The 55789-nt window shown below is 67.1% G+C and carries 61 protein-coding genes and 2 pseudogenes (1 of these 63 running past the window's edge); 41 read left to right on the forward strand and 22 right to left on the reverse strand.

Translation table 11 applies throughout. The features are described from left to right. Window positions 1-82: 82 nt before the first annotated feature. Entirely contained in the window at window positions 83-355 is a 273-nt protein-coding gene (locus tag ACFWVD_RS06795) for a DUF2277 domain-containing protein (RefSeq protein ID WP_379241048.1), read from the reverse strand. 91 nt (window positions 356-446) lie between these two features. Between ACFWVD_RS06795 and ACFWVD_RS06800 the strand changes: the two genes are divergently transcribed. Continuing rightward, window positions 447-1304: a DUF1266 domain-containing protein gene (locus ACFWVD_RS06800; protein WP_379241049.1), complete on the forward strand. Its 858-nt coding sequence runs from the start codon at window positions 447-449 to the stop codon at window positions 1302-1304. A 31-nt stretch (window positions 1305-1335) separates the two neighbouring features. Here the strand turns inward: ACFWVD_RS06800 and ACFWVD_RS06805 are convergent, their stop codons facing one another. Then, the gene (locus ACFWVD_RS06805; RefSeq protein ID WP_379241050.1) at window positions 1336-2142 is read right to left on the reverse strand and encodes a hypothetical protein; all 807 of its coding nucleotides are present in this window, start codon (window positions 2140-2142) and stop codon (window positions 1336-1338) included. A gap of 402 nt (window positions 2143-2544) precedes the next feature. On the opposite strand from ACFWVD_RS06805, the gene ftsH reads away from it, so the two are divergent. From ftsH to ACFWVD_RS06900, 19 genes are all read left to right on the forward strand, one after another. Then, window positions 2545-4914 (forward strand): ATP-dependent zinc metalloprotease FtsH, encoded by a 2370-nt coding sequence (ftsH, locus tag ACFWVD_RS06810; RefSeq protein ID WP_379241051.1) that lies wholly within the window; start codon window positions 2545-2547, stop codon window positions 4912-4914. Window positions 4915-5077: 163 nt separating this feature from the next. Then, entirely contained in the window at window positions 5078-5713 is a 636-nt protein-coding gene (folE, locus tag ACFWVD_RS06815; RefSeq protein ID WP_379241052.1) for a GTP cyclohydrolase I FolE, read from the forward strand. Further along, entirely contained in the window at window positions 5710-6591 is an 882-nt protein-coding gene (gene folP, locus ACFWVD_RS06820) for a dihydropteroate synthase (RefSeq protein WP_379241053.1), read from the forward strand. Before folE ends, folP begins: the two co-directional genes overlap by 4 nt. Continuing rightward, window positions 6588-7010: a dihydroneopterin aldolase gene (gene folB, locus ACFWVD_RS06825; RefSeq protein ID WP_379241054.1), complete on the forward strand. Its 423-nt coding sequence runs from the start codon at window positions 6588-6590 to the stop codon at window positions 7008-7010. The genes folP and folB overlap by 4 nt, the downstream gene beginning before the upstream one ends. Beyond that, entirely contained in the window at window positions 7007-7546 is a 540-nt protein-coding gene (gene folK / locus ACFWVD_RS06830) for a 2-amino-4-hydroxy-6-hydroxymethyldihydropteridine diphosphokinase (RefSeq protein WP_379241055.1), read from the forward strand. Before folB ends, folK begins: the two co-directional genes overlap by 4 nt. Further along, window positions 7540-8013 carry a DUF3180 domain-containing protein gene (locus ACFWVD_RS06835; RefSeq protein WP_379241057.1) on the forward strand — a complete coding sequence of 158 codons (474 nt, stop codon included), beginning with the start codon at window positions 7540-7542 and terminating at the stop codon, window positions 8011-8013. The genes folK and ACFWVD_RS06835 overlap by 7 nt, the downstream gene beginning before the upstream one ends. Before the next feature lie 68 nt (window positions 8014-8081). After that, complete coding sequence (locus tag ACFWVD_RS06840) at window positions 8082-9125, forward strand: DUF6779 domain-containing protein (RefSeq protein ID WP_379241059.1); 1044 nt, start codon at window positions 8082-8084, stop codon at window positions 9123-9125. A 105-nt stretch (window positions 9126-9230) separates the two neighbouring features. Further along, window positions 9231-10184, forward strand: a complete 954-nt coding sequence (locus ACFWVD_RS06845; RefSeq protein WP_379241060.1) for a Rossmann-like and DUF2520 domain-containing protein — start codon at window positions 9231-9233, stop codon at window positions 10182-10184. Further along, a complete protein-coding gene (gene panC, locus ACFWVD_RS06850) occupies window positions 10184-11137 on the forward strand; it encodes a pantoate--beta-alanine ligase (protein WP_379241061.1) in 954 nt (317 codons plus the stop codon). The genes ACFWVD_RS06845 and panC overlap by 1 nt, the downstream gene beginning before the upstream one ends. A gap of 12 nt (window positions 11138-11149) precedes the next feature. After that, a complete protein-coding gene (gene panD, locus ACFWVD_RS06855; RefSeq protein WP_379241062.1) occupies window positions 11150-11569 on the forward strand; it encodes an aspartate 1-decarboxylase in 420 nt (139 codons plus the stop codon). A 24-nt stretch (window positions 11570-11593) separates the two neighbouring features. After that, window positions 11594-12376 carry a type III pantothenate kinase gene (locus ACFWVD_RS06860; protein ID WP_379241063.1) on the forward strand — a complete coding sequence of 261 codons (783 nt, stop codon included), beginning with the start codon at window positions 11594-11596 and terminating at the stop codon, window positions 12374-12376. Window positions 12377-12504: 128 nt separating this feature from the next. After that, window positions 12505-13101, forward strand: coding sequence for a cysteine dioxygenase (locus ACFWVD_RS06865; RefSeq protein WP_379241064.1), 597 nt, complete (start codon window positions 12505-12507; stop codon window positions 13099-13101). 8 nt (window positions 13102-13109) lie between these two features. Further along, the gene (locus ACFWVD_RS06870; protein WP_379241065.1) at window positions 13110-13532 is read left to right on the forward strand and encodes a rhodanese-like domain-containing protein; all 423 of its coding nucleotides are present in this window, start codon (window positions 13110-13112) and stop codon (window positions 13530-13532) included. 139 nt (window positions 13533-13671) lie between these two features. Beyond that, complete coding sequence (gene lysS / locus ACFWVD_RS06875; RefSeq protein WP_379241540.1) at window positions 13672-15138, forward strand: lysine--tRNA ligase; 1467 nt, start codon at window positions 13672-13674, stop codon at window positions 15136-15138. A 115-nt stretch (window positions 15139-15253) separates the two neighbouring features. After that, a complete protein-coding gene (locus ACFWVD_RS06880) occupies window positions 15254-15616 on the forward strand; it encodes an Lsr2 family protein (protein ID WP_379241066.1) in 363 nt (120 codons plus the stop codon). Window positions 15617-15736: 120 nt separating this feature from the next. Continuing rightward, the gene (locus ACFWVD_RS06885) at window positions 15737-16348 is read left to right on the forward strand and encodes an FHA domain-containing protein (protein ID WP_379241068.1); all 612 of its coding nucleotides are present in this window, start codon (window positions 15737-15739) and stop codon (window positions 16346-16348) included. A gap of 116 nt (window positions 16349-16464) precedes the next feature. Next, window positions 16465-17010 (forward strand): DUF1772 domain-containing protein, encoded by a 546-nt coding sequence (locus ACFWVD_RS06890; RefSeq protein WP_379241069.1) that lies wholly within the window; start codon window positions 16465-16467, stop codon window positions 17008-17010. Between the two features lie 63 nt (window positions 17011-17073). Beyond that, window positions 17074-18012 (forward strand): esterase/lipase family protein, encoded by a 939-nt coding sequence (locus tag ACFWVD_RS06895; RefSeq protein WP_379241070.1) that lies wholly within the window; start codon window positions 17074-17076, stop codon window positions 18010-18012. A gap of 275 nt (window positions 18013-18287) precedes the next feature. Continuing rightward, window positions 18288-20858 carry an ATP-dependent Clp protease ATP-binding subunit gene (locus ACFWVD_RS06900; protein ID WP_379241071.1) on the forward strand — a complete coding sequence of 857 codons (2571 nt, stop codon included), beginning with the start codon at window positions 18288-18290 and terminating at the stop codon, window positions 20856-20858. 63 nt (window positions 20859-20921) lie between these two features. Here the strand turns inward: ACFWVD_RS06900 and ACFWVD_RS06905 are convergent, their stop codons facing one another. Together ACFWVD_RS06905 and ACFWVD_RS06910 are read right to left on the reverse strand one after the other, a co-directional pair. Then, window positions 20922-21386 (reverse strand): YfbM family protein, encoded by a 465-nt coding sequence (locus ACFWVD_RS06905; protein WP_379241072.1) that lies wholly within the window; start codon window positions 21384-21386, stop codon window positions 20922-20924. A gap of 43 nt (window positions 21387-21429) precedes the next feature. Continuing rightward, window positions 21430-21894, reverse strand: coding sequence for a DUF1877 family protein (locus ACFWVD_RS06910; protein ID WP_379241073.1), 465 nt, complete (start codon window positions 21892-21894; stop codon window positions 21430-21432). 162 nt (window positions 21895-22056) lie between these two features. Here ACFWVD_RS06910 and ACFWVD_RS06915 point away from each other — a divergent pair, with 162 nt between their 5' ends. Beyond that, window positions 22057-22704, forward strand: a complete 648-nt coding sequence (locus ACFWVD_RS06915; RefSeq protein WP_379241074.1) for a VWA domain-containing protein — start codon at window positions 22057-22059, stop codon at window positions 22702-22704. A 2-nt stretch (window positions 22705-22706) separates the two neighbouring features. On the opposite strand, the gene ACFWVD_RS06920 is transcribed toward ACFWVD_RS06915, so the two are convergent. The 4 genes and pseudogenes from ACFWVD_RS06920 to ACFWVD_RS06935 form a co-directional block, all read right to left on the reverse strand. Next, on the reverse strand, window positions 22707-23018 hold the full coding sequence (locus ACFWVD_RS06920) for a helix-turn-helix domain-containing protein (RefSeq protein WP_379241075.1): 312 nt from the start codon (window positions 23016-23018) through the stop codon (window positions 22707-22709). Window positions 23019-23023: 5 nt separating this feature from the next. Beyond that, window positions 23024-23230: pseudogene (locus ACFWVD_RS06925) on the reverse strand (hypothetical protein); the annotation flags it as partial. Between the two features lie 15 nt (window positions 23231-23245). After that, on the reverse strand, window positions 23246-23380 hold the full coding sequence (locus ACFWVD_RS06930) for a hypothetical protein (RefSeq protein WP_379241076.1): 135 nt from the start codon (window positions 23378-23380) through the stop codon (window positions 23246-23248). A gap of 84 nt (window positions 23381-23464) precedes the next feature. After that, a complete protein-coding gene (locus ACFWVD_RS06935; protein ID WP_379241541.1) occupies window positions 23465-24472 on the reverse strand; it encodes a sensor histidine kinase in 1008 nt (335 codons plus the stop codon). Window positions 24473-24600: 128 nt separating this feature from the next. On the opposite strand from ACFWVD_RS06935, the gene ACFWVD_RS06940 reads away from it, so the two are divergent. Together ACFWVD_RS06940 and ACFWVD_RS06945 are read left to right on the forward strand one after the other, a co-directional pair. Beyond that, complete coding sequence (locus tag ACFWVD_RS06940) at window positions 24601-25047, forward strand: SRPBCC domain-containing protein (protein ID WP_379241077.1); 447 nt, start codon at window positions 24601-24603, stop codon at window positions 25045-25047. 72 nt (window positions 25048-25119) lie between these two features. Then, a complete protein-coding gene (locus ACFWVD_RS06945) occupies window positions 25120-25557 on the forward strand; it encodes an OsmC family peroxiredoxin (protein WP_379241078.1) in 438 nt (145 codons plus the stop codon). Window positions 25558-25641: 84 nt separating this feature from the next. Here the strand turns inward: ACFWVD_RS06945 and ACFWVD_RS06950 are convergent, their stop codons facing one another. From ACFWVD_RS06950 to ACFWVD_RS06965, 4 genes are all read right to left on the reverse strand, one after another. Beyond that, window positions 25642-26094: a hypothetical protein gene (locus ACFWVD_RS06950; RefSeq protein ID WP_379241079.1), complete on the reverse strand. Its 453-nt coding sequence runs from the start codon at window positions 26092-26094 to the stop codon at window positions 25642-25644. 36 nt (window positions 26095-26130) lie between these two features. Beyond that, on the reverse strand, window positions 26131-26904 hold the full coding sequence (locus ACFWVD_RS06955; RefSeq protein ID WP_379241080.1) for a CbtA family protein: 774 nt from the start codon (window positions 26902-26904) through the stop codon (window positions 26131-26133). Next, the gene (locus tag ACFWVD_RS06960) at window positions 26895-27095 is read right to left on the reverse strand and encodes a CbtB-domain containing protein (RefSeq protein WP_019044677.1); all 201 of its coding nucleotides are present in this window, start codon (window positions 27093-27095) and stop codon (window positions 26895-26897) included. The genes ACFWVD_RS06955 and ACFWVD_RS06960 overlap by 10 nt, the downstream gene beginning before the upstream one ends. 226 nt (window positions 27096-27321) lie before the next feature. Beyond that, complete coding sequence (locus ACFWVD_RS06965; RefSeq protein ID WP_379241081.1) at window positions 27322-27645, reverse strand: antibiotic biosynthesis monooxygenase family protein; 324 nt, start codon at window positions 27643-27645, stop codon at window positions 27322-27324. A gap of 56 nt (window positions 27646-27701) precedes the next feature. Between ACFWVD_RS06965 and ACFWVD_RS06970 the strand changes: the two genes are divergently transcribed. Then, entirely contained in the window at window positions 27702-28460 is a 759-nt protein-coding gene (locus ACFWVD_RS06970) for an alpha/beta fold hydrolase (protein WP_379241082.1), read from the forward strand. Between the two features lie 27 nt (window positions 28461-28487). Here ACFWVD_RS06970 and ACFWVD_RS06975 read toward each other — a convergent pair whose 3' ends face one another. After that, window positions 28488-29366 carry an A/G-specific adenine glycosylase gene (locus ACFWVD_RS06975; RefSeq protein ID WP_379241083.1) on the reverse strand — a complete coding sequence of 293 codons (879 nt, stop codon included), beginning with the start codon at window positions 29364-29366 and terminating at the stop codon, window positions 28488-28490. Between the two features lie 90 nt (window positions 29367-29456). Between ACFWVD_RS06975 and ACFWVD_RS06980 the strand changes: the two genes are divergently transcribed. Both ACFWVD_RS06980 and ACFWVD_RS06985 read left to right on the forward strand, forming a co-directional pair. Beyond that, window positions 29457-30080 carry a carbonic anhydrase gene (locus ACFWVD_RS06980; protein WP_379241084.1) on the forward strand — a complete coding sequence of 208 codons (624 nt, stop codon included), beginning with the start codon at window positions 29457-29459 and terminating at the stop codon, window positions 30078-30080. 81 nt (window positions 30081-30161) lie between these two features. Further along, entirely contained in the window at window positions 30162-30830 is a 669-nt protein-coding gene (locus ACFWVD_RS06985) for a hypothetical protein (RefSeq protein ID WP_379241085.1), read from the forward strand. Between the two features lie 154 nt (window positions 30831-30984). On the opposite strand, the gene radA is transcribed toward ACFWVD_RS06985, so the two are convergent. Together radA and ACFWVD_RS06995 are read right to left on the reverse strand one after the other, a co-directional pair. Continuing rightward, on the reverse strand, window positions 30985-32385 hold the full coding sequence (radA, locus tag ACFWVD_RS06990) for a DNA repair protein RadA (protein ID WP_379241086.1): 1401 nt from the start codon (window positions 32383-32385) through the stop codon (window positions 30985-30987). 78 nt (window positions 32386-32463) lie between these two features. Continuing rightward, entirely contained in the window at window positions 32464-33183 is a 720-nt protein-coding gene (locus tag ACFWVD_RS06995) for a hypothetical protein (RefSeq protein ID WP_379241087.1), read from the reverse strand. A 349-nt stretch (window positions 33184-33532) separates the two neighbouring features. Between ACFWVD_RS06995 and carD the strand changes: the two genes are divergently transcribed. From carD to ACFWVD_RS07025, 6 genes and pseudogenes are all read left to right on the forward strand, one after another. Beyond that, window positions 33533-34021, forward strand: coding sequence for an RNA polymerase-binding transcription factor CarD (carD, locus tag ACFWVD_RS07000; protein WP_019044685.1), 489 nt, complete (start codon window positions 33533-33535; stop codon window positions 34019-34021). 13 nt (window positions 34022-34034) lie between these two features. Continuing rightward, window positions 34035-34712, forward strand: a pseudogene (ispD, locus tag ACFWVD_RS07005) (2-C-methyl-D-erythritol 4-phosphate cytidylyltransferase); the annotation flags it as partial. 98 nt (window positions 34713-34810) lie between these two features. Next, window positions 34811-35278, forward strand: coding sequence for a 2-C-methyl-D-erythritol 2,4-cyclodiphosphate synthase (gene ispF / locus ACFWVD_RS07010; RefSeq protein WP_379241088.1), 468 nt, complete (start codon window positions 34811-34813; stop codon window positions 35276-35278). A 128-nt stretch (window positions 35279-35406) separates the two neighbouring features. After that, entirely contained in the window at window positions 35407-36810 is a 1404-nt protein-coding gene (cysS, locus tag ACFWVD_RS07015; protein WP_379241089.1) for a cysteine--tRNA ligase, read from the forward strand. Continuing rightward, a complete protein-coding gene (gene rlmB, locus ACFWVD_RS07020; RefSeq protein WP_379241090.1) occupies window positions 36810-37799 on the forward strand; it encodes a 23S rRNA (guanosine(2251)-2'-O)-methyltransferase RlmB in 990 nt (329 codons plus the stop codon). Before cysS ends, rlmB begins: the two co-directional genes overlap by 1 nt. A gap of 72 nt (window positions 37800-37871) precedes the next feature. Continuing rightward, entirely contained in the window at window positions 37872-38150 is a 279-nt protein-coding gene (locus ACFWVD_RS07025) for a DUF4190 domain-containing protein (RefSeq protein WP_379241091.1), read from the forward strand. A 5-nt stretch (window positions 38151-38155) separates the two neighbouring features. On the opposite strand, the gene ACFWVD_RS07030 is transcribed toward ACFWVD_RS07025, so the two are convergent. From ACFWVD_RS07030 to kstR, 7 genes are all read right to left on the reverse strand, one after another. Beyond that, complete coding sequence (locus ACFWVD_RS07030) at window positions 38156-38959, reverse strand: enoyl-CoA hydratase/isomerase family protein (RefSeq protein WP_379241092.1); 804 nt, start codon at window positions 38957-38959, stop codon at window positions 38156-38158. A 14-nt stretch (window positions 38960-38973) separates the two neighbouring features. Further along, window positions 38974-40149 carry an acyl-CoA dehydrogenase family protein gene (locus ACFWVD_RS07035; protein WP_379241093.1) on the reverse strand — a complete coding sequence of 392 codons (1176 nt, stop codon included), beginning with the start codon at window positions 40147-40149 and terminating at the stop codon, window positions 38974-38976. Window positions 40150-40218: 69 nt separating this feature from the next. Further along, on the reverse strand, window positions 40219-41085 hold the full coding sequence (locus ACFWVD_RS07040) for a metal ABC transporter permease (RefSeq protein WP_379241094.1): 867 nt from the start codon (window positions 41083-41085) through the stop codon (window positions 40219-40221). Beyond that, entirely contained in the window at window positions 41085-41846 is a 762-nt protein-coding gene (locus ACFWVD_RS07045; RefSeq protein WP_379241542.1) for a metal ABC transporter ATP-binding protein, read from the reverse strand. Before ACFWVD_RS07045 ends, ACFWVD_RS07040 begins: the two co-directional genes overlap by 1 nt. A 75-nt stretch (window positions 41847-41921) precedes the next feature. Next, window positions 41922-42785, reverse strand: a complete 864-nt coding sequence (locus ACFWVD_RS07050; protein WP_379241543.1) for a metal ABC transporter solute-binding protein, Zn/Mn family — start codon at window positions 42783-42785, stop codon at window positions 41922-41924. Window positions 42786-43201: 416 nt separating this feature from the next. Then, window positions 43202-45772, reverse strand: coding sequence for a trehalose-phosphatase (otsB, locus tag ACFWVD_RS07055; protein WP_379241095.1), 2571 nt, complete (start codon window positions 45770-45772; stop codon window positions 43202-43204). Window positions 45773-46105: 333 nt separating this feature from the next. Beyond that, entirely contained in the window at window positions 46106-46720 is a 615-nt protein-coding gene (gene kstR, locus ACFWVD_RS07060) for a cholesterol catabolism transcriptional regulator KstR (RefSeq protein WP_379241096.1), read from the reverse strand. A gap of 136 nt (window positions 46721-46856) precedes the next feature. Between kstR and ACFWVD_RS07065 the strand changes: the two genes are divergently transcribed. From ACFWVD_RS07065 to zapE, 9 genes are all read left to right on the forward strand, one after another. Beyond that, on the forward strand, window positions 46857-48977 hold the full coding sequence (locus ACFWVD_RS07065) for an acyl-CoA dehydrogenase (RefSeq protein ID WP_379241097.1): 2121 nt from the start codon (window positions 46857-46859) through the stop codon (window positions 48975-48977). Between the two features lie 4 nt (window positions 48978-48981). Then, on the forward strand, window positions 48982-50061 hold the full coding sequence (locus ACFWVD_RS07070) for an acyl-CoA dehydrogenase family protein (protein ID WP_379241098.1): 1080 nt from the start codon (window positions 48982-48984) through the stop codon (window positions 50059-50061). Further along, window positions 50046-51209 carry an acyl-CoA dehydrogenase family protein gene (locus ACFWVD_RS07075; protein ID WP_379241099.1) on the forward strand — a complete coding sequence of 388 codons (1164 nt, stop codon included), beginning with the start codon at window positions 50046-50048 and terminating at the stop codon, window positions 51207-51209. The genes ACFWVD_RS07070 and ACFWVD_RS07075 overlap by 16 nt, the downstream gene beginning before the upstream one ends. Window positions 51210-51223: 14 nt before the next feature. After that, complete coding sequence (locus ACFWVD_RS07080; RefSeq protein ID WP_379241100.1) at window positions 51224-52192, forward strand: bifunctional MaoC family dehydratase N-terminal/OB-fold nucleic acid binding domain-containing protein; 969 nt, start codon at window positions 51224-51226, stop codon at window positions 52190-52192. A gap of 73 nt (window positions 52193-52265) precedes the next feature. Then, window positions 52266-52688 (forward strand): MaoC family dehydratase, encoded by a 423-nt coding sequence (locus ACFWVD_RS07085; protein ID WP_379241101.1) that lies wholly within the window; start codon window positions 52266-52268, stop codon window positions 52686-52688. Then, window positions 52685-53863 carry a lipid-transfer protein gene (locus ACFWVD_RS07090; protein WP_379241102.1) on the forward strand — a complete coding sequence of 393 codons (1179 nt, stop codon included), beginning with the start codon at window positions 52685-52687 and terminating at the stop codon, window positions 53861-53863. The genes ACFWVD_RS07085 and ACFWVD_RS07090 overlap by 4 nt, the downstream gene beginning before the upstream one ends. Before the next feature lie 127 nt (window positions 53864-53990). Continuing rightward, window positions 53991-55109, forward strand: coding sequence for an alkaline phosphatase PhoX (locus ACFWVD_RS07095; RefSeq protein WP_379241103.1), 1119 nt, complete (start codon window positions 53991-53993; stop codon window positions 55107-55109). Between the two features lie 51 nt (window positions 55110-55160). After that, on the forward strand, window positions 55161-55598 hold the full coding sequence (locus tag ACFWVD_RS07100; RefSeq protein ID WP_379241104.1) for an NUDIX domain-containing protein: 438 nt from the start codon (window positions 55161-55163) through the stop codon (window positions 55596-55598). Between the two features lie 84 nt (window positions 55599-55682). Then, window positions 55683-55789, forward strand: the beginning of a protein-coding gene (gene zapE / locus ACFWVD_RS07105) for a cell division protein ZapE (protein ID WP_379241105.1). Its footprint extends 883 nt past the window's final position; only the first 107 of its 990 coding nucleotides appear in the window; its start codon is at window positions 55683-55685; the stop codon falls past the right edge of the window.

Below are 55789 nucleotides of genomic sequence, written 5' to 3' on the forward strand. Positions count from 1 at the left end.
ATTGTTCAGGCCGGTCAGTGGCCCGAACATGCGTCAACCGCGCCCCGTCACGTGATGGGGCGGGTGGGGTCGTACGCGCGGATCAGGAAGTCTGTTGAGCTTCTTCGTCGCGCGCGGCGATCCGACGCAGCGGCGGTTCGGTCGGCGGGGGCACCCGACGATCCGGTAACTCCTCGAGCAGCGCGGTAGTGGCCGCGGCGATGGCGGCGACGGCCTTGTCGACGGCGGGTTTGGTGGCACTACTGAGGCCGGAGATGCCGCCGACTTTGCGCACATATTGCAAGGCGGCAGCGTAGATCTCCTGCTCCGTGGCGGCAGGTTCCAAACCACGCAAGACGGTGATATTTCTACACATGACAGCACCATAGACCTGTGAGGCATGACACGACAGGTGAAGGGATTCGCACGCCCCACGTGATCGCGGTCACCGCACTAGACTCGGCCGCATGCCTGCCAGGGGAGTACCAGCGCTGACCACTTTTCCCTACCCCGAACTAGACGAACGCGAAGAAGATCACTGGTCGGGCGCGGGCTGCAGCGACGACGAACTGCGCGCACTGGCGCTCGGCGCCTTCTACTCCACCCGTTGGGACGCCTTCCACGACGCGATGCTGCTGGGTCCCGAACGCGAACATCCGCTGGGTGACCGCCGCGAACTGGCCATCGACACGCTGACCGGTGCGTGGGGCATCACCGACGGCACCGAGGCGCGCGCGTCGATGGAACAGTTGCTCGAAGGCATGCACGCACCGCTGTACTCGCTGGTGCATCCGCTGGTGATGGCCTCGGTCAACGCCAGCGAGCGCGACCGTTTCGGTGAACGCGCCGACAAGCAACGCGCGTTCCTTCGCCAGGTCGGCTCGTTCAGGGGGATGGACAACCCCGAAGCGCTGGTGCGCGACTACGACATCTGGGCGCAGGCCATCAAAATCGGCTTCACCGACCATCTGTCGCGCCCGCTGCCCAACGACATCCACGCCTGGGACCTGGCCCGCGTGGTCGCCGTGGCGCGCATGGCGTTCACCGCCGGCTATATCGACGCCGACGTGGCCTGGGAATACTGCATGCGCGCGCTGGCCCCCGCGCAACGCCGCTACCGCAACTGGCGCCAATTCGGCGACGCCTACCTGGCTGGCTGGACCTACTGGCAGGCCACCGAGGACCTGGCCGAACTGAAGAACGGCGGCGTCGACCGGCGCATGGAACTGATCCGCCTGTGGACCCGCCCGACCAGCCCGTGGCGGCGCATCGAACTCAACGAACCCGATAAGAAGCCCGAAACCGAAGCGGCCGAACCGAATTGAGCATTCGGTCCGGCCGTCTGGCGACTGTTGTCTACAGGCTGCGCAGAATTCCGCGACCGTAACGCTGGAACTGGGTGTCGTCGACCATGCCCAGCGAATGCCGCTCGACCAGTAATTCCCACTCCGCGTAGAGCTGATTGACGCCGGGATCCGCGGGCCCGGACGCGCCGTCGGCGGCCTGCCTGCGCACCGCGAAATTCACCGCGCACGTGACCCTTTCGGTGTCGGCGCGATCCACGCCGGCGAAATGCAGCGTGCGATTGCCGTCGTTGATATCGATCCCGGATCCGCCGTGGCGGGTATCGATCTCACCGGGCGCGCTGTGCCCCTCGACCGTGCGGGCGCCCAGAATCGCGGCCACCGCCAGTTCGAAGGCATAACGCTCGCCGGTGCCGATGGAGATGAACAGCACCCGGGTGGTGGTCGCCGCGAGCAGGCCGGTGCCCGAACCCGCGGGCGGGGTAGCCACCGTGATGGCGGTTTCCAACACGTACTCGTCGGGGGTGACGTACCGGTTCAGCGCGTTGATCGCCGAACGGGCGTCCTTGCGCGGCGCCATCCGGCGTACAGCCCGCTCGACATCGGCGCGGGTCGGACCCGACTTGCCCCACTCGGGAGCGGGCGGGGTGAGATCGGGCGCGGCCACGTCGATGCGCTTGGTCGCCATGATCTGATCGTTGATCCGGTCGACGATGCCAAGGGCCGCGGGCACGTCGTGCTCGGCGATGAGCACCGGCAGCGGTGTGCGGTCGGCGGGAACTCCGGTGAGCACCGCGGTGGGATAACGCAGGTAGATCTCGATCACTACCGCTTCGTCGGCCCGCCTGTTCAGGCGCACTTTGAGCAGGTCGGCAATGGGAACGTCGAGTACCCGTTCGCCGTCGGTACCAGGACGCAGGACGACAAGCCGTCCACCGCCATGGCGCAGAATCGCTGTGGGTGTTCGTAGCTCGACGATGGCTGTACCCCCTGCGCTGTAGTTGTGTCGCCGCCCACGATAGGGCGGGCATGACATGATTGTGGCCACTTGCCACAACCCGGCTGGAGAGTTCGGGAACCTCTCACGTTCTCCGGCCGTTTACCAGTGCAACTGCACCAGCAGCCGAACTGCGCGATGTATCGAACTAGACCGTACGCGGTAACGTGGCATGTCCGCATCCGAAACCCGCCGAACTCGACGCTTCGCTAGGCACACCCGGAGAAATAACCGGAAAGGACTGGGCCGTCCGGCCGACGCTCTATGAACCGCAAGACAGTGTTTCGCACTTTGGCGATCATCTCGGGCATCATGCTCATGATCTGGCTGTTCAGCTTTCTCAGCGATGACACGCGCGGCTGGGAGAGTGTCGACACCTCCGTTGCGCTTGCCCAGCTCGAAGACAAAGCGAACGTCAAGAACGTGCAGATCGATGACAAGGAGCAGCAGCTCCGCATCGAACTGAACAACGGCAACGAGGCCACGAGCAACAACGCCAAGATCGTCGCCAAGTACCCCAGCGGTGGGGAGAACTCCGCGCAGGTCCTCGATGCCGTGCAGAAGTCCGGCGCCCCCTACGACACCGTGGTCAAGCAGGAGAGCTGGCTTTCGCAGCTGCTGCTGTTCATCGTGCCGATGGTGCTGTTGGTCGGCCTGTTCATCTTCGTGATGTCGCGCATGCAGGGCGGTGGTCGCGGCGGCATGATGGGCTTCGGTAAGTCCAAGGCCAAGCTGCTGACCAAGGACATGCCCAAGACCACGTTCGCCGATGTGGCCGGTGCCGACGAGGCCGTCGAAGAGCTGTACGAGATCAAGGATTTCCTGCAGAATCCGGCCCGCTACCAGGCACTGGGCGCGAAGATCCCCAAGGGCGTGCTGCTGTACGGGCCGCCAGGAACCGGTAAGACGCTGCTGGCCCGCGCGGTCGCGGGCGAGGCCGGGGTGCCGTTCTTCACCATCTCCGGTTCGGACTTCGTCGAGATGTTCGTCGGTGTGGGTGCCTCGCGTGTGCGTGACCTGTTCGAGCAGGCCAAGCAGAACAGTCCCTGCATCATCTTCGTCGACGAGATCGACGCGGTCGGCCGCCAGCGCGGTGCGGGCCTGGGCGGCGGTCACGACGAACGTGAGCAGACGCTGAACCAGCTGCTGGTGGAGATGGACGGCTTCGGCGATCGTTCGAACATCATCTTGATCGCGGCGACCAACCGTCCCGACATCCTCGATCCCGCGCTGCTTCGCCCCGGTCGTTTCGACCGGCAGATCCCGGTCGGCAACCCCGACCTGGCCGGTCGCCGCGCGATTCTGCGCGTGCACTCGGCGGGCAAGCCGATCTCGCAGGACGCCGATCTCGAGGGTCTGGCCAAGCGCACGGTCGGTATGTCCGGCGCCGATCTGGCCAACGTGATCAACGAGGCCGCGCTGCTCACCGCCCGCGAGAACGGCACGGTCATCACCGGCGAATCGCTCGAGGAATCGGTGGATCGGGTGATCGGTGGCCCGCGCCGCAAGAGCCGGATCATCAGCGAGCACGAGAAGAAGATCACCGCCTACCACGAGGGTGGCCACACGCTGGCTGCCTGGGCGATGCCCGATATCGAGCCCGTCTACAAGGTCACCATCCTGGCCCGCGGCCGCACCGGCGGTCACGCCATGACCGTGCCCGAGGACGACAAGGGCCTGATGACCCGCTCGGAGATGATCTCCCGGCTGGTCTTCGCGATGGGTGGTCGCGCGGCCGAGGAACTGGTGTTCCACGAGCCCACCACCGGCGCTTCGTCCGATATCGACCAGGCCACCAAGATCGCTCGCGGCATGGTCACCGAGTACGGCATGAGTGCCCGTCTGGGTGCCGTGCGCTACGGCCAGGAGCAGGGCGACCCGTTCCTTGGCCGTTCGATGGGCGTGCAGCCCGACTACTCGCACGAGGTCGCGCGCGAGATCGACGAGGAGGTGCGCAACCTCATCGAGGCCGCGCACACCGAAGCCTGGTCCATCCTCAGCGAATACCGCGAGCAGCTCGACACTTTGGCGACCGCGCTGCTCGAGCGCGAAACGCTGCACCGCAAGGATCTCGAGAAGATCCTGGCCGGCGTCGAGAAGCGTCCGCGCATCACCGCGTTCAACGATTTCGGTGACCGGCTCCCGTCGGACAAGCCGCCGGTGAAGACCCCGGGTGAGCTGGCCGTGGAACGTGGCGAGCCGTGGCCGCCGGTGCAGCCCGCGCCGGTGCCGCTGCCCAACGGCGCGCCGCCGGTCGAGCCCAACGGGTACCAGGGTCAGCCGTACGGTCAGCCCGCACCGCCCGCCGCCGGGTACCCGCTGCCCGCAGCGCCGACCCAGGCGTTCCCGCGGCCGTCGGGCACGCACGGTTCACGGCCCGATTACGGCGCTCCCGCCGGTTGGTCGGCGCCCGGTTGGCCGCCGCGCGACGAGCAGACACCGCATCAGCCGCAGGCCCCCCAGCAGCAACCGCCGCAGGATCAGGGTCAGGGCAGTGCGTGGGGTCGACCCGATCAGCAGCAGCCGCGGCACGCCAGCGACGGCTTCCAGCCGTGGGGCGCACAGCCGCAGCCGCCCGCGCGCGATCCCGAGCCGGACAACAGTGAATGGGAAGGGCCGAACGGCCGCCACTGATCGGCTGCCGACTAGGCTCGATCGTCGAATGCCGCACGATCACCGTCGCACCGACGGGTGATCGTCGGCGTTCGACACCGGTTCTCGACCCGCCCGACTCCAGACCGATCGGCGGGTGAGAACCCCGCGGCACCAGCCGCGAATATTACGGAGGTGCGGAGAAGTGTCGGCGAACAATCAGGATGTCGATTCGGCCGGTGGGCCGGTGTTGACCGCGTTGGCCACCGGTGCGCCCTTCGACCAGGTGCGCGCCGAGAACGCCGTGCGCGAACTGCTGCTCGCGGTCGGCGAGGACCCCGATCGTCCGGGCCTGCTCGACACGCCCTCCCGAGTCGCACGCGCCTACCGGGAGATGTTCGCCGGGCTGTACACCGAGCCCGACGCGGTGCTGGCGACCACCTTCGACGAAGGCCACCAGGAACTGGTGCTGGTCCGCGATATCCCGATGTACTCCACCTGTGAACACCACCTGGTCTCGTTCCACGGCGTCGCGCACGTGGGGTACATCCCCGGCCCGCACGGTCGCGTGACCGGCCTGTCGAAGCTGGCGCGCGTGGTCGACCTGTACGCCAAGCGCCCGCAGGTGCAGGAGCGGCTGACCAGCCAGGTCGCCGACGCGGTGATGCGCAAGCTGGAACCGCGCGGCGCGATCGTGGTGATCGAGGCCGAACACCTGTGCATGGCCATGCGGGGCATCCGCAAGCCCGGCGCCAGCACCACCACGTCGGCGGTGCGCGGCCAGTTACAGACCGACGCCGCCTCGCGATCCGAGGCGCTGGACCTGATCCTGCGCAAATGAGTCAGCCACTGGTGACCGCCCGCGACCAGCGTTGCAGCGTGGTCATGGGGGTGGTCAATGTGACCGCTGATTCCTTCTCCGACGGCGGTCGCTATCTCGACCCGGAACTGGCCATCGCACACGGTATCGAGCTGTATGCCGCCGGTGCGGACATCGTCGATGTGGGTGGTGAATCCACCAGGCCGGGAGCCGATCGGGTCGATCCCGGCGCCGAGGCCGCGCGGGTCACCCCGGTGATCCGCGGGCTGGTCGCCGCGGGCGTGCCGACCAGTGTCGATACCATGCGCGCCGAAGTCGCCGAGGCCGCGTTGGAAGCAGGCGTCTCCGTGGTCAACGACGTGTCCGGCGGCCGCGCCGACCCGAACATGGTGAAGGTCGTCGCCGAGGCGGGCGTGCCGTGGATCCTCATGCACTGGCGCGCGGGCGCGGATTACCGCCACACCGGCCCTGCCGACCACTACGACGACGTGGTCGCCGAGGTCCGCGCCGAACTCGCCACGCAGGTCGACCTGGCCGTAGCCGCGGGCGTCTCCCCGGACCGCCTGATCCTGGACCCCGGCCTCGGCTTCGCCAAGAACGCCGAACACAACTGGGAACTCCTGGCCGCCCTACCGGAACTGGTCGCCGACGGCCTCCCGATCCTGATCGGCGCCTCCCGCAAACGCTTCCTCGGCGCCCTGCTCGCCGACGAATCCGGTCCCCGCCCCCCGGACGGCCGCGAAACCGCCACCGCCACCCTGTCCGCACTGGCCGCCACCCACGGCGCCTGGGGCGTCCGCGTCCACGACGTGCGCGCCTCCGTGGACGCCATCGCCGTCGTCGACGCCTGGCGCCGTGCCACCGAAACCCGTGCCGCCACCCGAGGAGCCATTCGATGAACTCGCCCCTGCTGCCGCCGCCCGCCGGTCGGCCCGCGTCCTCGCGGATCGAACTGCGTGGACTGACCGCGTTCGGTCGGCACGGAGTGTTCGATTTCGAGCGGCGTGACGGGCAGGAGTTCATCGTCGACCTGACCGTGTGGGTCGATTTCGCGGCGGCCGCGGCGTCCGACGACCTCGCCGACACCGTCGACTACGGCGCGCTCGCCGAACGGGCCGTGCGCATCGTGACCGGTCCGCCACGGAATCTGATCGAGACGGTGGTGTCCGAGATCGCCGATGACGTGATGGCCGATCCGCGCATCGAATCCGTCGAGGTGGTCGTGCACAAGCCGTCGGCACCGATCCCGCACACCTTCGCCGACGTGCGGGTGGTGGCCACCCGGTATCGCACGGTGGCGCCGGGGTCGCGGCGATGACTCGCGCGGTGCTGTCGATCGGCTCGAATCTGGGTGACCGGCTCGGGCATCTGCGCAGCGTGGTGGAAGCGTTGGGGGAGCGGGTCATCGCGGTGTCGCCGGTCTACACCACCGCGCCGTGGGGTGGCGTCGACCAGGACGACTACCTCAATGCTGTTGTCGTAGCGCAGGATTCGGACTTCGATGATTACGCGTGGTTGCGCTTCGGGCAGCAGCTCGAGCAGGCGTCGGGCCGTGTCCGCGAAATCCGTTGGGGTGCACGCACTCTCGATGTCGACATCGTTCAGTGCACCGACGGCACCGGCACGCCCATCTCACGCGACACCGATCCCGACCTGATCCTTCCGCACCCGCAGGCCCACAACCGCGCCTTCGTCCTGACCCCATGGCTGGCCGTCGAACCGTCCGCGCAGTTGCTCGTCGACGGTGTCACCCGACCGATCGCGGACCTGCTCGCCGACCTCGATCAGTCCGAAAAAGACGGCGTCATCCGCACCGACCTGGTGCTACGCGACGAAAGCGCCCGCTCGTGCTGAAACCCACTCGGGTACTGGACCTGGCGCTGAACGTCGTGATCGCCGCCGCGGTCGCGTGGACCGCCACCAGGTTCGCCTACTCCAGCTTCCCGAGCATTTCGGTGGCCGCGGGCGCCTCGCTGCTGCCGGTCGCCGCGATCGAGGCCACGCTCGGCTTCGCGATCAAGGCCAAGATCGCCGATGAGGAGATCGGTGACGGCTCCGGCCAGATGCACCCGATCAATGTGGCGCGGGGTGTGGCGCTGGCGAAGGCCTCGCTGCAGGTGGGTTCGCTGGCCGCCGGTGTGTGGCTCGGTTTCCTGCTGTGGGTTTTCCCACAGAGCGGCACCGTGACCGCCGCGGCCGCCGATTCACCGGGCGCGGTGGTGGGCCTGCTGGCGGGTTCGGCCCTGGTTGCTGCGGCATTGTGGCTGGAGTATTGCTGCCGCGCCCCCGAGGACCCCACCGACGATCCGGCAACCACTTAGCAACTCGCAAATGGAATCACTGTCACCTTTGGTGGGCCGACCAGCCGATTCCGGCTACCCTGGCCCTCATGGTTTCACCCTCCCGCAGCACGGCGCCCCGACGACGGCGGGACGACGCGGGAAAATTCTTCGTCGGTTTCCTGATCCTGCTCGGTCTGACGGCCAGCGTTTTCCTGATCTTCAGCGAGAACGTCCAGTACGTCCGAATCGGCCTGGTAGCGGCCCTGTGGGCCGCGGTGATCGGCGCACTCGCGGCTACCCGCTACCGCAAGGACGCGGCCGTGGATCAGGCGAAGGTGCGCGATCTGCAGACGGTGTACGAACTGCAGCTCGAGCGCGAGATCAACGCCCGGCGTGAGTACGAGATGGGCGTCGAGGCACGGGTGCGGGCCGAGGTCGGCGCCGACTCGTCCGAAATCGCCGCCCTGCGCGCCGAGCTGACCCTGCTGCGCCAGAACCTGCAGGTCCTTTTCGACGGTGCGCTGCCCGAAGAACAGGTCGCGCTGCAGGCCGACGCCGTGCGTATCGACGCGCTGCCCGCCGGTGAATTCAGTGCGTTCGACGACACGGACCCCGATTTCGACGATAGCCCCGTGGATGCCAACGCGGCCTGGTTCGGACCGTGGCAGCAACCGCCCAGCGCGCTGAAACCCGTTTTCATGCAACCGGTTTCGGCCAATTTCGCCGACCCGTACGACGACCCGGTCACCGCGGAGACCTCCGCGATCCAGCTCGACGAGTACGCCGAAACGCAAGCGGCCCCCCAGCCCGCCGCGGCGAAGTCGTCCGGCAAGACGCCCCCGCCGCGCCTGTCCTCCCCGCACACCCGCAAGGTGAGCGACGCGGACCCGCAGTCCAACGGCGAGACCAACGGCTCTCAGTCGAACGGCACTCAGTCGAACGGCACTCAGTCGAACGGCACGCAGTCGAACGGCAGCGAGGCCAACGGTCAGGCACCCGCGGAAGCGGCCACGCCCCCCGCCACGCGCCCCGAGAAGTCCCCGTCGGTCGGCACCAGCTCCCGTCGCCGCCGCCGCGCGGAGACCGAGGGCACCGCCCGCCTGTCGGTGGCCGACATCATGGCCAACCTGGAATCGGAGTCTGCGAGGTAGATCACCTCGGGGGTGATGGCGTGCCGCGCATACCGCGCACTATCCTCGACTCGTAACGTCTGGTACCCGCTCCGCGGGACTGGAACGCAAATCGAGAGGACAACGTTGACCTCGAGAAGTGTCAACCCTGATGGCGCGAGCAACAACAGTGTCGATCCAGCGCCCGCACGACTGACGGTGGGAATCGTCTCGGCGGGACGAGTGGGTTCCGCACTGGGTTCCGCGCTCGAGCGAGCCGGCCACGTGGTGTTCGGTGTCGCCGCGATCTCCGACGCCTCGGTGCATCGCGCCAACACGCGTCTGCCCGAGGCGCAGATCCTGCCGATCGAACAGATCGCCCAGCGCAGCGAACTGCTGGTGCTCGCGGTCCCCGACGCCGAACTCGCGGGCCTGGTCCGCGGTCTGGCGGCGGCGAACGTGGTCCGCCCCGGCACCATCGTCGTGCACACCTCCGGCGCGAACGGCGTCGCGATCCTCGAGCCGCTCACGAGCCAGGGCGCGCTCGGCCTGGCGATCCACCCCGCCATGACCTTCACCGGCCACGACGAGGACATCGCCCGCCTGGCGAACGCCTGCTTCGGCGTCACCGCCGCCGACGAGGTCGGGTACGCCATCGCGCAGGCCCTGGTCATCGAGATGGGCGGCGAGCCGGTCCGGGTCGACGAGGACCAGCGCGCGCTGTATCACGCGGCGTTGGCGCACGGCAGCAATCACCTGGTCACGGTCATCGTCGACGCGGTGGCGGCCCTGCGCGAATCCCTGTCGGGCCCCGGCCTGCTCGGCCAGCCCACCGTCGACGACCAGCCCGGCGGCCTCCCCGAACGCCTGCTGGCACCGCTGGCCTCGGCCGCCCTCGACAACGCCCTCCGCCGCGGCCAGTCCGCACTCACGGGCCCCGTCGCACGCGGCGATGTCGACGCCGTCGCCGCGCACCTCAACGCTCTGGAACAGGTCGACGATCGCCTGGCCGCGGCCTACCGCGCCAACTCGCTGCGCACCGCCGAACTCGCAAAAACCAATCCGGCACTGCTGGAGCTCCTCGCCAAGGAAGGCCACTGATGGAACCCCGAGAAGTGCATCACCACCAGGGCGGCGCGCGCGCCACCGGCGCCTACAAGCCCGGCGTGCTCACCGTGCACCACAACCCCGAGGTCCTGGACACGGTCGCCAAGGCGCTGCGTGGCGCGGGCCGCACGGTCGGTTTCGTGCCGACCATGGGCGCGCTGCACGAGGGTCACCTGGCGCTGATCCGGCAGGCCAAGCTCAACAACCAGGTCGTGATCGTGTCGATCTTCGTGAACCCGCTGCAGTTCGGCGAGAACGAGGACCTCGACGCCTACCCGCGCACCCTCGACGCCGATCTGGAACTGCTGCGCACCGAGGGCGTCGACCTGGTCTTCGCGCCCAGCGTGTCCGACATGTACCCCGACGGCATCCGCACCACCGTGCACCCCGGCCCGCTGGGTGCCGAACTCGAAGGTGGCAGCAGGCCAACGCATTTCGCGGGGATGCTCACCATCGTGGCGAAGCTGCTCAACATCACCCACGCCTCGGAGGCGTACTTCGGTGAGAAGGACTACCAGCAGCTCACGCTGATCCGGCAGATGGTGCGCGACCTGAACATGGACGCCAAGATCGTGGCCTACCCGACGGTGCGCGAGCCCGACGGTCTCGCGCTGTCCTCGCGCAACCGTTTCCTCGACGCCACCCAGCGCGAGGCCGCGCTCGCCCTGTCCGCCTCGCTGGCCGCGGGCCGCCACGCCGCGGGTCTCGGCCCCGACGCGGTGCTGTCCACCGCCCGCGCGGTCCTGGACGCGGTCGACGGCCTGGACGTGGACTACCTCGAACTGCGCGACGCCAACCTCGGCCCGGTCCCCACCGCGGGCAACGCCCGTCTGCTCGTCGCGGCCAAGGTCGGCGACACCCGCCTGATCGACAACGCCGCCGTAGTCCTCGGCGCCCAGATCGACGGCCATCCCGACGCTTCCCAGCCTGCTCCGCAGGCGCACTGAAAGGCCACGACGATGTTGCGCACCATGATGACGTCGAAGATCCACCGCGCCACCGTGACTCACGCCGACCTGCACTACGTCGGCTCGGTGACCGTGGACCAGAACCTCCTGGACGCCGCCGGACTGCTGGAAGGCGAGCAGGTCTGCATCGTCGATATCGACAACGGCGCCCGCCTCGAAACCTACGTGATCGCGGGCGAACGCGGCTCGGGCGTGATCGGCATCAACGGTGCCGCCGCGCACCTGGTGCACCCCGGTGACCTGGTCATTCTCATCGCCTACGGCCAGCTCGACGAGGCCGAACTGCGCGAGTACGCCCCCAAGGTCGTGTTCGTCGACGACCGCAACCGCCCGATCGAACTCGGCAGCGACCCGGCGTACGCGCCCGAGGGCTCAGGCCTGACCTCACCGCGTTCCCTGTCGATCGTCTGAGCGCGGCGGGGGGGACTGAAAACAATGCTGTTGACGATCGACGTCCGCTACACCGGGATCGAGCTCGGCCTGTTCTCCGGCAGCGGCGAACACTCGAAACTGGTGCGTAACTGGCGAATTCACACCAACCCGCTGATCACCGCCGACGAGTTCGCCATGCAGGTGCGCGGCCTGGTCGGCGCCGACCTCGACCAGATCGTCGGCGTCTCGGCGCTGTCGACCGTGCCGCCGGTACTGCGCGAACTGCGCACGATGCTGTCGCGGTACTGGTCGCATGTGCCGCACGTCTTGGTGGAACCCGGTGTGCGAACAGGCATTCCGCTGCTGGTGGACAATCCGAAGGAAGTCGGCGCCGACCGCATCGTCAACTGTCTGGCCGCCTACCGCACTTTCGGTGGCCCCGCGATCGTGGTCGATTTCGGCACCGCGATCTGTGTGGACCTGGTGTCGGCCAAGGGCGAATTCCTCGGCGGCGTGATCGCGCCCGGCGTGGAGATCTCCGCCGAAGCGCTGGTGGAACGCAGTGCGATGCGTCGCGTGGAGCTGGCGAGGCCGCGTTCTGTGGTGGGCAAGAACAGCATGGAATGCATTCAGTCCGGCGCCATCTTCGGATTCGCCGGGCTGGTCGACGGCCTGGTCGACCGCATCCGCGACGAATTCGACGCGTTCTCGGGCACCGATGTCACCGTGGTCGCCACGGGTGCGGGCGCGCCGCTGATCGTGCCGGAGTCCGAGACCATCGACCAGCACGTCCCGCACCTCACGCTGACCGGCCTGCGCCACGTCTACGAGCGCAACAAGAAATAGCGTCTGATAGGATATCGCTCGTGATCTTCCGTGTGAGCACCCAGGAGTGTTGTCGAGGCTAATCTGCCTCGACCGTTCGAGGCTGACGTTTTCCCTCGACCGATATCTCACCTCCTGGAGATGCGCTCATGCGTTCTTCCGTCCTTTCCCTTCCGTCCGCACGCGACGACTATTCCGCGACGCCCCCGCTCGACCGGGCGATCGCCTCGGCCCTGCCGACCCGTCTGCGTCCCGCTGACCTGCTGCGACTCACCGACGAAGGCGCCGAAGACGTCCTCGCCGGCCGCTACGACCACCTGCTGCCTGCCGACGGAATCTGGCCCGCCGACGAACGCTGGGCAACCCGCCTTTCGCACGACGACGAGGTCGATGTCTGGCTGATCAGTTGGACGCCGGGCAAATTCACCGATTTACACGATCACGCCGGCTCACTGGGCGCGCTGACCGTGCTCAGCGGCGCCCTGTCGGAATATCGGTGGAATGGCACCGAATTGCGCAGGCGCACACTGGCCGCGGGTGATCAGGCGTCGTTCCCGATCGGTTGGGTGCACGACGTAGTGCGTGCCCCCGCCGCCGCGGAATCGGTCGGCCCGCTGGATCCCACCTTGAGCGTGCACGCCTATTCCCCGCCGCTGTCGGCGATGTCGTATTACGAAGTGACCGGCCACGGCACGCTGCGTCGCACCAAAACCGTCCTCACCGACCAGCCCGAAGGTGATCTGTGATGAGCCGTATGACCATTGACCAGATGCTCGACAACGCGCGTGCGCGGTTGCACCGGGTGTACGTGTACGACCTGGCCGAAGCGCTGGCGCGTGGTGCGATTCTGGTCGACATCCGGCCCGCCGCCCAGCGGGTGCGCGAAGGTTCGTTGCCCGGCGCGCTGGTGATCGAGCGAAATGTCCTGGAATGGCGACTGGATCCGACCTCGTCGGCACGGTTGTCGCTGGCCGCGGACCACGATGTGGAATGGATCATTTTCTGCTCGGAGGGCTACACGTCGAGTTTGGCGGCGGCCGCATTGCAGGAGTTGGGCTTGCACCGCGCCACCGATGTGATCGGCGGCTACCAGGCGTTGAAGTCCGCGGGTTTGTTGACCGTGGGCGTCGGTGTGCCACATTTCACTCGCGAAGTGAATGCCTTGGCTTCGCTATAAGTTCGAATTCGCGGTTACGGCTGCCCCGCGCAAGTGCGGGCAGTGCGCGCCGCTAGGGTTATCTGATGTGAGCACTCCTAACCCCGCCGCGCCCGGCCGCGCCGCCACTTCCGCCGTGGACATCGACGTTCCGGAGCAGATGCGGATTCGTCGAGACAAGCGGGAACGGCTGCTCAGTGAGGGTGGGCAGGCCTATCCGGTCGTCGTGCCGCGCACCCACACGCTGGCCGAAATCCGTTCCGCCTACCCGGATCTGGAAGCCGACACGCAAACCGGTCTGATCGCCGGTGTCGCGGGCCGGGTCATTTTCGTGCGCAATACCGGCAAGCTGTGTTTCGCCACGCTGCAGGAAGGCGACGGCACCAAGCTGCAGGCCATGATCAGCCTCAACGGTGTCGGTGCCGACGCGCTGGCCGCCTGGAAGTCCGATGTCGACCTGGGTGACTTCGTGTTCGTGCACGGCGAGGTCATCTCCTCGCGCACCGGCGAATTGAGCGTGATGGCCGATTCCTGGTCGATGGCGGCGAAGTCGCTGCGCCCGCTGCCGGTGGCGCACAAGGAGATGAACGAGGAGTCGCGCGTTCGGCAGCGCTACGTGGACCTGATCGTGCGTCCCGAGGCCAGGGAAATGGCCCGCACGCGCGTGAATGTGGTGCGCGCGCTGCGCAACGCGCTCGAGCGCCGCGGGTTCCTCGAGGTCGAGACCCCGATGCTGCAGACCATCCACGGCGGCGCCGCCGCGCGCCCGTTCGTCACCCATTCCAACGCGCTGGACATGGACCTTTTCCTGCGCATCGCGCCGGAGCTGTTCCTCAAGCGTTGCGTGGTCGGCGGCCTGGAGAAGGTCTTCGAGATCAACCGGAACTTCCGCAACGAAGGCGCCGACTCGACCCATTCGCCCGAGTTCGCGATGCTGGAAACCTACGAGGCTTACGGCACCTACGACGACTCCGCGACGATGACTCGGGAATTGATCCAGGAAGTCGCGCAAGAGGCATTCGGCACCTTGAAGATGACGCTGGCCGACGGCACTGAATATGATCTCGGCGGGGAGTGGACCACCGTCGAGATGTACCCTTCGCTGTCGGAGTCGATCGGTGTGCAGGTCACCCCGGAAACCACCGTCGAGGAATTGCTGGCGCTGGCCGATCGGGTCGGTCTGGAAATTCCTTCCGACAAGGGCTACGGCCACGGAAAACTGGTCGAAGAACTGTGGGAACACGCGTATGGCGATAAGCTGTACGCGCCGACTTTCGTTCGCGACTTCCCGGTGGAAACCTCACCGCTGACCCGTCAGCATCGCAGCAAGGCCGGTGTCACCGAGAAGTGGGACCTGTATGTGCGCGGCTTCGAGTTGGCAACGGGCTATTCCGAACTCGTCGACCCGGTGATCCAGCGTGAACGCTTCGTGGACCAGGCCAGGCTCGCCGCGGCAGGCGATGACGAGGCCATGGTGCTCGATGAAGACTTCCTCGCCGCGATGGAACACGGTATGCCGCCGACCACCGGAACGGGTATGGGAATCGACCGCTTGTTGATGGCTCTGACGGGTTCGGGAATCCGGGAAACGATCCTGTTCCCCATTGTTCGTCCCACTACTCGCTGACCAGTGAATTCATGGGGTGAAGACCCCATGTTGGAAATTTAGCATTTCGGGGTATTCTTGCCTCGGGTATTCGGCCTGGAGGCAGGCTTGACGATTTCGAGAGGACGTTCATCTCATGGCAAAGAAGGTCACCGTTAGCCTGATCGACGATGTCGACGGTGAGTCCATCGCGGACGAGACCATCGAGTTCGCTATCGATGGGGTGTCGTACGAGATCGATCTGTCGGACGCAAATGCGGCGCGTCTGCGTGAAGGCCTGGACGAGTGGGTTGCCAACGCCCGTCGGGTGAGTGGCCGTCGCCGGGTGAAGGCTGCCGGCGCACCCTCCCCGCAGGGCAAGAGCCGCGTTTCCATGGACCGTGAACAGAGTGCGGCAATTCGCGAATGGGCTCGTCGCAAGGGCCACAAGGTCTCGGCTCGCGGTCGTATTTCCGCGGAAATCACCGACGCGTACAACTCCGAGGTCGGCAAGAGTTGATTCACCGGCAGGCCGGGGCTCGCGTGGTGCGCGGCCCCGCCTGCCTGCTCGTCCGCGAGGTCGGGGACGTACAGTGATGTTCGTGCACAAGGTGTTTCGGGTCTTCTACGGCGTCGCGGCGTGAGCTCTTTCCTGCGGTACACCGACGGCACCGGCAAGCAACACGAATTGGCGCTGGACGCGCAGCAGCAGCGGATCACCATCGGCCGCAATGTGCAGGCCGATCTGGTGCTCGCGTGGGATGTCGAGGTGTCGCGGCTGCACGCCGCGGTCGAGCATCTGGGCGCGCAGTGGACGATCATCGACGACGGCCTGTCGCGCAACGGCACGTTCGTCAACGGGGAACGCCTTGTCGGCCGACGCCGCTTGAGTCCCGGCGACCGCATTCGGGTCGGGACCACCCTGGTGCATTTCTTCGATTTCGGTGGTGTGGTCGATGACGCGACGCATACCGCGTCCGGGTCCATCCCCACCATGCGCTCGCTCACCGATACCCAACGCGCGGTACTGATCGCACTGTGCCGCCCGTACAAACACGGCACCGGTTTTGCCACGCCCGCGTCGAATCAGCAGATCGCCGAGGAATTGTTCCTGTCGATCGACGCCATCAAAACGCATCTGCGCGCGCTGTTCGCGAAGTTCGGGGTGGAGAACCTGCCCCAGAACCAGAAGCGCACCAGGCTCGCGGCCCTGGCCATGCAGAGCGGGATGATCTCCGACCACGATTTGTGAGCACAGACGCTCGCGTAGGCCGTTGAGCGCCTGAACCATGTTCGCGAGGGGCCGCTGCGCGGTTGACTTACTCGTATCCCCGAAAGAGCTTGCGGGGCACGAGTCAAGGAGACGTCATGTTCGCAGTTCGGATGGCCACCATGGTGCTGGCGCTGCTCAGTACCGGCCTCGTCGCCGGAGTGTTCTTCGCCTACGCGATCTCGGTGATGCCCGCGCTGGCACGCACTTCCGACCGCACCCTGATCGAGGTCATGCAGAAGGTCAACATCGTGATCCTCAATCCCTGGTTCATGTTCGCGTTCATGGGCACGGTCGGTTTCACCGCGTTGGCGGCGGTGTTGCACCTGGGCAGTGACCAGCGCGCCACGCTGATCTGGATCGGAGTCGCGGTGGCGCTCAACGTGATTGCGTTCGCGGTCACCGCCGGGATGAATGTGCCGCTCAACGAGGCGCTGGATGCCGCGGGCGATCCGTCGTCGATGGCCGACGCGGCCGCCGTTCGCGCGAATTATGAAGCGGCGTGGGTTCGTTGGAACATCGTGCGCGCGGTGCTGAACACCGCGGCGTTCGCGGTGCTGTGTGGCGCGATGTTCGTCGCCGGTGTGCAACACGGCAACTCCAGCAACGCTGTTGCGGGACAGTCGATGGTTTCCGCGCGGTAGTGCCACGCGATCGCTGGGGCGTGTTCCATGATCAGTGGAACACGTTCTAGTGAGGAGTCGTTCATGCGTCGTTCGTTCCGACAATCCTGGTCGCTGCTGATCCTGGCCGCGGCCATGTTCGTGCCAGGCACCGCCACTGCGGCACCGCTGCCGGTCGACTACAACTTCTTCGCCGGCATCGTCCCCGAACTCACCAACCCAGGCGGCTCGCTGCCCGGCGCGAACGACCCGACCTGCGTCCCCTCGGCCGAGCACCCTGATCCGGTGGTCCTGCTGCACGGCACCGGCGGCGGAGGCCAGACGAACTGGGGCGTATATGCCCCGCTGCTGGCCAACGAGGGTTATTGCGTGTTCACCCTCACCTACGGCGCCTACGCGCTGCCGTGGCCCGTCTCGGCGATCGGCGGCATGGCGCCGATCCCGCAGAGTGCCGCGCAGGTTTCCGCCTTCGTCGACGACGTGCTGGCCCGCACCGGCGCGCAGCGCGTGGACCTGGTCGCGCATTCGCAGGGAAATATCGTCGGCAACTATTACGTCAAACGCCTGGGCGGCCGCGACAAGGTCGGCAAGCTGGTCGGCATCGCCCCGCCGTGGCTGGGCACCAACGCGTTCGGGGCGGGCGATATCGCCCACTTCAGCCGGGCATTGGGCGCGGGACCTGCCTTCGACGCCGTCTCCTCCTCGCTGTGCCAGGCCTGCGGGCAGATGTTCACCGGCTCGCCGTTCATGACCGCGCTCAACGCCGACGGCGTCTACGACCCGCGCGTGCGGTACACCAATATCGTGTCCGCGATCGACGAACTGGTCGTCCCGCACACATCAGGCCTGGTCCCGGGCCCCAACGCCACCTCGATCGTGGTCCAGGACGGCTGCGCGCAGGACTACTCCGAACACCTGGCCATCGCGGGCAGCCCCCGCGCGGCCGGTCACGTCCTCAACGCCCTCGACCCGGCCCGACAGGCACCCGTGCCCTGCGAATTCGTCCCACCCTTCACCGGCTAGCCCCTCGGCGCCGATTTCGCTGTAGGCAAAACTGAAGTGGAAACGAATGCCGCGACGTGCGCGTTGTGAGTGAATGACCATGTTGTCGCCGGTCCCCAATAGGGTGGACCGGCGGCGGCGGAATCCCGTGCCAACTACAGTGGTGGCGGGGGCCGCAACCCCCGGGCTTCATGGCAGGCTGGCGACGACAGTTGTCGGTCCGACGCCCTAGGTTGTATCGAGCGCATACTGCGGCGTCTGTTGCCAGAATGTCGGAGCAGGAGAGTGAGGGAGCGATGTTCGAGAGGTTCACCGACCGCGCGAGGCGTGTCGTTGTCCTGGCCCAAGAAGAGGCCCGGATGCTCAACCACAACTACATCGGCACCGAGCACATCCTGCTTGGGTTGATCCACGAGGGCGAGGGCGTGGCGGCGAAGTCGCTGGAGTCCCTTGGCATCTCGCTGGAGGGTGTGCGTAGTCAGGTCGAGGAGATCATCGGGCAGGGCCAGCAGGCACCGTCCGGTCACATCCCCTTCACCCCGCGTGCCAAAAAGGTGCTCGAGCTGAGTCTGCGCGAGGCGCTGCAGCTGGGCCACAACTACATCGGAACCGAGCACATCCTGCTCGGCCTCATCCGTGAGGGCGAGGGCGTCGCCGCCCAGGTGCTGGTCAAGCTGGGTGCCGACCTCAACCGGGTGCGTCAGCAGGTCATCCAGCTGCTGTCGGGGTACCAGGGCAAGGAGCCTGTCGAAGGCGCCGGTCCGCGCGGCGAGGCGGGCACCCCGTCCACGTCGCTGGTGCTGGATCAGTTCGGCCGCAACCTCACTCAGGCGGCCCTGGAAGGCAAGCTCGACCCGGTCATCGGTCGCTCGAAAGAAATCGAGCGCGTGATGCAGGTTCTGTCGCGCCGCACCAAGAACAACCCCGTGCTGATCGGCGAGCCCGGTGTCGGTAAGACCGCTGTGGTCGAAGGCCTTGCCCAGGCCATCGTCAACGGTGAGGTCCCCGAAACCCTCAAAGACAAGCAGCTCTACACCCTCGACCTGGGTTCCCTGGTCGCGGGCAGCCGCTACCGCGGTGACTTCGAAGAGCGCCTCAAGAAGGTGCTCAAGGAGATCAACACCCGCGGCGACATCATCCTGTTCATCGACGAGCTGCACACGCTCGTCGGCGCGGGTGCTGCCGAAGGTGCCATCGACGCGGCCTCGATCCTGAAGCCGAAGCTGGCCCGTGGCGAGCTGCAGACCATCGGTGCCACCACCCTCGACGAGTACCGCAAGTACATCGAGAAGGACGCCGCCCTGGAACGCCGTTTCCAGCCGGTGCAGGTGGGCGAGCCGACCGTCGAGCACACCATCGACATCCTCAAGGGTCTGCGCGACCGGTACGAGGCACACCACCGGGTCTCCATCACCGACAGTGCGCTCGTGGCCGCCGCCACCCTGGCCGATCGCTACATCAACGACCGGTTCCTGCCGGACAAGGCGATCGACCTGATCGACGAAGCGGGCGCGCGCATGCGCATCCGCCGGATGACCGCTCCGCCGGACCTGCGCGACTTCGACGACAAGATCGCCGATGCGCGTCGGGAGAAGGAAAGCGCTATCGACGCGCAGGACTTCGAGAAGGCCGCGCGTCTGCGCGACAAGGAGAAGCAGCTCGTCGCCAAGCGTGCCGAGCGTGAGAAGCAGTGGCGTGCGGGCGATCTGGACGTCGTGGCCGAGGTCGACGACGAGCAGATCGCGGAGGTGCTGGCCAACTGGACCGGCATCCCCGTCTTCAAGCTCACCGAAGAAGAGACCACGCGTCTGCTCCGCATGGAAGATGAGCTGCACAAGCGGATCATCGGCCAGGAGGAAGCCGTCAAGGCCGTCTCCAAGGCGATTCGTCGTACGCGTGCCGGTCTGAAGGACCCCAAGCGTCCGTCGGGCTCGTTCATCTTCGCCGGCCCCTCGGGTGTCGGTAAGACCGAGCTCGCCAAGTCGCTGGCCAACTTCCTGTTCGGTGACGACGACGCGCTCATCCAGATCGACATGGGCGAGTTCCACGACCGCTTCACCGCTTCGCGACTGTTCGGTGCCCCTCCCGGGTACGTCGGTTACGAAGAGGGTGGCCAGCTCACCGAGAAGGTGCGGCGCAAGCCGTTCTCGGTGGTGCTGTTCGACGAGATCGAGAAGGCGCACCAGGAGATCTACAACACCCTCCTGCAGGTGCTCGAGGACGGCCGTCTCACCGACGGTCAGGGTCGCACGGTCGACTTCAAGAACACCGTGCTGATCTTCACCTCGAACCTGGGCACCTCCGACATCTCGAAGGCGGTGGGCCTCGGCTTCACCCAGTCGAACGCCCAGGGCTCGAACTACGAGCGGATGAAGCTCAAGGTCAACGACGAGCTGAAGAAGCACTTCCGCCCCGAGTTCCTCAACCGCATCGACGACGTGATCGTGTTCCACCAGCTCACGAGCGAGCAGATCGTGATGATGGTGGACCTGATGATCACGCGCGTGGGCAAGCAGCTGAAGAACAAGGACATGGCCATGGAGCTGACCGAGAAGGCCAAGAGCCTGCTCGCCAAGCGTGGCTTCGACCCGGTCCTCGGCGCTCGTCCGCTGCGTCGCACGATCCAGCGCGAGATCGAGGACCAGCTCTCGGAGAAGATCCTGTTCGGCGAGATCGGCGCAGGCCAGACCATCACAGTCGATGTCGAGAACTGGGACGGCGAAGGCCAGGGCGAGGACGCCAAGTTCACCTTCGCGGGCAAGTCCACGAAGCTGACCAAGGCCCCCGCAGCCGACGACAAGCCCGAGGTAGTCCTCACCGGCGCGACCGAGGGCACCGCCCCCGAAGCCGCCGCCTCCGGCGAGTAGTCAGCACAACGACAGAGCCCGCCCCCTGGAAGTTTCAGGGGGCGGGCTCTGTCGTTGCCAGGATCAGCCGAAGCTCTGCAGGAGTCCGGACCGATGGTGCGCGGCGTGCACGAATACCTCGACCAGGCTGGCGTAGTTCTCGCGGAGGTAGCCGAGGCCGTCGTTGCCGTCGCGGATCCAGATCGGGGGATAGACCCCGATGGTGTCCATCGCGACCGGGTCGTAGTGGGCGGCGAGGTTGTCGAATGATGTATTGCCCAGCAGTTCCGCCGTGTGAGCGACATCGTCTGGATCCCATCCGCTGTACCCGTCGATGGGCAACGGCGTAGCGGTGAAGAACAGGTCGATACCCGTATCCGCCGCTTCCAGAAGGTATTTCAGCCCCGCCCACGACTTGTCCAAATACCCGTTCGGGTCGGTTTCCGGTGGCGTGTAGTCGGCGAGAAACTCCTCCGCGCAATCTTTGTGCTTCATCGCCAGTTCCAGATCCGCCGCGCTCACCCTGGTGAACGACATGATCACACCCACAACAGTTTCCTTTCCTCGGTTTCGTTCACAGCCTTGTTGTCAGCTAGGCGAGTCGACCCAGTACCGCAGAGTTCGTCGAAGACGCGTAGGCGAAGAACGCCTGTAGCCGGGTATAGCCGTCGCCCAGGTAGTCGAGCGCTTCGTCGCGGTCCTCCCAGATGTCGGGGCGCGCGTCCTCCTCGTCCATCAACTCGGCGGAGAAATGCTCGGCGAGTCGGTCGAAGGGAGTCGAGGTGAGGACTTCTGCTGCCGCGGCGACTTCCTTCGCGGTCCATACGGTGAGGCAATCCTCGCGATCGTTGGGCCGGTCTTCGCGCAAGAGGTCGAAGTCGACGGCCGCTGCGGAGAACAGCAGGCGCAGCCCATCCCAGGCTTGGTCGAGGTCACCGCATGGTTCGCCCTCAGCAAGGATCGGTGCGTCGAGGAATTCGTCGGGGACATCGGTCGACCCGGCGATGTTGTCGGCGTCGGCGGGGGAGATGCGGGTGAAGACAAAGATCGTGCTCACGGAATCGGGCTCTTTTCGCCGGGGAGTGGTCGGTCCGTGGTGACGGTAGGAATCGCGGCTTGGGGATACCTTGGCGACTCCTTTTCGCCGGTCCCGCAGGCGAATTCGTCGGCGTACGGTGGGAATTGCTCGTACAGAACCGACATGGGGGTGTTCGCACACATGACTGATTCCGATCGCACGTTGATTGCGGTATTGCTCGACCGTTCCGGGTCGATGCAGACCATCAAGGCCGATACCGAGGGTGGGTTGGCCGCCTATTTCGAGCAGCAGCGGGCGGTGCCGAAGAAGATCGAGGTGACGCTCGCGCAGTTCGACACCACCTATGACGTGGTCTACGCGAACCTGCCGCTCGAGCAGGTGCCCGCACCGAACCTGCAGCCGCGCGGCGGAACCGCGTTGTACGACGCGGTCGGCAAGCTCGTCACCAGCGTCGGCACCGACCTGGCTGCCCGACCCGAATCCGAACGCCCCGGCACGGTGATCGTCGTGGTCCTCACCGACGGCCACGAGAATTCCAGCCGCGAATGGACGCACCCCGCCGTAAAGTCCCTGATCACCCAGCAACAGGACGTCTACAACTGGACCTTCGTCTTCCTCGGCGCGAACATGGACGCCGTAGAAGTAGGCACCAACCTCGGCTTCGACCCCGGCTCGGCCATCACCTACGCCCCGGTAGCAGGCGGCGTCCGAGGAGCCTTCGACGCCCTCTCGGCCTACTCCTCCCGAGCCCAAGCCGCCCCCGCAGGCGCAGCCAGACGCGCCCGCTTCTCGGCGTCCGAGCGCCGACAAGCTGACCAGGGGCAGTAGCCCTACGCGGCGTCGACCTTCTCGAACCGCGCGACGAACCGAACTTCGAGGGCATACGCCAAACGCTCGAGCATCCCGATAGTCGGTGTCCCACCCCCGGATTCGAGTCGCGAGACCTCAGGCTGACGCAGTCCGGCCCGCTCGGCCAGCTGTGTCTGTGTCAGTCCGAGTTCCAGCCGCCGTTCGCGAATGGCTTCGGCCAGTTCGATCGCCAGAATCGCCTCGGCTCGCCCGGCCGCGTACTCGCCCGCATCGAACCCGGGACTGCTCATCCGCTCACGGCGCAGGTCGTCCATCGATGGGTGATCAGTCATGTCGGTTACCTCCTGTCGAAATCTGTGTGGGCGCAACCATGTTCCGACTCGCAGGCCTTGCGTAGCGCCTTGGCCCGCGCTACCTCGGCAGTCTCCCGCATACGAGTGTTGCGGAAAACCGTCAACAGCACGATGCGACGGCCCGGAGCGAGCCAGTACGTGATTCGCATTTCTCGCGGGTGAAGGTGAAAGCGGAGTTCGCGTACCCCCTCGCCGAGATTGCGTGATCACGGTTCACTGAGGGTGGTCGCTCGTTCGGCAAGCATGCCCACATACACGTCTACCTGGGCGAACTCGCGTGTAGTCAAAGAGCGCAGCCATCGGGCTACCTCGGGTTCGAGTTCCACCAGATACAGGTGCATAGGATTGATCCTATATAGGTTGGATCCTATATCGCAAGGTCGCCGGGCTACTCCTGCTCGTCCGCCCGTGCGTGAACTGCCCGCTCACGCGCTGGCCTCCTCGCTGTTGGAGCGTTCAGGCCGTGAACCAGTCGACAAAACTGCAGGTCGAGCAGGCAGCCTGGCCGCCACTCGGAACCCGCCCGACGGTCGCGGTCCCGCGGTGAGTGCACCGCCCAGCGCATGGGCACGTTCTCGCATGTCGATGATTCCGTTGCCGCCGATCCCCGTGCGAACCGCCGTCCCGGTGGGCCGCGTGTTGTCGACGGTGATGTCGACCGATTCCGGTGTGTACCGCAGGGTGATCAGGGCCGTCGCGCCGGGCGCGTGGCGCACCACATTGGTCAGCGATTCCTGCACGATCCTGGCCGCGGCCACATCGATGCTGCTCGGCAACTTCTTGGGCATACCGATGATCTTGGTTTCGACATCCAGTCCGGTAGCGCGGGGACGTTCCAGGAGGGTGTCGAGGTCTTCGAGCGTCGGCGCGGGCGCACGCGGGGCCGGTCGTGGCGGTTCGGAATGCGCGGAATCTGGTTCAGTGCCAATGGGTTCAGGATATTCGGGCATGACGGTGGTTTCGCTGCGAATAGCGTGAAGCAGCGTATGTACTTCTGTCAGCGCCTCTTTGGACGTGGTCTTGATAGTCGCTAGCGCCGCAGCGGCCTGCTGCGGTTTGCGATCGAACAATTCCAACGCCACCGATGACTGCGCGTTGATCAGCGAAAGGCTGTGCGCGAGAACATCATGCAGTTCACTCGCAATTGTGAGCCGCAGTTCGGAAGCCGCTGTGGCCTGCTGTGCCCGCTCGTCACGCGCGGTCGCCTCGGCCCGCTGCTGACGCGCTGACACGACCGCCCGCCGCTGCCGCACCGCCTCGGCGACCGCGACCAGTGCGCAGATCCATCCGAGCACCCCGAAAACCTGCCACCCGGTGGAGTGTCGCCCGAGCACAGTCGGCAGGGGCCACACAAGGAACACAAACCCGACCGCGATGGCCGCCGCAAGGCGCCAGTTGGCAATGACGCGGCTACGCAACCACTTCGCAGACATTCGCACCTGTCCAACCCTATTGCGTGCGCGCGCGGACCGCGTATTCTCCGCGGCAGGCCGCACACGCGAGAGCCGCTGTCGCACACCCGATGCGGCATTCGCCCGGTCAGCACCGGTAGAGTCGGCTGATGGACCAGCAAGTTCGCCCCCCGGACCTGTCCTCGCGCCCGCACGAGCTCACTGTCGAGCGTGTGATGACAGCGCAGCCCAGCCTGCTCTACGCGGCCTGGACCCAAGGTCTCGACCTGTGGCTGGCCGTTCCCGGATCGGTCCTGATGCGCCCCGCCGTCGACGAGCCGCTTTATTTCGACACCGGCTCCGCCGACAAGCGCAACCCCCACTACGGCCGCATCCTGCTGCTGGAACAGAACCGCCGGGTCGAGTTCACGTGGGTCACCGCCGCCACCGACGGCGTGGAAACGGTGGTCGCCGCCGAATTCCTCAAGCAGCCGCGTGGCATCCGACTTCGCCTGCGGCACTCCGGTTTTCCGACCGCGGCGATCCGGGATCTGCACCAGCAGGTCTGGCCCGACAAGCTCGAACGCCTCGACGAAGTCACCAGCAAGGTTTCCTGAGCCGAACACCATCGGTGCACGCGCGAGTAGGTTCGTCACCGAACGCACCACACACGAATCGAAAGGATCGCGATGCCGACTCGTAGCGCACGTACTCTCTGGTCAGGCGGACTGCAGGACGGGTCCGGGCAGGTCGAACTGGACAGCTCGGGGGTGGGCAAGTTCGACGTGAGCTTCCCGCGCCGGGTCGCCGACACGGCCGAGGGCACCAGCCCGGAGGAACTGCTCGGGGCGGCGCATTCGTCGTGCTACTCGATGGCGCTGTCGGCCGAGATCGCCAATGCCGGTGGCACGCCGGACAGCCTGGATGTGACCGCCGACGTGACGTTGTCGCCCGACCCCGCCGGTGGTTTCCGGATCAGCAAGATCAAGCTCACCGTGCGCGGTCGCGCGACCGGGCTCGACGACGCGGCCTTCGCCGTGGCGGCCACCGCAGCCAAGGAAGGCTGCCCGGTCAGCAAGGCGCTGGCGGGCGTGGCCGAGATCGAGCTGGACGCGGCGCTGGTCTGATCGAACCGGCGTAATCGACCAATCGGCCGCCCGACAGGCAGAAAATCGACTGTCGGGCGGCCGTTTTGGACGATTAGGCCGGGCTCACCGCTGGGTGAACCAGCGATGCGCGGCGGGGGTGTACATGGCTGGAATCGCGATGACGACAGCCAGGATGTGCACAGTGCGGCAACCGGCCAGCACGATCGAACTCTCGGACATCCCGTCGAACAGGGTCGTGTAGTCGTCGGTGGACAACACCACCGCCAGTGGCTCGATGATCAGCGAGATCAAGCCGACCACGCCGATGCCGACGGTCAACACCGCGCGAGCCACGCGGCTGCCGTTGAGCATGTACAGCGCCACGCCCGCAACGACGAGGTAGATGGCCAGGCGCGGAAGCAAACCCGTTGCAGTGGCGCCGAATTCGCCGCCGCCGCGAACCGCGCGCAACAGTCCCTCGGCCACGCCCGCGGCGAGTGCGGTGAGCAGTCCGCCGAACGCGACATGCACGGCGCGCGGGCGGGTTTCGGAAACAAGAAAGGCAGTGCCGGTCATGACACCGACACTGCCGTTCTCAGCTGCTCGCGAGAATCACCCTGCGGTAGGAACCTTGTCCACTACCGCGGTGCTACGCCGCGCGGCGAATTCGGTGAGCGCGGCGAACGCCAGCCCCAAACTCACCCACAGCGTGGTCGTCTGGGCCAGCGAGGCGACCCGGAAGTTCCACAGCAGGGTGGCGGGGAAGTCGTCGGCCACCTCGTTCACACCGGGCAGCAGCACATAACCGACCGTGGTGACCACGACGAACGCGGCTACTCCGGCGATCAACCGCAGCGTTTCCATCCCGGCCAGCGCGCGATAGGCCGCGACCGCTGCCGCGACAGCCAACAGGCCGAGCACGACAACCGCGACCCACAACCAGGTGCGCTCGTTGATGGTCTCCGGATCACCCACGGCGGGCGGGTTGGCCGGGTACTTGAAGAACGGCACCGCGACGATCGCCGTCCACGCCAGACCCGCTGTGGTCAGCGACAATTGGGTGCCCGACAGGCTCGTGAACCGCCGCGCGACATTCACCGCCGACGCGAACAACGCACCGAACGCCAGGCCCGCCAAGCCGAGCGCGAGGAACTGACCCGCCTTCTGCCCGGACCTGCTGACCAGCGCGTCGTCACCGTGGGAGTGCCCCTCGGCGGCATCGGGTGCGTGCGCATGCGCGGCGGAACCGGCTTCTTCGATGGCGATCGCGGCGTCCACCTGGGGTTCGCCGATGAAGTAGCCCACTGTCGCGGCCAGCAGGCCGGCGATCAAGCCGGCCAGCAGGCCACGCAACAGCAGGGTCTTGAGTGATCCGATCAGTGGCACGGGACACCGAGCAGGTGACGTCCGTCGTGCATCAGCTCGTGCAGGAACATCCCGCTACGCGAGACGGCCCCCTGATCGAAACCGACCAGGTACAGCGCGAGCAGTGCAAGAAGAACGACACCGACCGTGACGAGCACGGTTGCGAGGGTGTCGAGGCCGGTCGACCGGCTGGGTGAATGCGCGATAGCCATTCGAGTCCTCCTGTAGGGATACGCGTCCCACGGTTGAAATGTGGTGCGAAGGTGCCGGTGTCTGGCTCTCCGGCACCGGTGACCCGGTACATGGATGACAGTGGCGCGACCGCTCCGGACTCACACCGGAATTACCGCGCACCCTCGCGATGTTCCCTCGAACTGTGACAGCCCGCAGCCACCCGCGTCAATACGTGCACGCGCATGTCCAGCGGAAACGCCGCTGTCAGGCCTTCGCGGGCACGTCCAGGACTACCTCGAACTCGAGCAGCGAGGCACCCGTCGACACCGGCTTGGGACGCTCGCCGTCGCCACCGTGACCGGCATGCGCGGCACGCGCCGGACCGTCACGCCACGCGGCGAACGAATCCTCCGAATCCCATTGCGTCACCACGAAATACCGGTTGTCACCGGCGACCGGGCGCAGCAACTGGAAGCCGAGGAAGCCGGGGGAGTTCTCCACCGCACCCGCCCGCGCGGCGAACCGCTTCTCCAACTCCGGGCCCGCACCCTCGGGAACCTCGATCGCATTGATCTTCACAACAGCCATGGCCCTGACAATACGACCGCTCGGGAAACATCCCGCTCTGGGGCACAATCGGACGGGTGTTGTACGACGAAGGTGGGGTCGGGGTTCCGATTCTGTTGTTGCATGGGCTGATGGGGAGTGCGCGGACCTGGGCGGATCAGGTGCCGTGGTTGCGTGGGTATGGGCATGTCTATGCGGTTGATGCTGCTGGGCATGGGCGGGCTGCGCCGGGCGTGCTCACGACGGAGGCGTTCGTGGCCGATCTTGGTGAGCTCACCGCCGGTATCGCCGAGCCGATGGTGATCGTCGGGCATTCGATGGGGGCGATCCACGGGTGGATGTTCGCCGCGACCTATCCCGAGCGGGTGCGGGCGATCGTCGTCGAGGACATCGCGCCCGATTTCACCGGCCGCACCGCCGCGCACTGGGCCGAGCTGATCGGGTCGTGGCCGCAACCGTTCGCCGACGAACAGGCGGTGCTCGACTACTTCGGCCCGGTCGCGGGCACCTATTTCCTGCGCGCGTTCACCGCGACACCCGATGGCTACCGCCTGCACGGCGAGGTCGACACCTTCCGCGCGATCTCCGAAGAGTGGGGCACCCGCGACTTCTGGTCCGAATGGAAGTCACTGCGGATCCCCACGCTGCTCATCGAAGGCGAGCACACCATCACCCCACCGGGGCAGATGCGCACGATGGCCGAGGTCGTTCCCGACGCGGAGTACGTGCGCATCGAAGGGGCGGGGCACCTGGTGCACGACGAACAGCCCGAGACGTACCGCGAACACGTCGGCCGGTTCCTGCACCGCGTAACCGAGCCGACCTCCTCGACGTAGTTCGAGCCGACACACCCGGTCTCGGCGCTATGGAGCCGCGCTTCCCTCACCCGCAAGCGCGAACAATCCATCATCGGTCTGCTCGATCAACCCGTCGACCAGCAACGAATCCAACGCCCGCGCCCGCTGCCCTGGATCGCGCGTCCAGGCCAGATCCAACCGCACCCGTTCGACCGGCCCCGACGAATCGCGCAGCACATCCAACAACCGCCCCCGCGCCTGACGATCGGTGCCCTCGTACTTCTGCACCTTGCGCGCCACCTCGGCGGCGGGTTTGCCCGCCTCCACCCACGCACAACTCGGCAACGGGCAGCGCGCACAGTCGGGATTGCGGGCCGTGCACACCAGCGCACCCAGTTCCATCAGCGCCGCGGAGAATTTCGCGGCCCGTGGAACCGGAACGGGCAGCAGTGCCTCGGTCTCGGCGAGATCGCGCGAAGACGGGTTGCCCGGTTCGCGCCCGTGCACAGCCCGCGCGACCACCCGTCGAACATTGGTGTCCACCACGGGAACTCGCTGCCCATACGCGAAGCAAGCAACCGCCCGAGCGGTATACGCACCGATTCCGGGCAGGCCCAACAACACGTCGACATCAGCGGGCACCACGTCCCCGTGCTCAGCCGCCAACACTCGCGCACACTCGTGCAACCGCAACGCCCGCCGTGGATACCCCAACTTCCCCCAGGCCCGCAGCACCTCCGCTTGCGAGGACGCCGCCATCGCCGACGGCACCGGCCAGCGCGCCACCCACTCCCGCCAGATCGGCTCGACGCGCACCACCGGCGTCTGCTGCAGCATGATCTCGCTCATCAGAATGTGCCAGGCGGTGGCCTCGGGTTCGCGCCACGGCAACTCGCGCGCGGTGTCGCCGAACCATGTCAGCAGGGCTTTCGCGTCGATGCTCACCGTTCTCGTTTCCTCTGCGCCAGGCTCTCTTTGCCGACGCGTAACGCGGCGGACTCGCTGGTAACCAAGCGCCTGTGCACAATGGTCGGTATGCCTGGTTCCAATCCGATAAGCGCCTGGAAGTCGCTACGTGAAGGCAACGAGCGCTTCGTCAATGACACTCTGCAGCATCCTAGCCAGGGCGCCGCGGACCGAGCCAAACTCGTCAAGGGTCAGAACCCGCACGCGATCCTGTTCGGTTGCGGTGACTCCCGCGTCGCCGCGGAGCTGATCTTCGACCAGGGTCTTGGCGACATGTTCGTGGTGCGCACCGCCGGTCACGTCGTGGACAGTTCGGTGCTGGGCTCGATCGAATACGGCGTGGAGGTGCTCAATGTGCCGCTGATCGTCGTGCTCGGGCACGACAGCTGTGGCGCGGTGAAGGCCACCATCGACGCCCTCGACGGCGGCGAGGTGCCCGGCGGGTTCATCCGCAGCGTGGTCGAGCGGGTGACGCCGTCGATTCTGGTCGGCCGCCGCGAAGGGCTCACCTCGCTGGACGACCTCGAAGCCCGCCACGTGGTGGAGACCAGCAAGCTGCTCATGCAGCGGTCGATGATCATCTCGCAGCGCGTTGCCACTGGTCAGTGCGCTATCGCCAGCGTCACCTACAAGCTCGAGGACGGTCGCGTGCAGCTGCGACGCACCGTCGGCAACATCGGCGAGGTGGTCTGAACCGGGACCACAACCCGGTTCGGCCCCCGACACGCCGAGGTAAGCGCAGCGCGCCCCCCGCGCTGCGCTTACCTTTGAGGTGTGCTGGAACCGAATGGACCGCTGTCACCGGAGATCTACTGGCGCCGCCGTGCACTCGCGATCGGCGTCGCTGTCGTGGTGCTCGCGATCGTGATCTGGCTCGTCACCATGGTCGCGCGCGGGGGAGAGTCGGCCGGGGCCGAGAACGTGGCCGCGACCACGTCCGAGACCACCACGTCGGCGCCGAGTACGACCACGTCGGCAACCAGCTCCGCGCCGACCGGTAGTTCGACCACGCCCACCACCACGACCAGCGCCACCGACCAACCCGCGGCACCACCGTGCTCGGACCAGTCACTGGCGTTGAAGGTGACCGTCGGCCAGCCGACCTACAAGGTCGGCGACCAGCCCGCGTTCGGCACGGTGATCACCAACATCTCGTCCGCCGCCTGCTCCCGCGACCTCGGCGCCGGCCCGCAGTTCCTGGTCTACACCCTCGACGGCCAACGCCGCCTCTGGGCGAGCAACGACTGCGCCCAGGACGACCCGCCGGAAATGAAAACGCTCAAGGCCGGTGAACAACTGTCGTACAAGGGCAACTGGTTCGGCACCACCTCGCAGCCCCAGTGCGCGGGCGACCGCCTCCAGGTGCCCGCGGGCGCGTACATGGTGGTGGCCCAACTCGGTGCCGCGCGCAGTGCCGCGGAACCCTTCAACCTGGCCTCGTGAACCACAGCTCCCGCGTGCGGGGGCATTGTGCGGGTGCGCAATAGGTCACATGTTCGACTTCGGTCGATTTGCAGTCTTCGCAGGTTCGGCCACGCCGTCAATGGACATTGTCGCGAAAATGGGTGGCCGACACCGATTTTCGCGTTTGCCGAAGTTATTCCACGGACACCACTTCGCGCGGTGCGCGGGATTTGCGGAGTTCGGCCAAACGCAGCGCCGAACGCAGATCCCCGACCTCGTGAATGCGCATGGTCCCGGTCTTGGTCTTCTCCGAACCGGGCGGCACCAACGCCGTGGTGAAGCCGAGCCGTTCGGCCTCGGCCAGCCGCCTGCCCAGACCGGTGACCTTGCGGACCTCGCCCGCCAGCCCGACTTCGCCGAGAATCACCCAGCCAGCAGGCAGCGCGACATCGGCCTCGGCCGACGCGATGGCCAAGGCGATGGCCAGATCGGCGGTCGGCTCGAGTAATCGCATCCCGCCCACGGTCGCCGCGTACACATCGTGTTTGCCCAGAAACACCCGTCCGCGACTTTGCAGCACCGCCAGCACCATGGCGACCCGGTTGTAATCCAACCCGCTCACCGCCCGGCGCGGCTGCGGAATCTCGGTCTTGACCGTGAGCCCCTGCACCTCGGCCACCAGCGGCCGCTTGCCGTCCATCGCCACGGTCACCGCGGTACCGGGCACCGTGTCGGTGCGATGGTGCAGGAACAGCCCGGAAGGATCGTCGACGCAGGCGATGCCGTCGTCGTGCAGTTCGAAACAGCCCACCTCGTCGGCACTGCCGAACCGATTCTTGATGCCGCGCACCATCCGCAGCGACGAGTTCTTGTCACCCTCGAACTGCAACACCACGTCCACCAGGTGCTCGAGCGTGCGCGGCCCGGCCACGTTCCCGTCCTTGGTGACGTGCCCGACCAGCAGCACCGCGATCCCCGACGCCTTGGCAAGCGACGTCAACGCGGCCGTCACCGCGCGCACCTGGGTGACACCGCCGATCACGCCGTCCACCTCCGGCGCGAGCATCGTCTGCACCGAGTCCACCACCAGCAACGTCGGCCGCACCTGCTCGACATGCCCGAGCACGATCGACAGATCCGACTCCGCCGCCAGATACACCCGGTCGTGCACGGCACCCGTGCGATCCGCCCGCAACCGCACCTGACCGGCGGATTCCTCCGCGGTCACATACAGCGCGGTCTCCTCGCGCGCCGACGCCCACCGAAACGCCACCTCGAGCAACAGCGTCGACTTGCCGACCCCTGGCTCACCCGACAGCAACACCACCGACCCCGGCACCACACCGCCCCCGAGCACCCGATCCAGCTCACTCACGCCCGTCGAGCGCGCCCGGGTGATCTTGGAATCGATCTGCGACAACGGCGCCGCCGCAGTGGTGGGCAGCATCGCCCGCCGTCCGGGCGCCGCGGCGGACGCCGAGACGGCCACCTCGTTCACCGTCCCCCAGGCACCACAATCGGGGCACTTACCCACCCACTTGGACACCTCGTGCGAACACGCGGAGCACCGGAAGACTGCTTTGGTCTTGGCCACACGCGCACCCTACGGACCAGCACCGACAAGTAGAGCCGCCGCGAAAGTTCGCGACGGCTCTACCTGCGAAGGCTGGTCTCAGTGACCGCCGCCCGCACCCTCGGGCGCCGGGCCGGACTTCTCGTTCTCCACGCGCTCGACAGCGGCGGCGTCGACCGGGACCGACACCTGCACGGTGCCCGCGTCCTTGAAGTTGAAGGTGACGTTATAGGTCAGGCCGGGGACGATGTCCTTGGCCAGGCCGGTGATCTCGATGGTGGCCGGGGTCTTCACCGGGTCGATCGAGGGCTTGTCGCCCGCGGCGCTGGTCGGCGCGGCAGACGTGCTGGTCGGGGCCGCCGAGGTGGTGGTGGGCGCGGCCGTGGTGGTGCCGTGGTGATCATCGGCAGCGGCGGGCTTGGCGGTTGCCGGGCCGACGACCACGGTCTGCTGCGGCTTCAGCGTGAACTTCGGGTCGCCGGCGGGGCCGGTGATCTTGATCTGACCCAGGTCGGTGCTCACGCTGGTCAGCTCGTCGGTGACGGTCTCGCTGCCGTTGATGATCGACAGCGCGAGCACGGCCTTGCCGCCCTTGCTGTGCTCGGCGGTGGCTTCGGGGTACACGATGTACACGTTGCGCAGGGCGATGTCGCCGACCGTGGCGTGGTTGCCGTTGATCGCGGCGGCCTGCGCCGAGGTCTGGGTGTGCTGGCCGGCACTGCAGCCGGTCAGGGCGATACCCGCGGCAGCGGCGAGCGCGGCAACCGTCGCCATGCGACGTCGCGCCGACGTGGCGGTCACAGCTTTCAGGGCAGTCACGGTTTGTCCTCCATGTCGACCGGGCTCACTCCGTCCACAGCGGGTCGGAGGGTAGTAACTAGGCAGCGTAGTAGTTGACTGCGCGCGGGCGACGTTCGGGCTCGCGACGCGCGGTGCGGAAGTAACAGTTAGGTGTCCCGAGCGAGGTTGCCGGATCGATGCCGGTGGTCCGCGCAGCGCTAACCGGCCACTATGCTGGTGGTTAACCCGTTGTGGCGCAATTCAATGCACAACAACTGCGTATTGTCAACCCCTGCGATGGCCTCGTTGTGGCCCTGACCTGCACAGTTGATCGCGCCGTTATCGAGTCGCATGTTAAACTGTGAACATCGAAAGGGGCACGGGACACATGATTTTTAAGGTCGGAGACACCGTCGTTTACCCCCACCACGGAGCGGCGCTGATCGAAGCAATCGAGACCCGCACCATCAAGGGTGTGCAGAAAGAGTATCTGGTCCTGAAGGTCGCGCAAGGCGACCTGACTGTTCGGGTTCCCGCAGAGAACGCCGAATATGTCGGCGTCCGCGACGTCGTCGGCCAGGAAGGTCTCGACCGCGTCTTCCAGGTGCTGCGCGCGCCACACACGGAGGAGCCGACCAACTGGTCCCGCCGTTACAAGGCCAACCTCGAGAAGCTCGCCTCCGGCGATGTGAACAAGGTGGCCGAAGTGGTGCGTGACCTGTGGCGTCGTGAGCAGGACCGCGGCCTGTCCGCCGGTGAGAAGCGAATGCTGGCCAAGGCTCGTCAGATTCTCGTCGGTGAGCTCGCGCTCGCCGAGGGCACCGACGACGGCAAGGCCGAATCGCTGCTCGACGAGGTCCTCGCAGCGGCTTCCTAGAAAACAATTGAAAGTGCGACCTGTCGTAGCACTGGTCCCTGCCGCCGGTCGAGGCGTGCGCCTGGGTGAACCCACCCCGAAGGCGTTCGTTCCGGTCGGCGGCACGGCTATGGTCCGGTTGGCCGTCGACGGTCTGATCGCGTCCGGTGCGGTGCACCGGGTTGTCGTGGTCGTCCCCGCCGAACTGGTCGACGAGGCCACCTCTTTGCTGTCCGGCGGTTCGATGCCCTCTGTGCCGGTGCAAGTAGTCGTCGGCGGTGCCGAACGCACCGACTCCGTCCGCGCCGGCATCGCGGCCGCGCCCGACGCCGCGTTCTACCTCGTTCACGACGCCGCCCGCGCGCTCACCCCTCCCGAGCTGATCGCGCGCGTGGCCGCCGAGCTGCAGGCCGGAAGTCGCGCGGTGGTCCCCGCGCTGCCCGTCGTCGACACCGTCAAATCGGTCGACGCCGCAGGCATCGTCACCGGGACCCCCGACCGCGCCCACCTGCGGGCCATCCAAACCCCCCAGGGCTTCGCCGCCGACCTGCTGCGCCGCGCCTACACGACCGATGTCGGCGCGACAGACGACGCAGGCCTTGTCGAACGCCTCGGCGTCGACGTGCACACCGTCGCCGGCGACTCCCTCGCCTTCAAGATCACCACCCCCCTCGACCTGCGCCTGGCCGAAGCGCTGCTGGCAGACGGAAGCGCCGCGCCGCGCCAGGCCGCCGACCCGACTCCGGCCGTCGCGACTTCCGCTGACGCCGGGCAGCCCACGGCGCCCACCGTGACTCAGGCGGTTGCCCGATGAGAGTCGGCATCGGCAGCGACGTGCACCCCATCGAACCCGGCCGCCCCTGCTGGATGGCCGGTTTGCTGTTCCCGGAGGCCGACGGCTGCTCGGGCCACTCCGACGGTGACGTAGCCGCCCACGCCCTCTGCGACGCCCTCCTCTCCGCCGCGGGTCTCGGCGACGTCGGCGCGGTCTTCGGCGTCGGCCGCCCCGAATGGGCCGGTGTCACCGGCGCCGCCATGCTCACCGAGGTCCGTAGGTTGCTGACCGAAGAAGGCTTCGAAGTCGTGAACGCCGCGGTGCAGGTCATCGGCAATCGCCCGAAGATCGGCCCGCGCCGCGCCGAAGCCCAGAAAGTGCTCGGCGAACTGCTCGACGCGCCCGTCTCCGTCTCGGGCACGACCACCGACGGCCTCGGCCTGACCGGTCGTGGCGAAGGTGTCGCCGCGATCGCCACCTGTCTGCTCGCGGAGTGTTCCTAGCCCGAACCGGGCCGCCCGATTCCCACCGCAGTACCTTTTCGCCGATTCCCGGCTTCGTCGCAGAAACTCGCGAGCCACGAACCGGCCGGTCAATCCCACTCTCGTCCCACCGACTAGGATCGAATGCCGTGACCTTGCGCCTTTTTGACACCGACACGCGAACCATGCGGGAATTCACCCCGCTGGTCCCCGGCCGTGCCTCGGTGTACCTGTGTGGGGCCACCGTGCAGGGTCAGCCCCATATCGGTCACGTGCGCAGCGGCGTCGCCTTCGACGTGCTGCGTCGCTGGTTGCTCGCGCACGACTTCGACGTGCGGTTCATCCGCAATGTCACCGATATCGACGACAAGATCCTGAACAAGGCCGCCGAAGCGGGCCGCCCGTGGTGGGAATGGGCCGCCACGCACGAGCGCGCTTTCGACAAGGCCTACGAAACCCTCGGCGTGCTGCCGCCGTCGGCCGAACCGCGCGCTACCGGCCACATCACCCAGATGGTCGATCTGATGCAGCGCCTGATCGAGCGCGGGCACGCCTATGCCGCCGACGGCGACGTCTATTTCGACGTGATGAGCTGGCCGAATTACGGTGAATTGTCGGGCCACCGCCTCGACGACGTGCACCAGGGCGAAACCCCGACCCGTTGCAAACGTGATCCGCGCGACTTCACCCTGTGGAAAGCCGCCAAGCCCGGTGAGCCGAGCTGGCCGTCGCCGTGGGGTCCCGGTCGGCCCGGTTGGCATCTGGAATGCTCGGCGATGGCCGAGTTCTATCTCGGCCCGGAATTCGATATCCATTGCGGCGGAATGGATTTGATCTTCCCGCACCACGAGAACGAGATCGCCCAGTCGAAAGCGGCAGGCGACGGTTTCGCGCGTTACTGGCTGCACAACGGCTGGGTGACGATGGGCGGGGAGAAAATGTCCAAGTCGTTGGGCAACGTGCTGTCGGTGCCGAATGTGCTCACCAGGGTGCGCCCGGTAGAATTGCGTTTCTATCTGGGCAGCGCGCATTACCGCTCGATGCTCGAATACTCCGACAAGGCTCTCGACGACGCCGTCGCCTCCTATCAGCGCATCGAAGCGTTCGTGCAGCGGGTGCTGGATCGGGCGGGGCAGGTGCCGGTCGGTAAATGGACCGACGGATTCGCCGCCGCTCTCGACGACGATCTCGCGGTCCCGAAGGCACTGGCCGAAATCCACCATGTGGTGCACGAGGGAAATCGCGCGCTCGAGTCCGGCGCGGTGGACACCGCGGTCGAACTGGCCGGTGCGGTGCGGGCGATGCTGGGAATTCTCGGCGTCGACCCGCTCGACGAACAGTGGTACACCCCCGCCGATAGTTCGGCGGCGATCGAAGCGCTCGATGTGCTCGTTCAGACGGAATTGAACCGTCGGGCGAACGCGCGGGCCGAAAAGAACTGGGCAGAAGCCGATGCCGCACGGGATCGGCTCATCGCCGCGGGTATCGAGGTAACCGATACCCCGCAGGGGCCGGAGTGGTCGCTGGGCGCATCGAGCGGAAAGGCGAACTGATGGCAGGTAATTCACAGCGACGCGGAGCAGTACGTAAGGGCGGCACCAAGAAGGGGCAGGTCGCCGGTTCCGGCGGCAAGCACCGTCGCGGGCTCGAGGGCCGGGGTGCGACGCCGCCTGCCGTCGAGCGCACCAAGCATCCCGCCGCGAAGCGGGCCAAGGCCGCGGCCAAGGCGAAAGCCAATGCGGCACAGGGTCGTCCGTCCGGTAAGTCCGGCGTGCCGCGCGTTGGTCGCAAGTCCGACGAGGGTCCCGAGTTGGTGCTGGGCCGCAACCCGGTGCTCGAGTGCCTGCGCGCCGAGGTGCCCGCGACCGCGCTGTTCGTGGCGGTCGGCACCGAGAACGACGATCGCCTGTCGGAGAGCGTGCAGCGTGCCGCCGACATGGGCATCTCCATCCTCGAAGTGCCGCGCACCGACCTGGATCGGTTGAGCGCCAACGGAATGCACCAGGGCGTGGCCCTGCAGGTGCCGCCGTACCGCTACGCGCACCCCGACGATCTGATGGACCGGGTGAAGGGCACCGCGGAGCCCGCGCTGCTGGTCGCGCTGGACAACATCACCGACCCGCGCAACCTCGGCGCGGTCATCCGCTCGGTGGCCGCGTTCGGCGGTCAGGGCGTGGTGATCCCGCAGCGTCGCAGCGCCAGCGTCACCGCGGTGGCATGGCGTACCAGTGCCGGTGCGGCAGCGCGCCTGCCTGTTGCCAGGGCCACCAATCTGACTCGCACACTGAAGGATTGGGCCGCGCAGGGCATCCAGGTCGTGGGTCTGGACGCCGACGGCGACACCACCCTGGACAACTTCGACGGCAGCGTTCCCACCGTCGTGGTCGTGGGTTCGGAGGGCAAGGGCCTGTCGCGTCTGGTGCGCGAGACCTGCGATTCGATCCTGAGCATTCCGATGGCGGGTCCGGTCGAGTCGCTCAACGCCTCGGTCGCCGCGGGTGTCGTCCTAGCGGACATCGCCAAGCAGCGCCGCCTGGGCTGAGTTTGTTCGCAGCGCGGGCGGGCTGTGGTGTAGTTCGCCTCAGCTGCGCTCGCGCACAGTAGGATTCGTGCTGTGGCGATTCCAGATCAGCCGATCGGTGAGACGGTCGAGCACCCGCAGGCCAACCTGATCCTTGTGCTCGGGCTGCTCAGTCCGTTCTGCTGTGGGATCTTCGGGCCGGTCGCGTGGGTGCTGGGCAGGCGCGCGCTCAACGAGATCGACGCGTCCTACGGCGGGCTCAGTGGCCGGTCGCAGGTGGTGATCGGGTTGGTCGCCGGGATCATCGGCACGATCTTGATGTTGTTGTTCGCGCTGCTGTATCTGGCCGGTTCCTGCAACGGGAATTTCTAGACGCGTCAGTCCAGGCTTTGGCGTTGGCCGGGTGCGTCCCAGGCGGGCCATTCGTCGTTGACGCTGCCGGTCCAGTGCGGCGCGCGACGTTCCTTGAACGCCACCATCGCCTCGCCGCCGTCGACACTGTCGCCGACGTGCGCGTTCAGTTCCGTCTCGAGCTGCCCGACCACCGCGGGCGTCATGCCCAGGCTCTCCCAGATCAGCCGCTTGGTCAGCGCGACCGGCAGGGGAGCGGTCCCGGTGGCGATGTCGTGCGCCACCGCGAGCGCGGTCATCAGCACCTCGTCGGCGGGCAGCGCCGCGTTGGCCAGCCCCAGCGACTTGGCTTCGTCACCGTCGAAGGTGCGTCCGGTGAGCATGATGTCGGCGGCGTTGGCCAGGCCTGCCAGGCGCGGCACGGTCCAGTGCGCGAACCCGTCGGCGAGTACCCCGCGCCGCACCTGGTTCAGCCCGTACACCGCGTCGCGCGCGAAATACCGCAGGTCACACTGCAGGGCCAGGGCCAGCCCGATCCCGACCGCGTGCCCGTTCACCGCCGCGATCACCGGCTTGCGGACCTGCCAGGGCGGCGGGTCCAGCGTCGCGCTCACGTCGCCACCGCGCGCCGCCAGATCGGCGCCGGCGCAGAAGGCGGGTGGGGTGCCGGTGATCACGACGGCGCGGATCGCGTCCTCGATGTCGCATCGGCGCAGCGCCGCGCTCAGTTCGGCCGCCATGGTCGCGGTGACGGCGTTCTGCTTGGCAGGTCGGTTCAGCGTCAACAAAGCGACGCCGCCTTCGACATCGACGAGCAATTCCGAACTCATAGAACGCAATCGTACTAGCGACCGGCCAGCAAGTGTCTGCCGATCGCATACTTGTGCACTTCGGTCGGGCCGTCGTAGAGCCGGAACGCGCGCATATCCCGGAACAGCATCTCCACCACGGTCTCGTCGCTGATCCCGATTCCGCCCAGCACCTGCACGCAACGGTCGGTCACCTTGAACAGTTCCTCGGATACGAACGACTTCGCCATCGACGATTCGTGCCGGGCCTGCTGCCCCTGATCCATCAGCCAACAGGCGTGCCAGATGGTCAGCCTGCACTGGTGCAATGCCACCTCGTTATCGGCCAGCATGAACGACACGCCCTCGTGTTCGCCGATCGGTTTGCCGAAGGCGGTGCGCGTGCGCGCGTAGTCCAGCGCGATCGACTGCGCGCGAGCGGCGGCGCCCAGCCAGCGCATGCAGTGGGTGAGTCGGGCTGGGGCCAAACGCAATTGGGCGTAGCGCATGGCCTGTCCGGTGCGGCCGAGCACGGCGGTGGCGGGCAGGGTGAGGTTGTCGAACCGCACGACCGCGTGCCCGCCCACGTAGTTGCGGTCCATCGTGTTCATGATGCGTTCGATGACGATGCCGGGCGTGTCGGCCTCGGTGATGAACAGCGTCGGCCCGGCAGGCAGGTGCGGGTTCTCGGCGAGCAGGGCCATGATGATCCAGGTCTTGGCGCCGTCGGCCCCGGTGATCAGCCATTTGCGGCCGTTGATCACGAAGTTCTCGCCGTCGAACACCGCCTCGGTGCTGAGCTGGCCCGGATCCGAACCCGCGCCGCCCGGTTCGGTCATCGCGAACACCGTGCGTTGCTCGCCGCGGATGGCCGGCATCAGATACTGGTCGATCTGCTCAGGATCGGCGATCTTGTTGAGCAGGAACATGTTTCCCTCGTCGGGCGCGGCGCAGTTCATCGCGACCGGTCCGAGCGTGGACCAGCCCGCCGCCTCGTACACCAGCGCCTGCTCGACGTGACTGAGCCCGAGGCCGCCGTATTCGACGGGGGCCTGCACGGTCAGCAGTTTCTCGGCGCGGGCCAGTTCGATCAGTTCCGCGCGCAGATCGTCGGTGGGCCCGTGCGCGGTCAGGCGCGGGTCGCGTTCGAACGGCACGATCTTGTCGATGACGAAGGCGCGAACCCGATCTCGCAGCGCGGCCAGATCCTCCGGAACGGTGAAATCGATCATGCTGGTCATTCTGCGCGCGGATCCACGCGGCTCGCGGTCATTCCGGCATCGTGCGGCCGCCGTCTTTGTTCAGCGCACGTGCGCGAGTTGTCGACTGCGGTGGCCGATCACCCGGCAGACCAGGTAGATCGTGAACGAGATTCCCGTGACGAAGGTCGACACCGGCACGCCCGGAGCCAGCGACAACAGCAACCCACCCACCGCCGACACTTCGGCGAAGATCACCGACAACACCGTCGCCCGCAGCGGACTCGACGTCAGCTGAGCCGCCGCGGCAGCAGGCGTGATCAACAACGCCAACACCAGCAACGCCCCCACGATCTGCACGCCGAACGCCGCCGTGATGCCCAGCAACACCGCGAACACCACCGACAACGCCCGCACCGGCACCCCGCGCGCGATCGCGACCTCGGGATCGGCACTGGCGAACAGCAACGGTCGATACACCACCGCCAGCACCGCGAGCACACCCGCGGTACACGTGACCAGCAGCGCGAGCCCGTCATAACCGACGCCCGCCACCTGCCCGGTCAGCAACGAGAACTTCGACCCGGCGCGTTCGGGCGCCAACCACAGGAACAGCACCGACAACCCGAGCCCGAACGACAGCACCACCGCGATCACCGAATCACGTTCGCGCGCACGAGAACCCAGCCACCCGAACAACACGGCAGCCACAACGGAACCGGCTATCGCCCCGAATCCGACCCCGACTCCCATGAGCAGCGCCGCCGACGCACCAGTCAGCGACAGCTCGCTGGTCCCGTGCACCGCGAACGACATCTGTCGCGCGACGATCAGCGGCCCGATCAGTCCGGCCAACAATCCGAGCAGCGCACTGGCGAGCAAGGCCTGCTGCACGAAGTCGTAACCGAGCAGGTTCGCGGTGGTCCCGAGGTCGAACATCTGCTGAAAAACCTTGGTGAGCTTGTCCATCAGGCGGTCCCGCCCAGCGCGTCGATCTCGTCGCCGGTCCCGACAACGACCAGCCGCCCGCGCACCCGCAACACCTCGACCTCGGTCCCGTACAGCTCGCTCAGCGTTTCCGAGGTCATCACCTCGTCGGGCGTCCCGATCCGGAAGCCGCCGTCGACCAGGTACAGCACCCGATCCACCAGCGGCAGAATCGGATTGATCTCGTGTGTCACGAACAGCACCGCCGTGTCGTGTTCGCGCCGCCGCTTGTCCACGAGTTCGGCGACCAGCCGTTGATTGGCCAGGTCCAGGCTCAGCAGCGGTTCGTCACACAGCAGCACCGACGGATCGCCGACCAAAGCCTGCGCCACGCGCAACCGCTGCTGTTCACCGCCGGACAGTGTCTCCAGCGGAGCATGTGCGAAAGACTGCGCGCCGACAGCGGCAACGGCGGCCGCGACCTTCGCCGCCCGCTCGCCACGACCACGCCATCCAAGCCCCCAACGATGCCCGTCGACCCCGAGCCCGACCAGGTCTACACCGCGCAACTGCACCCCGGCATCGATCGTCTTCTGTTGCGGCACATAGCCGATACCCGGATTCCCGAGACTGGCCTTCTTGCCCGCGATCTCCGCGCTACCCGAACTCAAACCCAATCGACCGAGCAGCACGCGCAGCAGCGAGGTCTTGCCCGAACCGTTGGGACCCAGCACCGCGATGAACTCACCGGGTGCGACATCGAGGTCGAGTCCGCTCCACAGCGTGCGGTCGCCGAACGACATGGTCGCCCCGCGCAGCCGGATCGCGGTGTCGGTGCGCTGCGGTATCAGCGTGGTCGTCTCGGACAACGCGACTCCTCAGCGCAGGGCAGCGGCGAGCGCCTTGGCGTTCGCGGTCTGCCACTGGATGTAGTCCATGCCCTGCGGCAGGGTCTCGGTCACCTCGACCACCGCGATCCCGGCCGACTTCGCCGAGGCCTGCAGGTCCTGGGTGATCTTGTCCTGCGTCTGGGTGTTGTAGATAAGCGCCTTGACCTGCTTACCCGTGATCAGATCGCGAGTGGCGGCGACCGCGGCCGGGGCCGGGTCGGTCTCCTGCTCGATCGCTTCCTGGAACTCGTGCGGGGTCTTGTCCTGCGCGGACGCGGCGACCAGCAGGTAGTGCGCCAGCGGCTCGGACTGCGCGACCGGCGCGTTGGGCGTCTGGGCGGCGATGGTGCCGGTGATCGTGCTGACGCCGATCAGCTGGTTCTTGAACGTGACCGCACGCTCGGTGTAAGCACTGGCGTGCGCGGCGTCGACCTGCCCGAGTTCGGCGGCGATCTGATCGGCCACGGCCGCGACTGTGCTCACGTCGTACCAGACGTGCTCGTTGTCATCGGACTTGTCCGCGCGCTGCTCGAAAGCTTCCACGGTCCGCTTGTTCTTGCCGGAAATGGCCTTCTCGATGAACTCGTCATAGTGCCCACCGTTGAACACCACCAGATCGGCATCGCTGATCTTGGCGGTGTCGGTGGCGGAGGTCTCGAAGGAGTGCGGGTCGGCGGCCGGGTCGCTGATAATCGAGCTGACCTGCGCATCCGGTCCCGCGACGGCGGCGGCGACGGAGCCCCACACATTGGTGGAGGCGACGATCTGAGGGGTATCGGAATCGGTGGAGCCGGTACCGCAGGCGCTGAGCACGACCGCGGCCACCACTCCCACCGTGAGACCGGCACACATGCGGGCGAAACGAGGGTTCACGCGGTACTCCTGCTGACAAGCTCTAGATCGTAATGGAAATCGTTACCGTTAGATTAGCAGAGGTCGCGTGGGGGTATGTGCTGGGATCGAAGGTTTGGTGGGGTCGGTGTGGCAAAGCCACGGGGGTTTGGGTGGTCCCGGGTTGTTTGAGGCTGTGTTTTTGGAGCGCTGGCGCGCTCGAGCGCGGCCCCTGAGGGGCCGCGAGTTAGCCACCGTTGCTTGAGGCTGCGCCTCGGACGCAACGGCGGCTAACTCGCGGCCGGGCCGCTACGGCCACTTCGTGGCCGCTGCTCCCTATGGGTCGCAGGTGCGGGGCTGGGAGTGCGGTAGGTGGCGGATTTGGGGTGCGGGCATGTGGGAGCCGGGCCCTGGGGTGGGCCCGGCTCCTGGGGTGGTCAGACCAGTGCGTTGACCGGTTGGCTCAGTAACTGGGCGCAGCGGAGTAGGCCGAGGTGGCTGTAGGCCTGGGGGTGGTTGCCCAGGGATCGTTCTGCGACGGGGTCGTATTCCTCGCTCAGGAGGCCGGTGGGGCCGGCCGCTGCTACCAACTGGGCGAACAGGGCTTCGGCGTCGGAGCGGCGGCCGATCAGGAGGTAGGCCTCGACCAGCCAGGCTGCGCAGAGGTGGAAGCCTCCTTCGCCGCCGGGCAGGCCGTCGTCGTGGTGGTAGCGGTAGACCGTTGCGCCGCTGCGCAATTCGGCTTCCGTGGCCACTACGGTCGCGGCGAAGCGGGGGTCGGCGGGGTCGATCAGGCCGCTGAGGCCGATGTGCAGGGTGGCGGCGTCGAGGTCGGTGCCGTCGTAGGCGGCGGTGTAGGACTGGACCTCGTCGTTCCAGCCTTTCGCCTTCACCTCGTCGGCGATCGTTTCGCGCAGGGTCACCCAGTCGGGGTCGGCGGGGCGGTCGAAGCGTTCGGCCAGGGTCAGGGCGCGGTCGATGGTGAGCCAGCCCATCACCTTCGAGTACACGTGGTGGCGGGGGTTGCCGCGGATCTCCCAGATGCCGTGGTCGGGTTCGGTCCAGCGGCGCTGCACCGCCGACACCATCGCGTGCACCAGTTCCCAGTCGGCGTCGGGCAGTGCCTTGGCGGGGGAGGTGATGCCCTGACGCTCGCGCTCGTGCGCCATCGAGGTGATCAGGTCGACGATCGGCCCGAACACGTCGAGTTGCACCTGCATATTGGCCGCGTTGCCCACGCGCACCGGCCGCGATCCGGCGTAACCGGGCAGCGCGTCGATCACGGCTTCGGGCGGCAGGGTCTCGCCGTAGATCGTGTACAGCGGGTGCAGACGTTCCGGTCCGGGCAGCGTGTCCAGGACCTTGTGCACCCAGTCGAGGAACTCCTCGGCCTCGGTCAGCGAGCCCAGCGTCACCAGCGCCTGCGCGGTCAGCGACGCGTCGCGCAGCCAGCAGTAGCGGTAGTCCCAGTTGCGCACGCCGCCGATGTCCTCGGGCAGCGAGGTGGTCGCCGCGGCCAGGATCGACCCCGACGGGCGATGCACCAGCCCGCGCAGGGTCAGCGCCGACCGCTTCATCAGATCGGGCTTGAGCGGCGGCAGCTGCAACCCGGCCGCCCACTGCGACCAGTACTGCTCGGCGAGCTGACGACGCTGCGGTTCCGGCGTCATCGACGGTGCGAGATCGGCCGTACCGCAACGCAATTCGAGCACAACCGGCGCGACAGACGGATCGACCACCGCGCGCGCCTGCTCATTGGTCCCGTCGGACAGAATCTCCCACTCCACCCCGGGAGAACGCAGCACCATCGGATCATTGGTGCCGCTGACGATCAGACCGTTGCGCACAGCTTCCATCCGCACGGGCACCTGCCCGAATTCCGGCTGCGGCGCGAACGTGACCACCGCCTTCGCGGTACCGGTGATCACGCGGGTCAGATCGGTGCGGTCGGACGCCACGTCGTGCGGCAGATAGTCGGCCACTTGCAAACTGGCCCATCGTGTTTCGACCGTCATCGTGCCGTCCACATACCGCTGCGACAGCGGCAGACTCGCCCGCTCCGGCGCCACCGTGAAGTGCCCGGCCGCCGCACCACCCAGCAGATGCGCGAACACCGCCGCGGAATCCGGTTCGGGATGGCAGAACCAGGTCACCGTGGCATCGGGGGTCAGCAGCGCGACCGAGCGCGGACTTGCCAACATGCTCAGCCGTTCGATCCGCGGCGCGCTGGCCCCGGCCAGCCACGTGCGGCGCTCCTCGACCAGGAACGCCAGCGCCCGCGCGACGTCCTCGGTGGAGTCCACGTGCAGCTTGGCGATGCTGTCGCCCTCGCCGACCTTGATGCCGACATCGGGGCCCGACAGCACCCGGAACGCCTTCTCGTCGGTGACGTCGTCGCCGAAAAACACTGCGGCGGAAGCACTGTCCTGATGACGGATGGTGTCCAGCGCGGTGCCCTTGTCGGTGGGGATCACCGCCAGTTCGATCACCGCCTTGCCCTCGGTCACCTGCACGCCGACCCAACGAGCCGGACCCTGCCGCACCGAAGTCAGTGCGCGCCTGCCGATCTCGGGGCTGGCGTTGCGCACATGCAACGCGGCGCTGGCCGGCTTCATCTCCACGGTCACGCCGGGGTTCTCGGCGGCGATCGTCGAGAAGGCCGAATTGATCTCGGTGAGAAGCTGTTTGGCGTCGTTGTCGATCGCGTGCACGAAGCCCACGTCGAATTCCGAACCGTGACTGCCGATCAGCTGCACCTCGACCGGCAGACGCGACAGCGCGGCCAGATCACGTAGTGCCCGACCGGAAATCACCGCCGCGGTGGTGTTGGCCAACCCCGCCAGCGCGCGTAGTGCGCTCACCGATTCCCGCTGGGGGAAGGCTTTGGCCGGGTCGGACACGATCGGGGCGATCGTCCCGTCGTAGTCCGAGGCAACCAGCAGCCGGGGCACGCGTGCCACCGACGCCAGTGCACGGCGGACATCCAAGGGCAGTTCCTGTGCGCTCACGCATCCAACCTAGTGATGGGAGGAGTTGATCAGGGGGCGCGAAAAACAATACTGCGTCAATTTTGTCGCGCGAGCGGCGCGGCGGGTTGTGCGTGCGTCGCCGAGCCGTTTGCTCGCGACCTTACGGCAAATCTCGCGGCCGTGGTCGGCCACCACGCGCCGTTCGCGTCGGGGCCGCCGGGCAAGGTGAGGCCCGCGCGGCTGGTAGATGCACTGTTTCGCATATGCGACGTCGGCTATGCATCTTCCTACTGGAAGGCGCACAGCCGACGCGTGTCAACAGCTATGGGCGATTTGTGATGTTCGAGCGAGCGGAAATGCCGGGTTGCGCAGCTATCCGCGATCGCCCAGCAACAGGTCCACGGTGAGCTCGAGTCGTTCCGTGACATCGGTCGCAGAGGCCCGTCGAGTCAGCCACGCGACCAGATTCGACAGCCACACATCGGAGATCACGCGCGCGATCGCCAGCTGACGTTCGTCGGGTTCGCCGTCGCTCATGGCCCGCGCGAATACCCGGTCCATCACCTTGCCGACCCGATCCACCTCCGCGGCAGCCGAGGCGTCGGCGAACATGAACGCGCGCGTCATGGCCTCGGTGAGCAGCGGGTCGCGCTGCATCATCCGGGTGATCTGGGTGAGCAGGCCGTGCATCCGCTGCGACGGGCCGTCGCCGGGCAGCGGCTTGCGCTTGCCCTCGAACATCTCGAATTCCCTGGCCAGCGCCGAAACCAGCAGGTGCACCTTCGACGGGAAGTACCGGTAGAGGGTGCCGACGGCGACATCGGCGCGCTCGGCGACCGCCCGCATCTGCACGGCGTCGTAGCCGCCCTTGGAGGCCAGCGCGAGGGTCGCGTCGAGGATGCGCTTGCGCCGGTCGCGCTGCGCGTTGGAACTGAGCTCCTCCTCCGACAGCGTGGTCACGGTGGGCGTTGGTGCGGGACTGTCCATCGTGGAAACCCTTTCGCGTCTGTGGAATTTCGGCGGTGCAGCGGTGCAGCGAGTGTAGGTCTCTTGACTTATACCCGGCACAGATATTAGAACATGTTCTAGGAGTGGGAACCACGCCGGAAGGGCGGATCTTCTTGTGACCATCGCCACCACTGACGAGCATAAAGCCGCCGCGGCGTCGCTGCGGGGCTGGGCGAGTTCGGTCGCGCCGATTGAAACAATGCGAGCGGTCGGTACGCACGCTTGGCGTGAGTACTGGCCCGCGCTGGGCGAGTTCGGACTGTTCGGCGTCGCCGTGCCGGAGGACAATGGCGGGCTCGGCGGCACCGTCGCCGATCTGGCGGTGATGCTCGAGCAGACCGGCGACGATCTGGTCGGCGGGCCCGTGCTGGCCACGGCCCTGGCCGGGCTGATCACCGAGGGTGTCGTCGACGGAACACCGTGTGCGGTCGCCGTGCCCGGTGACGAACGGGCCGCGAAAGCGGTGGCCACCGACGATGGCTGGAGTGTCACCGGCACTTGGGATTTCGTGTACGGCGCCGACGATCAGACGCAGGTGCTGGTACCCGCGAACACCATCGACGGCGTTCGCTGGCTGTTGATTTCGCCTGCCGCAGTGGCAATTACACCGCTGCAGCATGGCGACCACACCGTGCCGCTGGCCCGAGTCACCGCCACCGACGTAGCGGTTCCGGCAGCCCACGGCTTCGCGCCAACGGCCGATATCGCCGACCTTTTCGTGACGCTCGCAGTAGCCGAACTAGCGGGCGTGGCTGCCTGGTCATTGCGCACCGCCGTCGAATATGCCCGCGTCCGTGAGCAATTCGGCAAGCCCATCGGCAGTTTCCAAGCCATCAAGCACCTGTGCGCCTGGATGCTGTGCCGCGCCGAGTTGATCCGCGCGGTCGCCGCCGACGCCGCCGCAGCCGTCGACGAGGGCGGTTCCGAACTCCCCATCGCCGCCGCGGTAGCAGCCTCGGTCGCCCTCGACGCCGCGGTCGACAACGCCAAAGACGCCATCCAGGTACTGGGCGGCATCGGCTTCACGTGGGAACACGACGCGCACTTCTACCTGCGCCGAGCCAGCTCGCTGCGCCAACTCCTCGGCGGCTCCGCCCGCTGGCGGGCCCGCGTCGCCGAGCTCACCAGGGCCGGTCAGCGCCGCACCACCGGTGCCGAACGGGTCCTCGGCGATGCCGCGGTAGACACCGCGCTCGCCGCCGAAATCGCCGCGATCGCAGCCCTAGACCCCGCCGACCAGCCGCGCGCGTTGGTCGAGGCGGGCCTGGTGATGCCGCACTGGCCGCAGCCCTACGGCCGCGCCGCCGACCCGATGACCTGCCTGCAGATCGCCGAACAGCTGCGCCGCGCCGACCTGACCGTCCCCGACCTCGCCGTCGCGGGCTGGGCGGTGCCGACCCTGCTGCGCTTCGGTACCGAGGAACAGATCGACCGCTTCGTCCGCCCGACCCTGCACGGCGACGTCATCTGGTGCCAGCTGTTCAGCGAACCCGGCGCCGGCTCCGACCTGGCCGCCCTGCGCACCACCGCCGACAGAGTCGATGGCGGCTGGGTACTGCGCGGCCAGAAGGTCTGGACCTCGCTCGGTTCGACCGCGAACTGGGGCATCTGCCTGGCCCGCACCGATCCGTCCGCGGCCAAGCATCGCGGCATCAGCTACTTCCTGGTCGACATGCGCGCCGCCGGTGTGCAGGTGCGGCCGCTGATCCAGATCACCGGCGAGGACCGGTTCAGCGAGGTCTTCCTCGACGACGTGTTCGTGCCCGACGACTGCCTGGTCGGCGCGTTGAACAACGGCTGGAAGATCGCGCGGACCACCCTGTCGGCCGAACGGGTCGCCATGGGCGGCGGCGGGATCGGCGGCGCGCTCGAAGCGCTGCTGGACCGTTTCCCGGTCGGCGGATGGGGAACAGAACTGCGTGAGGACCGTTTCGGCGCACTGATCACGTCATCGATTGCTGGATCATTGCTGGAACAGCGGATCGCGGTGGCGACAATGGCCGGAACCGACGCGGGTGCCCAAGCCGGCGTGCGAAAACTGGTCGGCGTCCGGCATCGGCAGGACCTGGCGGAGTACGCGTTGGAGCTCACGGGCGAAGAAGGTGCCCTGGACAGCGATGCTCTGAAAGAATTCCTGCTCACACGGTGTCTCTCGATCGCGGGCGGTACCGAGCAGATTCTGTTGACCGTGGCCGCCGAACGGATTCTCGGCCTGCCGCGCGATGCGGACAGTTAGCTCGATGAGGGAGGACGCCGTGGATTTCACCCGCGACGAAAGTGCCGACGCCGTAGCCGAGGTAGTGGTGAGCCTGCTCGAACGTGAGTCGGCCCGAGATATGGCCCTGTGGCCGAGTTTGATCGACTCCGGGTTGTTGGCGGTGCCGGTGCCCGAGCGGTTCGGCGGCGACGGCATGGGACTGCTCGAGGTGTCGGCGCTGCTCATGGAGCTGGCCACCGATGCCGCCGCGGTCCCGGCCCTGCCGACCTTCGGGTTCGGCGTGCTGCCCCTGCTGGGGGTGCTGTCGGACGAACTGGCCGAACGCGTGCTGGCCGAGGTCGGCAAGGGCATCGTGCTCACCGCCGCGCTCAACGAACCGGGCGCCCCGTTCACCACCGCGCCCACGACCAAGGCGGTACGTGACGGCGACACGGTGCGGATCACCGGCCGCAAGCCCGGCGTGCTCTACGCGTCGGAAGCACGCTGGATTCTGGTGCCCACCGATGCCGGTGTGGCACTGGTCGATTCGGTCGCACCCGGTCTCGAGATCCTGCCGGTAACGGGTTCGGCGGGTATCCCGGAGGCCACGCTGATCCTCGACGACGTGGAGATCCCCGCCGACCAACTGCTGCCCGACGCGTTGCCTGCCCTGCACCGCCACGCCCTGGCCTGCATCGGCGCGGTCGCCGACGGCCTGCTCAAGGGCGCGATCACGCTCACCGCCGAGCACGTGCGCACCAGGGAACAGTTCGGCAGGCCGCTGGCGGAATTCCAGGCCGTGGCCCAGCAGATCGCCGACCTGTATGTGGTCTCGCGCACCCTGCACGTGGCCGCGGAGTCGGCGTGTTGGGCGCTGGCGCAAGCGGATTCGTCGCCCGAACACCAGGACCGCATCGACGAGGACCTCGACGTGCTCGCCTACTGGGCCGCCGCGGAGGTTCCGCGCGCCATGCAGAAATGCCACCACCTGCACGGTGGCCTCGGTGTGGACATCGCCCACCCGATGCACCGCTACTACTCACAGGCCAAAGACCTCGCCCGGCTGCTGGGCGGCGCGGGGCTGCGGCTCGACCTTCTGGGAGCAAGATGTTCATCGATCTGACCGCCGAACAGCGGCGGTTGCGCGAGGAATTGCGTTCCTATTTCGCCGATCTCATCACCCCTGCCGAAGCCGTGGACATGGCCGTGGACCGGCACGGTGACACCTACCGCGAGGTGGTGCGCCGGATGGGCCGCGACGGCTGGCTCGGTGTGGGCTGGCCCAAGGAGTTCGGCGGTCAAGGTTTCGGCCCGATGGAACAGCAGATCTTCTTCAACGAGGCTGTGCGAGCGGACATTCCGCTGCCGCTGGTCACGTTGCTCACCGTCGGCCCGACACTGCAGAAGTACGGCACCGACGAACAGAAGAAGAAGTTCCTCCCCGGAATCCTTTCCGGCGACATCCATTTCGCTATCGGCTACTCCGAGCCTTCGGCGGGCACCGACCTCGCCGCGCTGCGCACCAGCGCGGTGCGCGACGACAGCGGCGACTGGATTGTCAACGGCCAGAAGATCTTCACCACCGGCGCCCACGAGGCCGACTACGTGTGGACGGCCTGCCGTACCGGCTCGGTCGAATCCCGCCACCGTGGCATCACCATCCTGATCGTGGACACCAAGGACCCCGGCTACTCCTGGACGCCGATCATCACCTGCGACGGCGCCCACCACACCAACGCCACCTACTTCGACGACGTCCGTGTGCCCGCGGAAATGCTGGTCGGCGAGGAGAACCGCGGCTGGCGCCTGATCACCACCCAGCTCAACCACGAACGCGTGAGCCTGGGCCCGTCGGGCAAGATCGAACAGCTCTACGACCGCCTGCGCGACTGGTCCGCCTTGCACGGCCTGCTCGGCGAACCCGAGGTGCGTCGAGCGCTGGGTCGCGTGCGAACCATGGTGCGGCTCAACGAGTTACTGAACTGGCAGGTCGCCGCCGCCGACACCACGGCAGGCCAGAACGCGGTGATCGCCGACGCCTCGGCCACCAAGATCTTCTCCACCGAATCCCTGCAGGAAGCCGGGCGCATCGTCGAGGAGATCATCGGCCGCTACGGCGACCCCGCCGACCCCGGCACCGCCGACCTGCTCGGCTGGCTGGACCGCCGCACCAAACAGAACCTGGTCGTCACCTTCGGTGGTGGCGTCAACGAGATCATGCGCGAACTGGTCGCCACCGCGGGCCTGGATCTGCCGCGCGTCCCCCGATGAACAAGGAGCGGCGCGTGCCGGAAACCATTACGCCCGAGGACATTCCAACGCTGCTTACGAAGTTGTCGGCGGCAGGGGAGTCCGCACCGCGAGCCGGTCGTGACCCGGTGAACCAGCCGATGATCAACAACTGGGTCGAGGCATTGGGTGATTCCAACCCGATCTATGTCGATGCCGAGGCGGCGAGGGCTGCCGGGCATCCCGGCATTGTCGCCCCACCTGCTATGGCGCAGGTGTGGACGATGGTGGGGCTCAACGGTGTTCGTGCTGCTGACGACCCGCTCGGCCAGGCCACCGAACTGCTCGATGCGGCCGGCTACACGTCTGTCGTCGGCACCAACTGTGAACAGACTTACCACCGGTACCTCGTGCCGGGGGAGGAGGTGACAGTTACCAGTCACCTCTCGGAATTCAAGGGGCCCAAGCGAACCGGGCTCGGCGACGGGTGGTTCCTGACTTTCGTCACCACCTGGTCGGTCGGCGACGAGGTCGTCACCGAAATGCTGTTCCGCATACTGAAGTTCGCGCCTGGCACGGCCGCAACGCCTGAGCGTGGTTCGTCCGCTTCGTTCGTCGCCGAGGTAGCGGCAGCCGATCGAGTCGGCCCGGTGATCTCGCGCGATACCGAATTCTTCTGGGCCGGAACAGCAATCGGTGAACTACGCATCCAACGCCTCCCCGACGGCTCACTACGCCACCCGCCGATTCCCGCCCTCTGGCAGGACAAAGCAGACACCACCGACTACCTCGTAGCAGCAGGCACCGGCACGGTATTCAGCTTCGTAGTGCACCACGCCCCCAAGGTCCCCGGCCGCGACCTCCCCTTCGTGGTCGCCCTCGTCGAACTCGACGAAGGTGTCCGAATGCTCGGCGAACTACGCGGCCTCGACCCCGCCGCCGTCGCCATCGACCAGCCGGTCCGCGTCGCCTTCGAACAACTCGCCGACGGAACAGTATTGCCGTACTGGCAGGCCGTGTCGTGACCGCCGATCGCTGCGTCACGCGCGGCAGTACCGCATCGTCGACCCGCCCTGCTCGTCCGGAAAGGACGTCCCTGTGACCCCCACCGTCGAACTCACCACCCTCACGGTGGGAACAGCCCTGCCGGAGTTGGCAATCCACGCCGATCCCACCTTCGTGATCAGCACGGCCATGGCCACCCGAGACTTCCAAGACGTCCACCACGACCGCGACAAAGCCATCGAACGCGGCTCGACCGACATCTTCGTCAACATCCTCACCGACACCGGCCTGGTCCAGCGTTACGTCACCGACTGGGCAGGCCCCCGCGCCCTGATCAAGCGCATCGCCCTGCGCCTGGGCGTCCCGCTGTACGCAGGCGACACCCTGACCCTGAACGGCGCGGTCACCGAGATCGACGGCCCCCAGATCACCATCGACATCCACGGCAAAGACAGCCTCGGCGAACACATCACCGCCACCGCAGTCATCGAGATCCCTGATTCGGAGCCGAAATGAGCACCCCCACCGGCCTTTCCGGCCGCGCCGCCATCGTCGGCATCGGCGCCACCGACTTCTCCAAGGACTCCGGCCGCAGCGAATTACGTTTGGCCGCAGAAGCAGTCGCCGCCGCCCTCGCAGACGCGGGCCTCACGCCCGACGATGTCGACGGCCTCACCACCTTCACCATGGACACCAATACCCAGGCCGCGGTTGCCAGAGCAGTAGGCATCCCGAGCCTGAAGTTCTTCAGCCACATCGGTTATGGCGGCGGCGCAGCCTGCGCAACCGTTCAACAAGCCGCAATGGCAGTAGCGACCGGCGTAGCCGATGTAGTGGTCGCCTACCGCGCCTTCAACGAACGCTCCGGCGCCCGCTTCGGCCAATTCTCCCCGGCCTTGGCTGCCGCCCCCACCTCCTCGGGAATCGACGCAGGCTGGGCCTACCCCCAGGGCCTGGGCACCCCCGCCGCCCAGGTAGCCATGGTCGCCCGCCGCTACATGCACGTCACCGGCGCCACCAGCGCGGATTTCGGCGCGGTGGCAGTTGCCGACCGCAAACACGCCGCCGTCAACCCCAACGCCTTCTTCTACGACAAGCCGATAACCCTTGAGCAGCATCAGGATTCACGTTGGATCGCCGAACCCCTGCACCTGCTGGACTGCTGCCAAGAATCCGACGGCGGCGTAGCCATCGTCGTCACCAGCGCCGAACGCGCCCGCGACCTCCCGCAACGCCCCGCGATCATCGCCGCCGCCGCCCAGGGCAGCGCCACCGACCAATACGTGATGACCAGCTACTACCGCGACGCCATGACCGGCCTGCCCGAAATGGGCCTGGTCGGCAACCAACTCTGGTCCCACAGCGGCCTCACCGCCGCCGACATGCAAGCCGCCATCCTGTACGACCACTTCACCCCCTTCGTCCTCATGCAGCTCGAGGAACTGGGCTTCTGTCCCCGCGGCGAAGCCAAGAACTTCATCGCCGACGGCGCCATCGAACTGGGCGGCCGCCTCCCGCTGAACACCCACGGCGGCCAACTGGGTGAGGCCTACATCCACGGCATGAACGGCATCGCCGAAGCCGTCCGCCAGATCCGCGGCACCTCGGTCAACCAGGTCGACGAACTGGAACGCATCCTCGTGACCGCCGGAACCGGTGTTCCCACATCAGGTTTGGTCCTCACCGCGTAGTCCGTGTTCTACGCACGGCTGCCTGCCCGTCATCGCATGGTTCCCCTCGGCCCCTAGCCTCCGTCGAACTGCCTGTCGATGACAGGCGGGTCGAGGGAAGGAAAACGCTGTGCTGCGAAGAGGATTCATGAAGGCGGCTGTGGTCGGTGCCGGTTCGGTGGCGCTGACCTTCACGCTCGGACGCGAAGCGCTGGCCTACCCGGCGCAGGCCGGGCCCAGCCCGTACGGACCCCTGCAGGCGGCCGACGCCAACGGGCTGATGCTGCCGAAGGGCTTCACCAGCCGGATCGTCGCGCGGTCCGCCCAGGTGGTCGCCGGGACCAAGCACGTGTGGCACGGCGCGCCCGACGGCGGCGCCTGCTTCGCCGACGGCGCCGGCTGGATCTACGTGTCCAACGCGGAACTGGGCAAGGGCGCGGGCGGGGTGAGCGCGCTGAAGTTCGACGGCGCGGGCAACGTCACCGGCGCGTACTCGATCCTGTCGGGCACCACCGACAACTGCGCGGGCGGCGCCTCGCCGTGGAACACCTGGATCTCGTGTGAAGAGCACCCGAAGGGCCTGTGCTGGGAGACCGACCCGTGGGGCGTGAAGCCCGCGGTGAGCCACGAGGCGATGGGCGTGTTCAACCACGAAGCGGCGGCGTTCGACCCCGACCGCAAGGTCGTCTACCTCACCGAGGACGAGTCGGACGGCGGCTTCTACCGCTACACCCCCACCACCTGGGGCAACCTGTCCGCGGGCAAGCTCGAGGTGCTGACCACCGAGCTGACCTGGGCCGATGTGAAGCCCAAGGGCAAGGACTGCCGCAAGCAGGTCAAGAACATGTACCTGTTCAACGGTGGCGAAGGCGCCTACTACCGCAACAACATCTGCTACTTCACCACCAAGGGCGACGACAAGGTCTGGGCCTACAACGCCGCGACCAACCAGCTCGCCACCGTCTACGACAACGACACCGCGGGCAACGCACCCCTCACCGGCGTGGACAACATCACCGGCGACCCGCACGTGGGCGACCTGTTCGTCGCCGAGGACGGCGGCGACATGGAGATCTGCGTGATCACCCCCAATGACGTGGTCGCCCCCTTCGTCAAGGTGGTAGGCCAAGACGATTCGGAACTGGCAGGCGTCGCCTTCAACCCCACCGGCACCCGCATGTACTTCTCCTCCCAAACCGGCCCCACCAACACCGACACCGGCGGCATCACCTACGAAGTAACCGGCCCCTTCCGCCGCTCCCTCTAACCCCCCGGCGCCGGATCCCCCACGGATCCGGCGCCCTCGTACCCTCGACCAGTGCCCCCACACCACCTCGTCGACGTCCACCTCCTCCTACTGCGCGACAACACAATCCTGCTGAGCCTGCGCCGCAGCACCGACGAGTTCGACAACCACTGGCACCTCCCCTCGGGAAAACTGGAGATCGGCGAGTCCGCGACAGTCGCAGCCGCCCGAGAAGCCGCCGAGGAAGTCGGCATCGACATCGCCCCCACAGCCCTACGCCTGATCCACGTCGCACACGTCACAGCCCCCACCCACGACGCCCGCCTCGGCCTGTTCTTCCGTGCCGACCGATGGACCGGCGAACCGATCAACCGTGAGCCGGATAAATGCTATGAGCTGCAATGGTTTCCGCTATCGAGGCTGCCGGACGAGCTGATCGAGTACTCGGCTCTCGGCGTCGCGGCCCTGGACTCACCTCGGCCCTACAGTGAATTCGGCTGGCAGCAGTGATAGACGTGTGATGCGTTGCACGCGTGCGGGTCTGGGCTCGGGGCGGGTGCATCGGCAAAGCTGTCAGGGGTCTAGGAGGTTCGGATGAGACCCGACGTCGTCGTGTTCGACACCGCGCAAACAGCGGCCGCGAATGCTCTCGCGCAGCTGTTCGAGAGCGGGCATCGTCGCGGGTGGGCTGATCGCATCGG

It is taken from the genome of Nocardia sp. NPDC058666 (assembly GCF_042714895.1).
Classification (GTDB): domain Bacteria; phylum Actinomycetota; class Actinomycetes; order Mycobacteriales; family Mycobacteriaceae; genus Nocardia.

Excerpts from the sequence above, each read along its gene's own strand:
- ACFWVD_RS06795 (WP_379241048.1), bottom strand. The coding sequence starts at position 355 with ATGTGTAGAAATATCACCGTCTTGCGTGGTTTGGAACCTGCCGCCACG.
- ACFWVD_RS06800 (WP_379241049.1), top strand. The coding sequence starts at position 447 with ATGCCTGCCAGGGGAGTACCAGCGCTGACCACTTTTCCCTACCCCGAA.
- ftsH (WP_379241051.1), top strand. The coding sequence starts at position 2,545 with ATGAACCGCAAGACAGTGTTTCGCACTTTGGCGATCATCTCGGGCATC.
- folP (WP_379241053.1), top strand. The coding sequence starts at position 5,710 with ATGAGTCAGCCACTGGTGACCGCCCGCGACCAGCGTTGCAGCGTGGTC.
- folB (WP_379241054.1), top strand. The coding sequence starts at position 6,588 with ATGAACTCGCCCCTGCTGCCGCCGCCCGCCGGTCGGCCCGCGTCCTCG.
- folK (WP_379241055.1), top strand. The coding sequence starts at position 7,007 with ATGACTCGCGCGGTGCTGTCGATCGGCTCGAATCTGGGTGACCGGCTC.
- ACFWVD_RS06840 (WP_379241059.1), top strand. The coding sequence starts at position 8,082 with ATGGTTTCACCCTCCCGCAGCACGGCGCCCCGACGACGGCGGGACGAC.
- panC (WP_379241061.1), top strand. The coding sequence starts at position 10,184 with ATGGAACCCCGAGAAGTGCATCACCACCAGGGCGGCGCGCGCGCCACC.
- panD (WP_379241062.1), top strand. The coding sequence starts at position 11,150 with ATGTTGCGCACCATGATGACGTCGAAGATCCACCGCGCCACCGTGACT.
- ACFWVD_RS06860 (WP_379241063.1), top strand. The coding sequence starts at position 11,594 with ATGCTGTTGACGATCGACGTCCGCTACACCGGGATCGAGCTCGGCCTG.
- ACFWVD_RS06865 (WP_379241064.1), top strand. The coding sequence starts at position 12,505 with ATGCGTTCTTCCGTCCTTTCCCTTCCGTCCGCACGCGACGACTATTCC.
- ACFWVD_RS06870 (WP_379241065.1), top strand. The coding sequence starts at position 13,110 with ATGACCATTGACCAGATGCTCGACAACGCGCGTGCGCGGTTGCACCGG.
- lysS (WP_379241540.1), top strand. The coding sequence starts at position 13,672 with ATGCGGATTCGTCGAGACAAGCGGGAACGGCTGCTCAGTGAGGGTGGG.
- ACFWVD_RS06880 (WP_379241066.1), top strand. The coding sequence starts at position 15,254 with ATGGCAAAGAAGGTCACCGTTAGCCTGATCGACGATGTCGACGGTGAG.
- ACFWVD_RS06890 (WP_379241069.1), top strand. The coding sequence starts at position 16,465 with ATGTTCGCAGTTCGGATGGCCACCATGGTGCTGGCGCTGCTCAGTACC.
- ACFWVD_RS06895 (WP_379241070.1), top strand. The coding sequence starts at position 17,074 with ATGCGTCGTTCGTTCCGACAATCCTGGTCGCTGCTGATCCTGGCCGCG.
- ACFWVD_RS06900 (WP_379241071.1), top strand. The coding sequence starts at position 18,288 with ATGTTCGAGAGGTTCACCGACCGCGCGAGGCGTGTCGTTGTCCTGGCC.
- ACFWVD_RS06915 (WP_379241074.1), top strand. The coding sequence starts at position 22,057 with ATGACTGATTCCGATCGCACGTTGATTGCGGTATTGCTCGACCGTTCC.
- ACFWVD_RS06920 (WP_379241075.1), bottom strand. The coding sequence starts at position 23,018 with ATGACTGATCACCCATCGATGGACGACCTGCGCCGTGAGCGGATGAGC.
- ACFWVD_RS06930 (WP_379241076.1), bottom strand. The coding sequence starts at position 23,380 with ATGCACCTGTATCTGGTGGAACTCGAACCCGAGGTAGCCCGATGGCTG.
- ACFWVD_RS06935 (WP_379241541.1), bottom strand. The coding sequence starts at position 24,472 with ATGTCTGCGAAGTGGTTGCGTAGCCGCGTCATTGCCAACTGGCGCCTT.
- ACFWVD_RS06940 (WP_379241077.1), top strand. The coding sequence starts at position 24,601 with ATGGACCAGCAAGTTCGCCCCCCGGACCTGTCCTCGCGCCCGCACGAG.
- ACFWVD_RS06945 (WP_379241078.1), top strand. The coding sequence starts at position 25,120 with ATGCCGACTCGTAGCGCACGTACTCTCTGGTCAGGCGGACTGCAGGAC.
- ACFWVD_RS06950 (WP_379241079.1), bottom strand. The coding sequence starts at position 26,094 with ATGACCGGCACTGCCTTTCTTGTTTCCGAAACCCGCCCGCGCGCCGTG.
- ACFWVD_RS06960 (WP_019044677.1), bottom strand. The coding sequence starts at position 27,095 with ATGGCTATCGCGCATTCACCCAGCCGGTCGACCGGCCTCGACACCCTC.
- ACFWVD_RS06965 (WP_379241081.1), bottom strand. The coding sequence starts at position 27,645 with ATGGCTGTTGTGAAGATCAATGCGATCGAGGTTCCCGAGGGTGCGGGC.
- ACFWVD_RS06980 (WP_379241084.1), top strand. The coding sequence starts at position 29,457 with ATGCCTGGTTCCAATCCGATAAGCGCCTGGAAGTCGCTACGTGAAGGC.
- carD (WP_019044685.1), top strand. The coding sequence starts at position 33,533 with ATGATTTTTAAGGTCGGAGACACCGTCGTTTACCCCCACCACGGAGCG.
- ispF (WP_379241088.1), top strand. The coding sequence starts at position 34,811 with ATGAGAGTCGGCATCGGCAGCGACGTGCACCCCATCGAACCCGGCCGC.
- rlmB (WP_379241090.1), top strand. The coding sequence starts at position 36,810 with ATGGCAGGTAATTCACAGCGACGCGGAGCAGTACGTAAGGGCGGCACC.
- ACFWVD_RS07030 (WP_379241092.1), bottom strand. The coding sequence starts at position 38,959 with ATGAGTTCGGAATTGCTCGTCGATGTCGAAGGCGGCGTCGCTTTGTTG.
- ACFWVD_RS07035 (WP_379241093.1), bottom strand. The coding sequence starts at position 40,149 with ATGATCGATTTCACCGTTCCGGAGGATCTGGCCGCGCTGCGAGATCGG.
- ACFWVD_RS07040 (WP_379241094.1), bottom strand. The coding sequence starts at position 41,085 with ATGGACAAGCTCACCAAGGTTTTTCAGCAGATGTTCGACCTCGGGACC.
- ACFWVD_RS07045 (WP_379241542.1), bottom strand. The coding sequence starts at position 41,846 with ATGTCGTTCGGCGACCGCACGCTGTGGAGCGGACTCGACCTCGATGTC.
- ACFWVD_RS07050 (WP_379241543.1), bottom strand. The coding sequence starts at position 42,785 with ATGTGTGCCGGTCTCACGGTGGGAGTGGTGGCCGCGGTCGTGCTCAGC.
- kstR (WP_379241096.1), bottom strand. The coding sequence starts at position 46,720 with ATGGACAGTCCCGCACCAACGCCCACCGTGACCACGCTGTCGGAGGAG.
- ACFWVD_RS07070 (WP_379241098.1), top strand. The coding sequence starts at position 48,982 with ATGAGGGAGGACGCCGTGGATTTCACCCGCGACGAAAGTGCCGACGCC.
- ACFWVD_RS07075 (WP_379241099.1), top strand. The coding sequence starts at position 50,046 with ATGTTCATCGATCTGACCGCCGAACAGCGGCGGTTGCGCGAGGAATTG.
- ACFWVD_RS07090 (WP_379241102.1), top strand. The coding sequence starts at position 52,685 with ATGAGCACCCCCACCGGCCTTTCCGGCCGCGCCGCCATCGTCGGCATC.
- ACFWVD_RS07095 (WP_379241103.1), top strand. The coding sequence starts at position 53,991 with ATGAAGGCGGCTGTGGTCGGTGCCGGTTCGGTGGCGCTGACCTTCACG.